The following is a 56,166-nucleotide window of genomic DNA, read 5'->3' as shown; positions in this document are numbered from 1 at the left end:
AGGTCGACCATCGACTTCGCCTTCTCGATGTGGCGGCCGTCACCGCGCGAGATCGTCATCGGGTCCGTGATGTAGCCGTTCGCGGCGTTCCGCGTGCTGAAGAACCCGAAGCCCATGTCGTGGTACTTCTCCACGAAACTCAGCAGGTTGTTGTCGTACAGCCCGTAGGGATACACGAAGTTCTGTGCGCCCGTCTCGAACCCGTTCTCCACTAGCCACTCCTTCGCGTTCACGACCTCGCGTTCCGCCTCGAGGCGGGACGCGTTCAGGAGGTTCGCGTGGGTCGCCGAGTGCGACGCCATCTCCCAGCCAGCCTGCTTCATCTCCTTCATCTGATCGAGGGAGAGGAACCCGTCGTCGCCGACGTGGTCCGTGACGATCGCGGACGTCGCCGGGATGTCGTACTGCTTCAGGATCTCGAAGCCCTTCGTGTAGTCGGACTCCTGCGCGTCGTCGAACACGACCGCGACGTAGCCCTTGTCGGGCGTCGGCACGGTCTTCAGGTCGTCGATGCGGACACTCCCGCCGTCACCGCCGCCGCGCATACGGATGCGGATCTTCGTGACGTTCGAGAGGTCCGGGAGGCCGCTGACGCCGGTCGCGCCCATGTCCAGCCGATGCCAGAATCCGCTCGTTGACGCGCGAACGGACTCTGCGAGAACGACCTCGTTCGACTGGTTCTCGTTGATGAGGCGGACGTCGAGGACCGCGTGCTCCTCCGTGTTGAGGTTCACGGCGAGCGAGAGGTTCGCCTTGGCCGCGTTCAGGTCCACGGCCCGCTCGATGACGGGTTCCGGCCCGGTGCGTTTCAGGGCCGCGGACTGACTTCCCTCGTACGCGTCCTCCTTCATGGGTTCGAGCCGGCCCTTCTTGACGTCCCACTTCGAGAGATCCTCGAAGTCGTCGATCAGGCCTTTCGGCTCCTTGGACGTCGTGGTCTCTTCGTTCGTCGTGGAGTCGGAGGGCTCGGTCCCGACCGTCGTCGTGGACTCATCGGACGTGTTCGGATCGGTCTCGTCGTCCGTCGAGCTGCCACCTATCGTGTCCATGCAACCGGCCAGGCCCGTCGCGGCACCCAGACCGAGTGCTTTCAGTGTTCTGCGTCGGGATCTGTCGCTTGGCATCATCCAGTCGTAGTCGACCCACATTCAATATTATCGGCCAGGTAAGGGTCGTGGTGGGCGGACTCGACGACCGTTTCGCTATCGAGCGGTCACATTGTGACGACGCGAACGCCCCAGGGACCGTCCCACGCCCTGCGTGATGGGTCTCGCGGTCGAGAGCCCCGAACGCTATCGATATCGAGAGTATCCCGCTGACACTTCGATCCGGTTAACGGCGAAATCGAGTCCTTATCCTGGCCGTAAGCGACCTGGAACTGCGGTTCGCTGACGAGACGGTGCCGAACGCACGCCCCGCGACCCGGCGCGTCGTCGCGACTCCTCGACGGTCGCTCTAGAGGCGACGGCCGATCCAGTCGAGGAGCTTCTGGGTGTCCCAGGTCGCGCTCGCGAGATCACCGCGGAACTCGATCTGGGGGACGTACTCGAGGCCCGCGTCGGTCGCCGCGATCCGCGTGTCGCGGAGTTCGTCTTCCCACTCGCCGACGCCGGCGAGCGCCGGAATCCACGCGGAGTTCCGGACGTCGTTCCGTTCGAGGACGTTCACCGCCTCCTCGTACGTGTGCCACTCGAAGTCGCCCTGCTGTTCGAAGCAGTACTCGAAGAAGCTCCAGTACTCGTCCCAGTCGTTCTGGTCCCAGACGCCGAGCGCGAGCTGCGCGAGTCGGACCTCGCCCGGGACCGTGTTCAGGCGATGGTCGTCGTCGTACGCGATGCAGCGGAACTCGACGTTCAGGTCGCCGGACGCGACGTAGGCGTCGTGGATCTCGGGGAGATTCCCGAGCGCGAACTCGCGCGTGTTCGGGTACACGAAGTTCCCGTACACGGTGAGCGTCGGGTTCTCGGAGTCCGTCCCCATCACGGGGTACGTGAGTTCGCTCGCGTTCCCAGGGATGGGCGCGTTCGCCAGCGACGCCTCGCCGTCATCGCTCCCGTCGTCGCCGCCGAACGACGGCCGCGGGCACGAGTCACCCGTGGTGACGCCCGAGACGTCCGCCTCACCGACGACCTCGTCGCCAGAGACCGTGATGTTCGTGTTCGAAACGTCGTTGCTGCTGCCGTCGAACCAGATGCCGTCCGGACCCGACCACTGGATGCAGGAGTCCCGGACGGTGACATCGCTGCGGTACGAGAGCACCGCCGGATAGTAGTTCTCGCCGCCCGTGATGGACGTGCTCGCTATCTCCGTCGTCGTCGCCGACCCGGGCGGGGTATCGAGGAAGATGCCGGGCGCGGTCCGCGTCCCGCCGGAGCCGTTCGTCGTGAAGTCCGACCCGATGTGGATCCGGGAGTCCTCGACGACGAGCGTCCCGCCGTTGTCCGCCGCGACGATCGCGCCGCTCCCGCGTCCCTTCGTCATCGAGACGTCGGTGTTCGTGACCGTCACCGGCCCGACCCCGTTCGAGACGCGGATGCCGACGTTCGGTTCCGCGCCGTCCGGGTCGTCCACGACGACCGCCGCGTCGTCGACGTAACTCCCGGCGCCGCCGAGTCGGATCTGCGAGCGGTCGTTGTTCTTGTACAGTCCGCCCTCGATCTGGACTGCACCCGTCGCCCAGGACCCGTAGAGCCCGTTGTTCCCGTATCCCGCGACCCGACAGTTCCGGAACTTTGCCGTCCCTTCGCCGTCGACGTACACGGCGACCGGGCCGTCGGGAATCGACCCGTCCGTGAGTTCGAGGTTCTCGACGAGCGCCGAACTACCCGACTCGTACGTCCGGAACCCGAACGCGGTCTGGTCGCCGTCCTGCGAGCCCTCCTTCACGACGTCCTTCACGACGAGTCCGTCGTAGGTTCCGAACTCCACGGACGGCGAGACACCGTCGACCGTGTGGTCGAGCGTGAAGTTCTCGAAGAGGACGTTACGAGTGCTCGAACCCGCTATCCAGTACTCCTCGCCGTGGTTCTCGTCCGCGACGAGGACGACGTCGTCGTCGAGCCCGCGCATCCCGAAGTTCGTCAGACCGTAGAGACTGATCTGGTTGATCTTGAACCGACCGCTCGGGAACTCGACGAGCGTGTCGTCGCCCTTGACGGACGCGAAGACGTCGTCGATCGGTTCCTCCCCGGTCGGGTCTGCCCCCGCTTCGACGATGTCAACGACCCTGTCGTACCGCCCGTCGCTCCCGGTCACGGTCCCCGCGGCAGCCGTCGTGGCAGCGGCGCCACACATGCCCGCGAGAACTGTCCGCCTTCCGATGCGACCTCCTGACCCTGACTGCTCAGACATCACCATCACTCCACCTGCGGCGCACCCTTCAAACCAGACAGTCGTTGCTGTTTCTTGCGATTTGTTCGCGGTTCCGTGAACGTTCGGGACTGTTTCGACGCCGCGAAACCGACTCAAGTCCGGTCCACGAGGTGTTAGTTCGCCGGTAACCGCCCGACCCGGAGTTAGCTGGCGGGTAATAAGGAGGCCCCGAGCCGGTACGTTCGACAATGAGTTCCTCGTTCCACGGCCGCATCGCGTCGCGGATACGCAACCGCCCGTTCGATCGGGACGTGGCGATCCTCGGCCTGATCGGCGGTTTCTGTCTCCTCCCGCTCCGGTTCGTTCTCTCGCACCTGTTCGCGGAGACCCTCCCCATCGTCATCATCCTCGCGAGCGCCATCTACTTGCTCGCGTACCGGAACGCCACCGGCCGCGGCGAAGGCGGCATCGGGCACGCGCTCCCGACGATACCGCGGCCAGCGACGCGGTTCATGCCCGCGTTCACGTTCGGAACCGTCGCCGTCATGATCCTGCTCGCGACGCTCCAGGGCACGCGCTCCCCGGCGTTCTACGCGTTCGGCGCCGTCGGCGGGACGCTCGTCCTCTCGCAGATATTCTTCGGAGCGGACGACGACGTCGTCCCCGGACTCGTCCTCCTCCAGATCCTCGTGCTCGGCGCGACCATCCGGTTCGCCGCGCTGTTCACGACCGCGGGCTTCGTGGGAATCGACATCTGGACGCACCTCTCGAAGCTCGCGGTCGACCTCAAGGAGACCGGGAGTCTGGAGGCGATGCGCGATCACGCGTCGCGTGGCGCGAAGTACTACGCGTCACCCCTGTACCACCTGCTCGTGGTGTCCGCGTCGTTGTTCGGCGGTCTCGCGCTCGAGTCCGCGCTCCACCTGACCGTCGGCGTCGGCCTCCTCGGCGTCCTCCTGCTCGTGTACGAGACCGCAAACCGCGCGGTCCCGGCACGGTGGGCGCTCGCCGCCACCGCGCTGTTCGCGTTCAGCGACCACGCGATCAAGTGGAGCATCCACCTCATCCCGACGAGTCTCGGCCTCCTGTTCTTCCTCGCGGGCTTCTACTACTTCGTGCGCGTCCTCCAGGGCCGCGGCGTCCGGGACGTCGCGCTCCTCGTGTTCTTCATCGTCGCACTCACGCTCTCCCATCAGGTGTCGGCGTTCATCATGCTCGTCACCATCGGAACGGCCGCGGTCGTCCAGTACGTCGTGACGAGCGACTTCCTCTATCCGGACGTTCGCGCACGCGACCTCTCCGGGCTGTTCGTGTTCCAGGTCGGGCTCCTCACGCTCGTCTGGAGCGTCACGCCGTACAAGGGCGGGACGTTCACGACGGTGATGCTCGAGAAGCTCCGGACGACGCTCGTCGAGTCCGCGGGCCTGTTCAACCTCCAGTCCACGCCGACCTCGGGCGGGGCGGCGATCGGGCGGAACACGACGCTCGTCGATCGACTCATCCCGTACATCGACGTGCTCGGGTTCATGCTCCTGCTCGGCATCACGTTCATCGGGTGCCTGTACGCGCTGCGCTCGGAGCGCACGACGCTCGCACGCCTTCTCTTGATCTTCGTGTCCGCGATCATGATCGCGTTCGCGTTGTTCCTCCCGATCATGGGCGTCGGGTTGTTCCTCCCGGGACGCTGGTTCGCGTTCATGTTCCTCCCGATGGCCGCCCTCGGCGCGCTCGGCCTCGGGTTCATCGCGCGGAATCTCAACCCGACCGCCGTCACCGCGGTCCTCCTCCTGCTCGCGCTCGCGTACCCGGCGGGGATGCTGGTGTCGACGGACGCGACGATCGACTCGCCAGTGTTCGACCACGACCAGCCGCGGTTCTCGTACACGGAACCCGAACTGGAGGCGGTCTCGCACTTCGATCGCGTGATCGACGAGGACCGGCCGGTGTACACCGACCTGCCGTACGCGGAGGTGTACCGGCGGACGGAAGCGAACCCGCGGGCGACGATGATGGCGGTGAACCCGAACACGTCCGCGACCCCCGACGACCTCGTCATCTACCGCGAGTACCAGACCCAGGGTGCGCCGATCGTCGACGTCGGCCAGCACTCGGCGCTCTACCCGGTGGACCAGCACGACGTCTGTGGACCCGAGCGCAGCACGCTCTACGACAACGGACAGGTGACGATGTGTTACGGTGACGACCCCGACGCCGTCCCGGACGACGGCGGCGACGGGTCTGATGGCGGCGACGGGTCCGATGGCGGCGACGGGTCCGATGGCGGCGACGGGTCCGATGGCGGCGACGGGTCCGATGGCGGCGACGGGTCTGACTCCGGTGAGGGGTCGAGTTCGGTCGACGACGCCCAGCGCGTCGAACAGTCCGACGGCGCCAGCGAGTTCGAGTCGTTCACGACCACGGCTGCCGTCACCGCGCACGGTGACTGGACGACGCTCGACCGGCTCCTGCGCGTGAACGGCTCGCTCGCTGCCGACGGCCGCAGCTGACGGGCGTCGGTGACCGCGCCCCCACTCCGTTCTCGTGTGTCGAACGCGCTCGCAGACCGATCTGGTCGGCGTGACCGTCCGGGACCGTGAACCCGCAACAGAGAGACGCGAGTGCGCGCCGGTCGACGCCGAGTACTATCCTTCGAAGACCACGTAACTGACCTTCTCCGCCGTGTGGCTCTGCTCCCAGTCCGCGCTCTGCTCCTCCTGGAGGAACGCATCCACGCCCGTACTCGAGAGGTTCGAGTGCCGGACCGTCACCGTGTTCCAGCCGTTGTACGTCGTCGGGCTCGCGAGGAACACCGGGTCGTCGTACGAGCGCGAGAAGTCGATCGAGCGCATCGCGTCGTCCATCGTGACGCGACCCGCCTCGTAGCGGCGCCCACCGAGACTCCCCGTCCCGGGCTCGATAGCCACCCAGCCCGTCATCTCCTGGTCCTCGAACGCGGTGCTCGCGTCCTCCTCTTGATTCAGGATCTGGAACCCGTCGCGCGTGATGCGGCGGATACGCGATATCACGGGGATCCCCGAGTAGTCGCTCATCGGGGACGCGAGCACGATCGGTGCCGAGTCGAACGAGTCGTCGAACGATACCTCCTCCCAGGCGCTCCCGACGTGCTGGCGACCCGCCTGGATGCGTCCGCCGTCGTCGCCGACCAGGTTCGCGTCGTCCTCGAACGCGAGGACGCCCGCGGACTCCTGATAGTGAACGTCGTTCAGGTAGTTCCACTCCTCGACGCGCACGTCGACGCTCCGGTTCGTCAGGTTACTGAGCCGCGGGTGCGCGGGGTCCGTCCCGACGTACGAGACCGACGGCGCGACCACGACCGGGTTCCCGTAGTACTCGCCGAAGTCGAACGTCTTCCAGTAGTCGTCGAGGGTCGCGGTCCTCGCGACGTACTTCGCGCTCGACGGCGTCTTCGACTGCGTCGGCTCCCCACGGTACTGGCCGTACTGGCCCATCACGTGCTCGACGGTCGCCAGGTGCCACTGGATCTGGTCCTCGAGTGGCGCCTTCTCCGTCGTCTCACAGATGAAGCCGGGACGGTCCAGCATCCCGGCGACGCGGTGCATCAGCATGTCGCGGTCCGCGTCGAGCGTGTTCCCCATGCGGTACGCCATGTCGCCCGTCAGCCCGAACGCGTCGTTCAGGTACGCGACCGCGTTCTCGCCGTTCTCGCGCGACGGAGACGTCCACGTCGGGAACAGCGCCTGCCCGACGCCACCGTCGCCGGACTTGTAGATGCCCCGAGAGCTGTGGAGGTCGAACACCCAGTCCGGGTCGACCTGCTCGACCGTCTGCCAGATGCCGCGGGCGAGCGACGAGTAACAGTCCCCGCCCGTCGGCGGAAAGTCCCGGTTCAGGTCGTTGTCGTACGGGCGGACGTCGCGCGCGATGGCGTCGACGTTCGCGCGCGGTAGGACGACGAGTCGCCCCGACTTCACGGACCAGTCGGAGATGGTTTCGGCCGCCTCGTATCCAGACCGTTCGTCGCCGTGGATGCCACCGACCACGAGCGTCGTCGGGCCGGCCACGCCGGAATCGTACTCGTGGACGGTCGTCTCCATGTACGTCCCCGACATGATCGTGTGGCTCGAGCGAGACGCACCCGAGCTCGCCGCTGCATCCCCGGTCCCCTGACCGAGCGCCACCGCACCCGCGCCGAGCGCCACCGCACCTCTCAGCACGTGCCGCCGCGAAACGCCGCTCACTGTCCCGTCTGTCCGCTTCTCGTCGACTTCTCGCATCATATACTTACAGATACAGTATACTATGCGATGGTATCTCGTCTTCAGATGTGAAGTGAATGTCGTACGATGACCAATCCATCGAGGCCATCCTTTCAAGTAACCGGTGTCGGTGGGCGAGGTTCTCGGTTCGTTCTCGCCTCGCCCCGGTGCCCCGAGGGCAACACGCGTTCCTCTCGAGAGAACAGGAGAATCGATACCGTGACTGGGACTCTTCCATACTGCGTCCGTGGTCTCTTCGATGTCGCGAACCGGGACAGCGGGCGCCACGACCGAGGAAGAAGGGTGCCACGACCGTGGAAACCGATGCCGCCGTCCGTCACCGCGCGCCGCGGCAGTCGGCGAACGAGGCGACAGGCCGCCGGTCGCTCTAGAGGCGCGGGCCGATCCAGTCGAGGAGCTTCTCGGTGTCCCAGTTCGCGCCCGCGAGGTCGCCGCGGAACGCGATCTGTGGGACGTACGCCAGGTCGTCCTCGGCCGCCTGGCGGCGCGACTCCACGACCTCGTCGACCCACTCGTCGTCGCCCGCGAGCGCCGGAATCCAGCCGTACGTCGACACGTCGTTGCGCTGCAGGAGGTCCGCAGCCTCGTCGTACGTGCGCCACTCGAAGTCGCCCTGGTTCTCGAAGCAGTACTCGAAGAACCCCCAGTACTTGTCCCAGTTGTTCTTGTGCCACACGCCGAGCGCGAGCTGCGCGAGACGCTCCTCGCCCTCGACGCTGTTGAGGTAGTGGTCGTCCGGGTACGCTACCGAGCGGAACTCGACGTTCACGTGCCCCGGGAGGACGTACTTCTGCATGATCGCCTTCAGGTTCCCGAGCGCGAAGTCCTGCGTGTTCCCGTACACGAAGTTCCCGTACACGCGCAGCGTCGGGTTCTCGGAGTCCGTCCCCATCACGGGGTACGTGAGTTTGCTCGCGTCGCCCGGAACCGGCGCGTCAGCGATGCTGACGTCCTCGTAGGACCCGGGGGACTCGGTCTGGATCTCGTTCACGCCATCCGGGACCGGACACGAGTCGCCGTACGTGAGGTTCTCGGTCTCGAACGTGTCGTCGGACACCGCACCCGGAACGTTCACGTTGCTGTTCCGGACGACGTTGTTCGAGACGCCACCGAACGACCCGAACCCGGTCTTCTCGGACCCGGCCATCTGCACGCAGCAGTTCTCGAACGTGTTGTCCGAACGCCGGACGAGGACCGCGGGATACTCGCCGTGCCCGCCGCCCGTGATCGAGACGTTCTCGAAGTAGCGTTCGCCGCCACCGCCGCTCTGTTCGACGTCACCGACTTCGTCCACGTAGATCGCGGGCGCGGTCTGGTCGTCCCAGTGACTGTGGTAGTCCTCGTCGACGTAGATCCGCGTGTTCGTGACGGTGAACGACCCGCCGTCGAACGCGCCGACGATCCCACCGAACCCGCTCCCGGCGCGGAGCGTGATGTCGCAGTCGTCGATCGTCACCGGTCCGGGATTGTCCGAGATGCGGATCCCGCGCTGGTTCTGGCCCTCCTGTTCGGGGTCGTCGACGACGATGGTCGCTCCCGTGACCGAACTCCCCGGCGAACCGAGTCGGACCTGCGTTCGGTCGTTGTTCTTGAAGAGGCCGCCTTCGACGTGGATCGGGCCGGTCCCGGTCGACGCGTACAGCCCATTGTTCCCGAACCCCTCGATGTGGCAGTTCCGGAACGTGAGCGTGCCCTTCGACCCCGAGTACACCCCGACGGGGTTCACGGGTTTGCTGCCGTCGGCCATCGTGAGGTTCTCGACGAGTCCGGTGCCGTCGGAATCGAGCACCCACGCGCCGAACGCGGTGTGGTCCGTGTCGTGGTAGCCGACCTTCGTGATGTCCTTGATGTGCAGGCCGTCGTAGCAGCCGAACGAGAGCGTCGGCGCGACGCCGGTCGCGGTGTGGTCGAGCGTGAAGTTCTCGAACGTGAAGTTCCGCATCGACCAGCCCGCGATCCAGTTCTCGTCGTGGTCGGCGCTCGGGACGAGCGTCACGTCGCCGATGCCGCGCATCGTGAAGTTCTCGCGACTGTAGAGGTTCAGTCCCTGTACCTTGTACGTCCCGCTCGGGAACTCGATCACGGCGTCGTCGTGCTCGAGTTCCGCGAAGACGGCATCGATCGGTTCCTCGCCGGTCGGGTCCGCGCCCTCCTCGACGATGTCGTACACGGTCGGTTTCTTGCTGGCTGTCGCTCGAGTGATCGTAACGTCAGAGAGTCCCGTGAGGCACGCGGTGCCGGTGAGCGCAACGTATTCGCGCCGCCCGAGCACATCGTAATCCGCTCCGGTTTCGGAGTTCCTCCCAGTCCCATCTGTTGTCTCTGTTTCGTTGCTCTGCTCCATATGACCGAACAGAGGACACCAATGGCGATGGTCGATTGCCTTCAGATGTCCGCCCTTTAAATCAGAAACCGACTCGTGTAGGGCGTGTCTTTATGTAGGATACGCCTTCGGCACCGGCGTCGTTCCGGTCGTCGCCAGCCGGGACGAACGATAGTTCCCCCGGGACGCGACCGCAGACGGGCGATCCAGGAACGGAAGCGGGTCGGTCGGGGGTGGCCGACGCGATCTGGCGGGGGACGGCGGGTGCGTCCTCTACCGATCGGATTCGTAGGGAGACTGGAAGACCTCGAGATCGCTGTCGGGTAGTCCGACCACCTTCTCCCGGCGGATGCGGACGCGCTGGACCTCGTCGTCCTCCTCGAGCGAGGACAGGTGGCGGCTGACCGTCGACGAGGAGAGGTCGACCTCGTCGACGACTTCGGTCTGCCACATCCAGCCGCCCTCGCGCTCGAGCGCAGTCATGATGCGCGCGTCCGGCTCGAGCCGCGTCAGGTCTATCGACTCGACGTCGCGGCTATCGGCCGGCGTCGCCGACGTGGACGCCTCGCCTACCCGATCCGCTTCGGGCGACGTCTCGGTCGTCGAACGCCGGGGCGGCACTGACGGTCCGCCCGTAGAAGCGATGCCCGCCGTAACGCGCGATTTCACTCGCTTCAGCCGAGTGTATCCCTCCAGGACGATGCGAACGGCGCTGGAGTTCGTGGTCGATGGCGTTCGTGAACTCATTCTTCTGCCCGGTGCAACGGAGGGCCACAACTTATATGACTATCCTAATCGGCTGTTCCGTTCGTTCAGGCGACCGTACTCGAGCGAGGAATGGCCTATATTACGGCTAACGAACGGGATGCGTCCGACGGATCGACGGCGCGAACCGCACCGCTGCCACGTCGACCGGCCGGCAACTGGGACCGCTGCAACTCGGTGGAAGGCACTGTAATCGGTTCGAAACCGAGCGGGAACACCGCGTTGGGTACATGCCAACGCCCGCCGTGCACGTGCGACGGGGGCTGCTATCGTGGAGAAGAGCGTCGGCTCGAATCGAATGCGGGGACGCGAGCAGTACTGACGAACGGAATCGTGGCCCTGCCGGTCACTCGGGCGTCTCGGCCTCCGCTATCGCAGACTGGGCGCGACGATACAGGTCGGACGCGACGACCGTGAGCGTCGAAAGGACCGACGTCGAGTGGAGGACGAGCCCGTATCCCTTCACGAGCGCGAGCGCGTGCACGGCCCAGAGCGCGACGGACAGGCCGCCACCGAGGACGTAGTAGTCCATCCAGTCGCTTCGACCTGCGTCCGCCGACGTGGACGTCTCCAGGTGACGTTCGAACACCTCGATCGCGTCGGTCGGTTCGACGACGCCGCGGTCGCTGTCGTACTCGACGACGCCGGCGTCCTCGAGGACCGGGACGTGCGTCTGGTACAGCGAGATGTACAGGTTCTGGCAGGCGTCGTCGTCCGGGTTCTCCTCGGGGTCCGATTGCTGTGCGGCGAAGACGCGGTCCGCGAGGTCGTTCACGCTGATCGTCTCGTCGACCTCACAGAGAACCTCGATCGCCTTGCGGCGGCGGTCGTTCGAGAGGATGAAGAATACCTCCTCTGACCGCAGGTCACCGTCCGTTACGTCTGCGTGGTCTGTGGACGCGTAGGCCGATTTCGTCGCGTCCGTGGTGGAGGGGCTGTCCGACTGAGTCATGACCGAAACCGACACACTCGAATCCTTAAAATCGTCTCCCTAGATTTCAACCCGGCAACGCTCTCCGGTTGTTGATATTATTAGCCTCGTAACTGCTGCCCGGGCAGCTCCACTGCGGCGGCGTCGGGCGGTACTCCCCGCGTACCGTGGTCGACCGCCGGGTAATGGTCGACTGCGGGGTCAGGGGTCGACTGTCGGGTTGGTGGTCGTCGCCGGGTCGACTGCCGGGTCGGTGGCCGACCCCGCACTCGAGGGTGCCGGACTCGAAGTCCTCCGGGCCGCGCCGTCACTCTACAGTTCGGGCGTGTCGAGGTCGAACGGCTCCGGTTGGGTCCCGTCGACGTCCGCGAAGTCGTACTCGCGAGCGAGTTCGCCGACCCGTCGGACGTCGCCGGAGCGGTCGAAGACGTCCGGGTCGGTCGCGAGCGCGACGACCGCCCGCCCGACGAACGCCGGCGAGTGCGCCGTCTCGGGAACCGCTTCGCCCGTGCTCTCGAACGCGGCGACGACGCGCTCGGTGCGCGTGAATCCCGGGTGGAGGACGACCGAGGCGATTCCCCGCCCTCGCAGTTCGTACGCCATCGCCTTCCCGAGTCGGTCGTCCGCCGTCTTCGCGACGTCGTAGGGCACGTTCCCGCGGTACCGGTCGCCGTCGCCCGAGGAGATGGTGACGACGAGCGCGTCGTCGGCCGCGAACAGGAGCGACGCGAGCGCGCGAGTCGTCGTGAAGTGCGCGCGAACGCCGACGTCGAACATCGCGTCCCAGCGCTCGACGGGTTGCTCCCAGAACGGCGCGTCGAACGTCTCGTCGTACTCCTCGTACCCGCCCCAGACGTTGTTCACGAGGACGTCCACGCGACCGTGCTCGTCGTCGATTCGCTCGGCGAGCGCCGCAACGGCCGCGTCGTCGGTGTGGTCGCACGCGACCGCGATACCGTCGCCGCCCGCGTCCGTCACCGCGTCCGCCGTCCCCGTCACCGTCCCCGACAGTTCGTCCGGCGCGTCCGACGCGTCGACGCTCCGCCCGGTGACGTACACCGTCGCGCCCGCAGCACCGAGTTCCAGTGCGATACCGCGACCGACGCCGCGGCTCGCGCCCGTCACGACCGCCACCGCCGAGGAGAGGTCCTGCATACGCCAGCCAGGTCGGCGCGAACGATAGCGCCACCGGTGCCAACGCCGAGAACTCGCTCAGCGCGACCAGCACCCGTTCCGCCGGCCTCCGCAACCACTAAACGCGCCACGCACCTGCCTTCGAGTAATGACCGACTGGACGGAGAAGTACCGCCCGACGACGCTGTCGGCGGTCCGCGGGAACGACAAGGCCCGGGACGCGTTCGAGAAGTGGGCGCGGTCGTGGGACGAGCACCGCGAGGCCGTCATCCTCCACGGGAGTCCGGGCGTCGGGAAGACGTCGGCGGCGCACGCGCTCGCGAACGACATGGGGTGGGCGGTGATGGAGTTGAACGCGAGCGACTCGCGGACGGCTGACGTCGTGGAGAAGGTCGCGGGCGAGGCGGCGAAGTCCGGGACGCTCACCGAGGGCGGTGCCGGGCGTCGACTCGTGGTGCTGGACGAGGCGGACAACTTCCACGGGAACGCCGACTATGGCGGGTCGCGGGAGGTGACGCGCGTCGTGAAGGACGCGAACCAGCCGATCGTCCTGATCGCGAACGAGTTCTACGACATGAGTAACGGCCTCCGGAACGCGTGCCAGGACGTCGAGTTCCGGGACGTCTCGAAGCGCTCCATCGTCCCCGTCCTCAGGGACATCTGCCGGCAGGAGGGCATCGAGTACGAGGACGCGGCGCTTTCCGCGATCGCGGAGGAGACCAGCGGCGACCTGCGGTCGGCGGTGAACGACCTGCAGGCGCTCGCCGAGGAGACGTCGGTGCTCACGGCCGAGGACGTCGTGACGAGCGAACGCGACCGCACGGAGGGCATCTTCGACTTCCTCGACGACGTCATCAAGCACGCGGACGCGGAGACCGCGCTCAAGCAGTCCTACGACGTGGACGAGACGCCCGACGAGTTACTGAACTGGGTGGAGGACAACGTCCCGAAGGACTACTACGGCGACGAGCTCGCGGACGCGTACGAGTTCCTGTCGAACGCCGACCGCTGGCTGGGGCGGGTGCGTGCGACGCAGAACTACTCGTACTGGCGGTACGCTGGCGACAACGTCGCCGCGGGGATTCCGGCGGCGCGCCAGCACGACCACGGCGGGTGGACGCGATACGGGCCGCCGAGTTACTGGTCGAAGCTCGGGCGAACGAAGGGGAAACGCAAGCAGCGCGACGCCATCGCGCGGAAGATCGCCGAACGCAGCGGGACGAGCATCGGGACGGCGCGTCGCCGCATCCTCCCGTACCTCTCGACGATGATCCATCACTGCAAGCCCCGCGACCTGACGGTCGCGATAGCGGCGACCTACGAGTTCGACGCGAGCGACCTCGCGTACGTCACGGGCAGCGGCGAGAGCACGAACAAGGTCCAGTCCATCGTCGAGGACGCCGAGGTGCGCCGCGAGCAGGCGGCGGTCGAGCACTCCGGCGGTGCGTTCGCGGGCGGTCGCGCGAGCGACCCGGACGCGGACGAGAGCGACGGCTCGGAGGCGAGTGACGGCGACGGCGGGAACGACGGGCAGGCGACGCTCGGCGCGGTCGCGAGCGAGGAGTCGACGGGCGAGGGGGCGGACGCACCCGGTGACGACGCCACCGACGCGACCGCGGACGACGGGACCGACGGCGACGATGGCGATGACGGCGGCGACGAGACGCAGGACGTCGACGACCGGGCGGCCGACGCCGAGGATGACGACGGCCAGTCGGGCCTCGCCGACTTCCTCTGAACGTCCGGTCGCGGTCGACGCCGAACGAGTCCTCTCACGCCGAATCGACCGTCGCACCGTCACCGCTCGATATGGCCACTGGCGGCCACCTCGGACAACTTGCAGCCGGTTTCAGCGTGAATTCAGACCGCAACAGTTAATGCCAGAAACTCCCCTGTTCGAGATAGTTTTTGATGACGAACCGAACGCTTCTCGCCCTGGTCCTCGCGGCGACGATGGTCCTCGCCGGCTGTAGCGGCGGGACCGCCACGGAGACCACGGCACCGACCGACGACACGACCGTCGAGGAGACGACGGTCGCGACGACGACAGAGAGTACGGACGACACGACCAGCGAGCCGACGACGACCGAGGAAGCGGACTACCCGAAGGTCAAGACCGAGAACTGCAAGTACAGCGGCGAGGGCGACGACGACATCGTCCGCGAGTCCGGCGCGTGCCTGCCGTTCGACGCGGACGAGGTCTACCGGAACGTCGCCGACATGGCGGGCGTCGACATCGACAAGGGCCCGACCGTGAACTCCATCCCGGCACGCGGCACCTCCCGGTACGAGTTCAGCTTCTCGAACAACACGTTCGGCGCGACGATGGGTATCGCGCCCGACGGCCAGCCGAGCGTCTTCGTGCCCGGGTACGCCCAGCCGAACCAGAACCCCGACGGCACCGTCACGCCGGCGGTCACGATGCGGTACATCGGCCTCTGGAACGACAGCGCGCTCCAGGAGGAACTCGGCATCAGCTACACCGCCGAGGACGCCGAAGTCACGGCCGCTCACGAGTTCCTGCACGTCATCCAGTTCTATCAGGGGAGCCAGGAGCGCCTGGCGCAGAACCTCACGAGCGAGGGCGTGAACGTCAACGACGTCGAACTCGCGATGATCGAGGGCTCCGCGTCGTTCTTCGAGAGCCAGTACCAGCGCGAGTACATGGACAACCCGAACGCGATGCGGAACTTCTCCGCGTGGTCGAACTCGAACGCGTACGCGATGAAGCAGCTCGGCCCGTACGTGGCCGGGAGCCACTACACGCGCTGGTACCTCAACGGCTCCACGGAGAACTTCGAGAAGATCTACGACAACCCGCCGGTGTCCATGGAGCAGATCCTCCACAAGTACGAGCCCGACGAGGAACTCCCGAAGAACCTCACGGTCGACGGCGAGGTGTCCTCGGACTGGGCGACGCCGTCGTCGTCGAAGACGAAAGGCGAGCTGTTCCTGCGGTCGGCGCTCCGCTCGGCGGTCAGCGGTGACGAGGCCGCGCGCGGTGCGGCCGGCTGGGGGCAGGACGGCGTCATCACGTTCCAGAACACGTCGTACTCCGCCGCGGGGAACTACAAGACCGGCTACGGGTGGGCGATCCGGTTCGACAACGCCACCGAGGCCGCCGAGTTCGAGTCCATCTTCGGCGAGTGGCTCGAAGCGCAGGGCTCGCAGAACAACGGCGTCTACGGCGATTCAGTCGACGAGACGTTCCGGATGGTCGAGGTCTCCGAGGAGACCGTCGTCGTGCTCGCGGGCCACGAGGACTTCACGAGTCAGGCGACCGTGAGCGGGAACACGACCCAGGTCGTCATCGAGCACACCGGCGAGACCCAGAGCGACTCCGTCGAGGACGACGACGAGCAGTCGTTCGTCGCTGGTAGCGGGTTCGTTCGCGCCGCGGCGTAGGCCGAGTCGGTCTCTTTTCGCGTTCAGTCGGGTCGGGTAGCGGACGCTCCGAGGGATTCGAGTCGACGTGGAGAGCGTGTGGGTCGCGAGCGAGGTGAGGCGGGTGGTGGAATCGGCGCTCAGTGCGAGCCGCGAGCGAGGGCAGGCCTCGCGTCGTCGCGGGGTGGATTCACAGGAGGCCGAGGGCCTCGCCCGCGTCCTTGAACGCGAGGATGCAGTCCTCGATGTCGACGCGGTCGTGGGTCGCCATCGGTGCGACGCGGACGCGGCTCGTCCCCTCCGGGACCGTCGGCGGGCGGATGGGCGACGTGAACACGCCGCGGTCGCGGACCGCGTCCGCGAGGTCCACGGCGTCCCGGCGGTCGCCGACCATCACGGGGAGTATCTGGGAGCTTCCGTGAACGTCGAATCCGAAGTCAGTGAGGCCCTCGCGGAGGTGCGCGACGTTCTCCCAGAGTCGCGACCGGATGGCGCCGTGACGCGCGATGTGCAGCGCTTCGCTCGCCACCGCCGCCGCCGTCGGTGTCAACCCCGTCGAGCACCCGAACGACCGCGCGTCGTTCGCGAGGAGTTCGACGAGTTCGTCGCTCCCAGCGACGTACCCGCCCTGGCTCGCGAGCGCCTTCGAGAGCGCGCCGAGCTGGACGTCGACGCGGTCCGCGAGCCCGTCGCGCTGCACGATGCCACCGCCGTCGTCGTAGACGCCCGTGGCGTGAGACTCGTCCACCATCGTCCACGCGCCGTGGCGGTCCGCGGCGTCGCAGAGCGCCGCGAGCGGCGCGACGGAGCCGTCCATCGGGAACACGGTCTCGGTGACGACGAGCCACGACCCCTGCGTGTCGCACGCGGCCAGCTTCGCGCGGAGGTCGTCCGCGTCGCAGTGGTCGTACGTGACGACTTCGGCGTCGCTCAGTCGACAGCCGTCGACGATGCTCGCGTGATTCAGTTCGTCCGAGAACACGACGTCCGGGTCGAGCGCGGTGATGGTGCCGACGTTCGCCGCGTACCCCGAGGAGAACGCGAGCGCGCGCTCGGTGCCCTTCGTCTCCGCGAGCCGCGCCTCGAGGTCGCGGTGCACGAGCGTGTCGCCGGTGACGAGCCGGCTCGCGCCCGCGCCCGTACCGACGGTGTCGGCGGCTTCCCTGGCCGCTTTCTGCACGCGCTCGTCCTGGGTCAGGCCGAGGTAGTTGTTCGACGCGAACACGAGCTCGCGCTCGCCGGCGAGGACCGGCAGGTCCCCGCCGGGGTCGGGCGCGAAGTACGCAGCCGAGTCCACGACGTCGGTCGGCTGGAGGTCGCGGTACATGTCCGCCTCGCGGGTGCGAGCCACGCGACGGGCGACGTCGAACCCGTGGTCGGACGCCCCCCCGTCGACGCCAGCGTCGTCGTCCGTCCCACTCATCTACCCCAGTAACTCGAATCCGATGTGATAGGTTTCCCGGTATCGCACGCGCCAGGTCACCGACCAGTTCCGGTCGGGAACGCACGGTCGTGCGCAGAACACCGCGAACGCGTGCGTCGACGCGCGTCGTCGACCACTGCCCTCGTCGCGTTCTCCGCCGCGAGGGTCGCGTTCGCGGTGCGTCCCGTCAGTACGGGCGGTCGTCGCGTCAGTACGGGATGATGCGGAAGCCCTCCGGGAGCAGGAACCCGAACAGCACGAACAGCACGGCCGCGCCGCCGGCCGTGACGACCGCGTACGGTATCTGCGTGCGGACGTGAGTCATGTGGTCGCTCCCGCTCGTCGACGACGCCAGCACGGTCGTGTCGCTGATCGGCGACGAGTGGTCCCCGAAGATACCACCCGAGAACACCGCACCGAGCACGAGGACGAGGTTCGCGTCCGTCGTGAGCGCCACCGGGATGGCGATGGGGAACATGATGCCGTACGTCGACCACGACGACCCGTCGGAGAAGCTCACGAACGCCGTGACCGCGAACAGCGCGAGCGGCACGAGGAACGCGGGCACGCCAGTGAACCACTGGGAGACGAACCCGCCGATGCCGAGGATGGTGACGGCGTTCTGGATGCTGGACGCGAACGTCAAGATGAGCGCGGCCAGGAAGATGCCCTTCATGCCGGTGGTCAGCGCCGTCGTCGCGTCGTCGTTCGACGGAATGTCGCCTTTCACGCGATAGAGGACGAACGCGGCGACGAGCGCGGTGACGGCGGCGAGCCCGAGGCGGAACGCGCCCGGCGAGAACGACCACGCGCCGCTCCCCGGTAGCATGAGCGCGAACCCGCCGACCGCGAACGCTTCGTTCATCGAGTCAGCGACGAGCCACGGGCTCGCGGTGACGAACATCGACCCGAGCGCCACCGCGATCATGATGCCAAGCGGGATGGCGAAGTTCCGCCAGTCCGGCGTCGCCGCGTCGCTCATCCCGTACTGGTCCATCTCGCGGGAGATCATCGGGTCGTCATCGTCGGCGACTACCTTCCCCTCCTCGCGGCCGCGGCGTTCCTCCTCGCGCATCGGCCCGAAGTTCGGGACGACCTGCCAGGCGACGCCAGCGGCGATGAACAGCGCGATCCACGAGTAGAATCCCGTGAAGAGTGCGTTCAGGAACAGCGGCCAGACCTCGTTGACGGCGGCGGTCGCCTGCCCGTCGGCGTTCGTCGTCACCATCGACGAGAGGCTCCCGGTGAGCTGGCCCTCGCTCGCAGCGGCTTCGAGGCCGCCGCCGATGAACCCGACGAGGGCGACGCCCCACGTCGAGTAGAACGCGAGGCGCGCTGCTGGAGAGCCAGCACTGTCGACGTAGTACGCGAGCTTCGCTCGCGACACGTCGAACTTGTCGGTCAGCGGCCGCATCATCGAGCCGACCACGAGACAGTTGAAGTAGTCGTCGATGTGGATGGCGATGCCCGCGAGGAACGCCGCCTTCTCGGCGCCGGCGTCGTCGTCGACGCGCGACGCGAGCGCCTCCACGACGCCCTGGAGTGCCCCCGAACGTATCATCAGTCCGATGAGGCCGCCGATGGCGAACAGCGCGATGAGGACGTTCTCGACGTACCACGCGCTGGAGAACAGCGGCGCCGTCGCGATTATCTCGGGGACGAGCCGGAGGCCGTATATCGCGCCGACGAGGTTCCCGAGTGCGCTCCCGACGAGGTCGGGAGGGACGCCGACGGCGTCGGGCGACAACGCGCCGTAGACCGGGCCGGCCGTGGCGACCCCGACGAACAGTCCGATCAGTGCGTCCCGCGTGTACCACGCCAGACTGATGGCGAGCAACGCCGGGACGAGTGACCACGCGCCTGCATCGATGCTCTCTATCGCCATGGTTCGTCAACCCGCAACGACCGGGTGGTTTAAAATTGTTTTCCGGGTTCGAGCGATACAAGAGGCGACCATGGTCACCTCCCGAGGTGGTTTATAAGCGTGACCGGGCGGGAGTCGGCGTCGGTCGCGTCGCTCGTTCGAGCGCACCGACAGGAACTGGTCAACTGGCGTGCCGAGGAGCGCTCGGTCACTCAGGCGGTGGTAGCGCGTGCACCGGGCGCGACCCGGTAGGCGACGAGTGCCGCGCCGACGGCGAGCACGAACACGAGCCCGATGGCGACGGCGTGCGCGGCGAGTATCGTCCCGCTGGCGCCGCCGACGGCGACGCGACCGAACGCGATCTGCACGGGGAACGCGGCGAGCGCGCCGGCGGCGAGCCAGCGAGCGCGCGCGTCGAGGACGTGCCAGCCGCCGACGACCGCGAACACGAGGGCGGCGAGGATGGTGAGCGACACCGCGTAGTGCGCGGTCTGCACGGGCGGCGTGTACCGCGACAGGACCTGCGCGCCGAACAGCACGAGCACGGGCTGGGCGACCGCGGCGAGCGCGAGCGCCCGCCGGAACGCACCCTCGCTGACGACGTCGCGGAGGACGAGCGCGGTCGCGACGACGACGCCCGCGAAGATACCCATCGCCGTCCAGTAGTGCAGGAACAGGATGGGCCCCGTGAACTCGAGGACGGTCTGTCGACCGAGGAACACCTGGAGCGGGAGCAGGACGATGGCCGCCGTCGCCGCCAGCTTCACGCCGCGGCCGTGGTCGTCGACCCACGCGAGCACCGCGGTCGCGAGGATGAACGGCCCGGTGAGACCCGCGACCACGCGGTGGATCATCTCGAAGCTACTCGGCACGGACTGCGGGAACAGGTTCAGGAACCCGCCGTCGCACACCGGCCAGCGCGCCTGACACGCCAGCCCCGCGCCGGTCGCCTTCGTCGACACGCCCAGGAGGATGGTGAGGAACGTCGCGCCGACCGTCAGCGCGGCGAGCCGCCGGAACCCACGCTTCGAGAGGTAGCCGTCGCCCTCGTCATTCATGCGAGGCACTTCGGACAGGGTCTACTTACGTCGCTCGCTCTCGGACCGCCGTTCGAGCCGCGAACCACGACCACAGCTCCTCGCCGCTCGGCCCGCGACCCACCGTCGCCGGCGACCGCTTATTGCCCTTCGACACCTACAGGCTGGCATGAGCGAGTCAGACGCGAGCGAGCGCGACGTCCCCCAGACCGACACGGAATGGCGCGAGAAACTCGACGACGAATCCTACCACGTCATGCGCGAAGCCGGCACCGAAGCGCGGTTCTCCGGCGACTACGTCGACCACTTCGAGGACGGCAAGTACCGCTGCAAGGGCTGCGGCGAGGTCCTCTTCGACTCCTCCACGAAGTTCGACCACGGCTGCGGCTGGCCGTCGTTCTACGCCGCCGAGGACGCCAACATCGAGAAACGCGAAGACCTCAGCCACGGCATGAAGCGCATCGAGGTCGTGTGCGCGAACTGCGACAGCCACCTCGGCCACGTCTTCGACGACGGCCCCGAACCCACCGGGAAACGCTTCTGCATCAACTCCGTCAGCATCGACTTCGACGACGAATAGGCCGCAGCGCACCCTCGTTCGTTCCAGCTAGCTTCCTCTGAATCAGCCGAACAGTAGGTGTGCAGAACCATCTTTTTCCGCCTCGGGTTCCCTCGCTCACTCCGTTCGCTGCGGGAACCGCTCGGCGCAAAAACATGGGTGAAAAAGGCCGGACGACTCGCTCCCTGCGGTCGCTCGCGTCCGATGAACCGCCTCGCTCGCAGTCGCTCGCTCGGCGGATGCGCTGGTGGTCGGTCGTTCCCCTGTCTCTACTGATCGGCTTGCCTGACTCCGTGGAAGAAACGCGGTCAGTATTCAGGTGACGCGGAAATCGCTGGGAGTCGATTCAGGCGACGCGGGAAATCGCTGGGAGTCGATTCAGGCGACGCGGGAAATCGCTGGGAGTCGATTCAGGCGACGCGGAAACCAGCTAGCAGTCGATTCAGGCGACGCGTGCGAACGCGAGGTCGCCGCTGACGGATTCGATGTACGCGTCGACGACCTGGCCTTCGCGGGCGCCGGAGACGAAGATGGTGTAGCCGTTCTTCTTCGCGACGCCGTCGCCCTTGCGGCCGGTGCCGGTGATCTTGACCTGGTACGTGCGGCCGGACTCGATGTCCTCGGTGACCGTCGAGGAGGACTGCTTCGAGGACTTCGCGACGGGGCGGAACGCACCGCAGGCCTCGCAGCGGAGCATGTCGACGCCGTCCTCGGTGACGAGGCGCGTGTCCGGGAGCCCGCACTCGGAGCACGTGACGAACTCGGTGACGTACGCGTCGATGGCGGCCTGGAAGTCCGCGATGTCGAACGACCCGCTGTAGCGGGCGGTGGAGCCGTCGAACTGGCCGCTCGTCCCGAGGTCGCGCTGGATGGAGCGGTGGAGGTGGTCGGCGTCGCGGCTGAGCGCCTTCGCGATGGCTTCGAGGTTCGTCAATCGCGTGAACGCACCGTCGGTCTGGCCCTCGGGGTCGGGGACTTGGAGGCGGTCACCGCCTTCTCGCGGTGTCTCGGGCAGCACGTCGTAGGCTCTGTCGAGCGCTGTAGCGTATTCCATACGTACGTGACGACGCGGGGACGTAAAGCCCCTCCGAGACGAGCGTGGGCGCGTCGCACGGTCGCTCCGTCTCGTCGAAACGCACCGGAAACCTCAGTCGCGGCGACGCCAGTCCTCGAGCGTGTAGCCGTCGTGGTCGGTCTCTTCGACGAGCTCCCAGTCGTCCGCGTCGAAGTCCGGGTAGTGGGCGTCGCCGTCGTACTCGCCGTGGACGCGACTCAACAGCTGGCGGTCGGCGACGTCGAGGAAGAGGCCGTAGATGGCGCTGCCGCCGAGGACGTAGAGGACGTCGGCGTCGAGCTTCTCGGCCACTCTGATTGCGTCGTCGACGTCGCTCGCGTGGTGGGCGGTGTCCTGCGGCCAGTCGCGGTCGGTCCGCGAGAGCACGATCTGGGCGCGTCCGGGAAGGTCGTCGAACAGTTCGAACGTGTGGCGGCCGAGCGCGACGACGTCGTCGGCGACGCGCTCGCGGTACCGCTTCGATTCGTGGGGGAGGTGCCAGGGGAGCGAGTTCCCCTGGCCGATGACGCCGTTCTCGGCGACGGCCGCGACGGAGACGATCTGCATGTCGGTCGCTACGGGATGGACCGTGGTGAACGTCCCGGCTTCGGAAGGACGCGGTCGTCGGACTGTCGCGACGTTAGCGACGGTGGAGTCGTCGGCGTCGGCGGGTTCGACGACCGACTCACTGTCGTGCGGGGTGTTGGCATGCCAATCAACATACTTAAGTCTATCCCTCACCACTAACGACTGTGAGTGAAAATACTGGGCGCAAGAACCTTCGAATGCCCAACGACGACGAAGTGTTCGCCGTAGTGACAGAGCACAACGGCGGCAACCACGTGCAGCTCCGCTGCGCCGACGGCGAGGACCGGATGGGCCGCATCCCCGGTCGAATGAAGTACCGCGTCTGGATCAACGAGGGCGACGTGGTCATCGCCGAACCGTGGGACTGGCAGGACGAGAAGGCGAACGTCGAGTGGCGGTACACCGACGAGGACGCCGACCAGCTGCGCGCGGAAGGACACATCGACTGACTTCTCCTAACTGACTGCAGGACGGCGGCGCGGCGAGCGATTGCTCGCGACCGAGTTCCGCCGGACCAACTCGCTTACGCACCCGGAGTCGCGACGCCGCTCCCCGACGAGCGCGCAACGCCGGCGCTGGTTGCGACGAGGACCGCGACGTCGACCCCGCTTGCGGCAGGTGGTCAGTCGCCGAGCGTCGCGAACGCGAACAGGCTCTTCGTGCCGAGCGGGTCGTCGGCGGTGACGCGGTGGACGTTCCCGAACCCGGCCGCTTCGAGCTGTTCGACGGTCGCACGTTCACCGGGCGCGGAGAAGAACATCCGGCCGCCCATCCAGCCCTCGCGAACGGTCTCGAACCGCCCCGTGGGTAGCGTCATGAGGAGGTAGCCGCCGGGTTTGCAGACGCGAGCGAACTCGCGGTAGACCGCCGGGTGGTCGTCGCGTGGGACGTGGAAGACGGCGTGGTACGCGGTGATGGCGTCGACGCTATCGTCGGCCAGCGGGAGGTGGGTCATGTCGGCCTGCACGAGTCTCGCCCCGGGGACGGTCTCGGTCGCGAGTTCGAGCGCGCGCCGGGAGACGTCCACGCCGATGGCGTCCGCGGGGAGGTTCGCGAGCGTCCGAGCGCCGTCGCCGCACCCGACGTCGAGGACGACCGGGTCCGCTGGCAGGTACTCGCTGAGGTCGTCGACGAGGTCGGCGTCGTTCCCGGTCGGGTCGCGGGACCGAGCGTACGTCTCGGCGACGTCGTCCCAGGCGCGCTGCACGTCCTTGCGGTCCATACGACCGGTATGGGCCGGAGCGAGAAAGATACTGACCCTGACGCACTTCTGCAGGAGCCGGACCTGACGCACTTCTGTGGGGACCGGGCCTGACGCATCCCTGGGTGTCATTCGTGCGAGCACCCCGCACGCGACTGGCCACGTGAACGGTCCGGTAAGCGACTGGTCAGAACCTGAAGCGTCTGAAACGTCGGCGTCCGTCTCTTGCGCCGCGCCCGACGCGCGTCGCCGACTCTCGGAACCCTTCGTTTCACGCCGTTTCACGCCAACACCGGCCTACGGTCGCTGAACGATACGAACCGTCCCCACCGGTTCGAGATAACCCGAGCGTTGTCGGCGCTACTGGCCAAATAACGAATCCGGTCCGCGGAGAGGACCCGAGTGATGACACGACGCGAACCAACTCGACGCCGACTCGTCACAGGACTCGTAACCGCAGTTGCAGTCGGTCTCGCGGGCTGTGCCAACCCCGAGGACGACGGCACCAACGAGACTGACCCACTCAACGGAACCGACGGCGGCGACGCCACCACCACCGAAGAAGACGGGATGGAGACCGAGGACGAGACGGAGACGGAGACCGAAGAGGAAACTGAGACAGAGACCGAGACGGAGACAGAAGAGGAAACTGAGACAGAGACCGGGACCGAGGCGGGAACCGGGACGGAGACCGGGACCGAGGCGGGAACCGGGACGGCGGCGTCGGTGGGGAACGGCGGCTAGCGCTTGCGCGGATGGAGTGAGTAGCAGGGGTGGACTCGTGGGCTGGGACCCTCGGCGGCTCGCGTCCCGACGCGGCGCTACGACCCGTCGGGGCGGTCGGGAACGTCCCCCGGGTTCGACCCGTATCGCGCCGGCACCCAGCGCTGGCCGTCGATCGGCGGCCGGTACGCCGAATCGTCCGGTCGGTCGGGGAGGTCGACGGGGTCGGGCGTGTAGTCAGGGTAGTCGAACTGGTCGAGGAGGTGACTGATGCAGTTCAGTCGCGCGTGCTTCTTCACGTCGGCGTGAACGACGTGCCAGGGCGCGTGCTCGGTGTCTGTGTGCTCGAACATCTCGTCCTTCGCTCGCGAGTACGCCGCCCAGCGTTCGCGCGCCTCCAAGTCCATCGGACTGAGCTTCCAGCGCCGCTTCGGGTCCTCGTTGCGCTTCTCGAACCGCCGTTCCTGCTCGGCGTCGCTCACCGAGAACCAGTACTTGATGAGGGTCATCCCCGACCGCACCAGCAGTCGCTCGAACTCCGGCGTGGACTCGAGGAACTCCTCGTACTCCTCGTCCGTACAGAACCCCATGACGCGCTCGACGCCGGCGCGATTGTACCAGCTCCGGTCGAACAGCACCATCTCGCCGGCCGTCGGGAGCTGTTCGACGTACCGCTGGAAGTACCACTGGCCTTGCTCGCGCTCCGTCGGTTTCCCGAGCGCAACCACGCGCGCCACCCGCGGATTCAGGCGTCGCGTGATGCGCTTGATCGCGCCGCCCTTCCCGGCCGCATCACGGCCCTCGAACACCACGCACACCTGGAGGTCCTCCTCCTGGATGTGGTACTGGAGTTTCACCAGTTCCTCCTGTAATCGATGCAGTTCGCGCTTGTAGTGCTTCTTCTTCAGGACGCCGCTCTCCTTGTACCGGTCGGGGTATTCCTCTGGACTCACGGAGAACTCACGGACTGCTAGACGATACCGCACACCATATGTCCTCGTGCGGGTGAGGCGAGTTCGGTCGCGGGCCGAACGCTCAAGGCGCCGGTCGCCCTCCCAAAGACCATGACCGTTGCACGCCCCATCGAACTCGAAGGGCACGTCATCGACTCCGGGACGCTCCAGCGATGCATGACGACCATCATGGAGATGGGCGGGGACTTCGACGTGGAGCAGTTCGACGTCGGCCGGCACAAGATGGCCGAGTCGTACTGTCGGATGCTCGTGCAGGCGGACGACGAGGCGACGCTACACGAGATACTGCACGAACTCCACCAGACGGGCGCGACCGTCACGGACCCGCACGACGCTCAGCTCGCGCCCGCGCCCGGCGACCAGATCGTGCCGACGGGGTTCTACTCGACGACGAACCACCCGACTGAGGTCCGCCACGACGGGGACTGGCTGCCAGTGGAGGACATCGAGATGGATTGCGCTATCGTCGTCGAACCGGACGCCGATGGCGGGCCGCGAGCGTACACGAAGGTATTGAACGCTATCCGCGAGGGCGACCTCGTGGTCACCGACGAGTTCGGGGTGCGCGTCGACCCGCCGGACCGGCCGCGCGGCGACAGCGGCCCGTTCGGGTTCATGCAGGGCGGCGTCTCCCCCGAGCGGCCGAGCGAGAGCCTCATCGAGGAGGTCGCGGACGTCATCCGCGAGGCGAAGGCCGACGGCGGGAGCGTGCTCGCGGTCACGGGCCCCGCACTCCTGCATTCGGGGGCCGGCCCGGCGTTCGCGCGACTCGTCCGCGAAGGCTACGTGGACGCGTTGTCGACGGGGAACGGGTTCGCGGTGCACGATATGGAGCGATCGATGTACGGGACGAGCCTCGGGATGAACGTCGAGACCATGGAGAGCCCGCGGAAGGGCCACAAGCACCACATCTACACGATAAGCGAGGTCATCCGAGCCGGCGGCATCGAGGCGGCTATCGAAGAGGGGTTCGTCGACTCGGGCGTGATGTACGAGTGCATCCAGCACGACGTCGACTACGTGCTCGCGGGCAGCATCCGCGACGACGGCCCGCTCCCGGACACGATCACGGACGCCGTCGAGGCCCAGAACGCCATCCGCGAGCAAGCCCACGAGGCCGACGTCGTCCTCATGCTGTCGACGCTCCTCCACTCGGTGGCCGTCGGGAACTGTCTGCCTTCGACGACCCCGGTGGTGTGCGTCGACATCGACCCCGCGACCGTCACGCAACTCCTCGACCGCGGGAGCGCGCAAGCGGTCGGGATGGTCACCGACGTTGGCACGTTCGTCCCGACGCTCGCGAACAAACTCCTCGACGACGAGAACGCGGACTGCAGCGAAACGGAAGAATAGGCTCGGGCGCGCCGCTCAGAGCGCGTCGAGGATGTTCAGGTAGCCGCTCCCGTAGTACGCCTTGTCGTAGCCGCTGGGGACCGAGGCGGCGCGCTTCAGCGCGCTCTCGACCTGATTCGCGTTGTACCCCGGATTCGCGCTCTTGACGAGCGCCGCCGCACCAGCGACGTTCGGCGCCGCCATCGACGTGCCCGCCTTCCAGCCGTAGGTCGGCGTCTGCGGGATGAGGAGGTCTCCGCCCTCGAACGCGACCCCGGTGTACGTGATGTCGACGGCCTCGTCCGCGCCGATGCCACCGCCGCTGAACACGCCGACGCCCGTGACCGTCGCCTTGCCGACGATATCGCTCTCGCTCGCGTCCGGCGACGACGGGTCGATGTCGGGGTTCTCGAATATCTCTGCGACGCTGCTCGCCTCGAACACGCCACCAGGTCCGTCGCCGAACGAGTCGCTCGCGGTCCACGCGACGGAGGTCTCCGAGGACTCCGAGACGCGCCAGTCGACCGCGACGTAGTTCGTCGGATTCCCGTCACCGTCCACGGGCGGGCCAGCGAGGTAGATGGATATCCAGTCCGGCGCGAGGCGCTCGTGGCCCGCGCCCGTCGTGTAGTCGACGGTGACGGTCTCGCCGCCAGTGAACGTCGGTCCACCTGTAACGCCGAACTCGACGCCGCCGAAGCCGACCGACGAGTACCACGGCACGCTATCGGTCGTGTACGGCGGCGTGCCCTGGACGGTCACGTTGCCGTCGTAGGAACCGGTCCACGACGCCGTGACGTCGCCCGGGTAGTCCTCGGCGTTCGGTCCGAAAGTCCCCGAGACGAGGCTGCCGCCGTGTACGAACACCGTGTTGAACACGAGGTCGTTGAACCAGGGGGCGCCGGTGCCGATGGCCGCGAGGTCGGCGTCGCCACCGGGTGCGCCGAGCGTGATGGCGTTCGTGCCGTAGTTCGTGTAGAACGCGGGACTGTGTGCGGGCGCTTCGTCCTCGGCGTCCCAGCCGTAGCCGATGGGGCCGGTCGCGGCGACGGAGACCGCCTGTGCGCCCTCGTTCGGAATGCTGATGAGGTTCCCGTCGTGCTGCAGGTCCGCGCTGTCGTTCCCGGCGGCGATGGCGAGGAGCGTCCCCTCCTTGTTCGCGTACGTCATCACGCTGTTGAGCGTCTTCCCGTAGAACGAGCCCAGTCCCTGCCGGGGGACGGGGTACGCGCCGAGCGAGAGGTTCGCGACGTCAGCGTCGACGTTGACGCTGTAGACGATGGCGGCGAGGATGTCGCCGAAGGACGCGCTCGGCCCGGAGAACACGCGGCAGTCGACGAGGTCGGTCTTCGGCGCGGTGCCGTTCACGCCGCTGCCGCCACCGTTGTCGGCGGCGATGATGCCCGCGACGTGCGTGCCGTGGTCGTCCCCGCCGACGGGGTTGTGGTCGCCGCCGTCGTCGGTGAAGTTCATCGAGAGGCCGATGTTGAGCGGGCCGGCGAGGTCGGGGTGGGTTTCGAGGACGCCGGAGTCGATGACGGCGACGCGCGTCCCCTCGCCCTCGGTCGTCTCGTGCGCTTCCGGGACGTTCAGATCGCTCTTGTCCCACTGCAGGAAGTCGCCGGGCTGTCCCTCGTAGTCGCTGGCGTCGCCCGGGCTGAACGTCGGCGCCTGCGCGTTCGTCGCCGGTTCGCTCAGCGTGATCTCGACGTCGGGTTCGAACGCCTTCACGGCCTTCGACCGTCGGAGCGCGCTCTCGCTCGCCTCGACGACGGCGAACTTCACGCCCGGCATCTCGTGGACGACGTCGAGCCCGCGGAGCTTCCCCTTGCCTTTCGTCTGCACGATGAATCGGTCCGTTCGGGTCGCCGCCGTCACCGTGGTGCCCGTCGCGATACCGCCGAGTACTGCGCCACTGAGTGTCAGGAACGTCCGCCTGTTTACGTCTGGCATGCGGCTTGGAATCCGGGCGGTACCGACATTGGTATAACACACCTACTGGACGCCGACGCGTAGCCACGACACCCGACCGAATGGTGAAAGACGCGTTTGGTAATCGGTATTGGTTCTTTACCGGCCGTGATTCGGTGGCGCTCGAAACGACGTCATCGCGCCGCCGAGCGAGGTATACCCGTCGAACGCGTACGTGACGGGGAAGATGCACGACGACGCGCGACGGGTGATGGATGGCGACAGCTAGGGGCCGCGACGACGATGCGCCGTCGTTCGCGAGCGACGGCGGGTCGATGTGGCGACTGTACGCCGAGTACGGTCGCGGGAACCGCTCGCTCGCCGCCGTCGGTACGGTCATGGCGGTCCTCTCGCGGGTCGTCGGCCTGCTGCCCGCGCTCCTGCTCGGGCTCGCCATCGACGCCGTCCTCCTCGCCGACCGCCCGTACGCGCTCCCGCTCGTCCCCGACGCCTGGATCCCCGCGACTGCGGCCGGCCAGGTGTGGCTCACCGTCGGGCTCCTCGTCGCGGCGACCGCTGTCGGCGCTATCGCGAGCTACCTCCAGAGCTACGGCTGGAACCGGTTCGCGCAGAACATCCAGCACGCGCTGCGCGTCGACGCCTACGAGTCCATGCAGGCGCTCGACCGGTCGTTCTTCGACCGCACCCGCACCGGCGAACTCCTCGCGGTCCTCAACAACGACGTCAACCAGCTGGAGTCGTTCCTCACCGACGGCGTCAGCTCGACGCTCCGCTTGCTCGCGCTCGTCCTCGGCGTCGGCGCCATCATGCTCGCGCTCAACCCCGTGCTCGCGCTCGCCGCGCTCGTCGCCGTCCCCGTCCTCGGCGCGTTCACGGTCGCGTTCGTCCGGCGCGTCCAGCCGAAGTACGCCGCGATGCGCGCGAGCGTCGGCAGCCTGAACGCGAGGTTGGAGAACAACGTCGGCGGTATCGAGGTCATCAAGACCGAGCACGCCGAGGCCTACGAGGCCGACCGCGTCCGCGACGCCTCCCGCGAGTACTACGACGCGAACTGGGACGCCATCCGCACCCGCATCACGTTCTTCCCCGGCCTGTCGGCCATCAGCGGACTGAGCTTCGCGCTCACGTTCGTCGTCGGCGCGTTCTGGGTACTGAACGGCCCCCCGACGGTCCTCGCTGTCGTCCCGGAGACCGCGCTCGGCGTGCGTCTCGGCGTCGCCGACGCCGTCACGCCCGGCGAGTTCGTGACGTTCATGCTCTACACCCAGCAGTTCGTGTGGCCGCTCGCGCAGTTCGGCCAGATCGTGAACAACTACCAGCGCGCGAAAGCGTCCAGCGAGCGCGTCTACGGCGTCCTCACCGCCGACGACGTCACGGCCGACCCCGACGACCCCGTGCCGTTCGACGGCGTCGCGGGGCGCGTGGCGTACGAGGACGTCACGTTCACGTACCCGCGCGGACCGGACCTCGTCGACGACGGCGGGGACGGTGAGGTCGGTGAGGACGGTGGCAGCGAGGCGGACGAGCCAGGAGACCCGACGCCCGTCATCCGGGACGTGTCATTCGACGTCGCCCCCGGCGAGACGGTCGGTATCGTCGGCCCGACCGGCAGCGGGAAGTCGACGCTCGTGAAGCTCCTCGTCCGCCTCTACGACCCCGACGAGGGCGTGGTCGAGGTCGACGGCGTGGACGTCCGCGACCGCTCGCTCGCGGAACTCCGGCGCGCGGTCGGGTACGTCGCCCAGGAACCGTTCCTCTTCTACGGTACCGTCCGGGAGAACATCGCGTACGGGACGTTCGACGCGTCCGACGCCGACGTCGAAGCCGCCGCGAAGCGTGCCGCGGCCCACGAGTTCATCGCGAACCTCCCCGACGGCTACGACAGCGTCGTCGGCGAACGCGGCGTCCGCCTCTCCGGCGGGCAACGCCAGCGCGTCGCGCTCGCGCGAACCATCCTCAAGGACCCCGCGATACTCGTGCTTGACGAGGCGACGAGTCACGTCGACACGGAGACCGAGGCCATCATCCAGCGGAGCCTCGCGGAACTCGCGACCGACCGCACCACCATCGCCATCGCGCATCGGCTGTCGACCGTGAAGACCGCAGACCAGATACTCGTCCTCGAAGGCGGTCGGGTCGTCGAAGCCGGGACGCACGACGCGCTCGTCGCCGAAGACGGATTGTACGCGAACCTCTGGCGCGTCCAGGCCGGGGACATCGACGACCTCCCCGCGTCGTTCTTCGAGGCCGCCATCGAGCGGCGCGCCGCCATCGAAGGCGGCGAGGACGACTGAGGGAACGACCTCGAACGGTGCCGTCGCTGTCAGGTCTCGTCGTTCGAAGGTCTCGTCGTCGTCGTTCAGGCGCTCGTGTCGTAGCCCGCGTCCTTGACGGCGGTGACGAGCGCGTCGACGTCCGCGTCGCCGTCGACCGTGACGGAGTCAGTCTCGTTGTCCGCGCTGGCAGCGGTGACGCCCTCGACGTCGGCGAGCGCGTCCTCGACGGTCTCCTCGCAGTGCCCACAGGACATTCCCGTGACGGTGAGTTCAGTCGTCATACTCGGTCGGTGGGAGTCGAGCGTGAAACGAGTGACGAAAATCGGGAGTGCTGGACGGCGACGGGGCGACGAAGCCCGGGAGTGCTGGACGGCGACAGAGTGCCGTCGCTCTGGACCGCTCGCGTCGTCGTGGGTCGACGACGCGAGCGCTCGTTGGTGGTGGTGTGCTGAGAGAATCGAGGTCTGAAACGTCGCCGTCAGGCGACGGCGTGGACCTTAGTTAGACGCGAAGAACGTTCTTCGCGCGCGGGCCCTTGGGGGCCTGCTCGATGTCGAATTCGATCTCGGTGCCTTCCGTCAGGTCCTCGCCGCCAACGTCCTCCATGTGGAAGAAAACGTCGTCGTCGCTGTCCTCGGTGGAGATGAAACCGTAGCCGCCTGTGTCGTTGAAGAAATCAACCTTACCGTTTGCCATTGCAATTGAATGAATGCCAACAGCACGGATAAGGGTTGCGTATTTGTTTTCCAAATCCGAGTAAGACGCGACGAACGTATTCTATCCGTGTGCTATTCTGGATATTTGTTGCGCATCATGTGGGTATTTCCAAATTCGGTGACTGTGCAGTCACGACGAGAGCGTACTATCGGTGCATCCACAGTTCGCCCGCGACTGCCATACAGTCCCACGCACTGCCGTCGCGTGGTGCGGTTCGTCGCCTCACTGCCACCCATCGCCACGACGCGCGTTCCCATACCTCTCGGGTATCGATGCCCATCGAGAACCGACACCGCTTGACGGCTCGAGGTCACTCCCGCGCGTCGTACTCCTGATAGATGGTCTCGCCGCAGGCCTTACAGTGCGACGCGTCCCGGTCGTGATGCGAGAGCCCACAGTTCGGGCACGTCACGTCCACCGTATCCTTCGACGCCCACTCGCGAACGATCTTGCTCGCCTGCCAGGGGATGAGGATGATGCCCGCGATGATGGTCGCGACCGTGATCCAGCGACCCGCCTGCGTCATCGGCACGATGTCGCCGAACCCGACCGTCGACACCGTCACGACCGTGTAGTAGAACGCGTCCCCGAAGTTCCCGACCGTCGCGTTCACCTCGTGTTCGACGCTGTAGAACAACCCGGCGGACACGAAGAAGATCACGAGCACCGTCAGGAGGAGCTTGAACGCGCGCAGCGTGTTGTCCGACACCGTCCCGAAGAAGAACTCCGCGTCGCGCGTGAACCGATAGAACCGCAGCACGCGCACCACGCGAACCACGCGCAGGAACCCGAACTCGAGCGTGACCGCGGGCACCGGCATCGCGAGCACGAGGAGCGTCGGGAGTATCGCGAGCAGGTCCACGACCGTGTACCCGTTCGTCGCCTCCCCGAACCGGTCCTCGGCGCCGTACAGGCGGAGGACGTACTCGGCGAGGAACAGGAGCGCGATCGCGACCTCCAGGTTCCAGAGGAGCGCGTCCGTCGCCGCCGACAGCGGGTACGTCTCGGCGACGAAGATCGCGACGAACACGAGGTTCAGGACCATCAGCGCGATGTCGATGGCCTTCCCGAGCCACGTCCGGTGGTCCAGCAGGTAGAACCGGACCGTGTCGCGTAATTCCCGGCCTCGGTCGTCGGGGGTCGACGCCGTCTGCATACGTTCACGGAATGCGTCGACGAACGTAGGTGCTCGGGTTCGGCGTGGCTCGGTCGATCTCCCGCGGTCCGGTGCGACTGGAGCGCTCGTCTCGGCCGTCGCATCACGTCAGCAGCGACCAGTAAACCGTACGAATAGTTATCTTTCTTCTTAGCGTACATGAGGGAGTATGTCCGCCCGTCCCACACCCGATAGCGCCGATACGGCGACCGCGGAAGCGACCTCTGAACTGTCGGCACTCCCGCGCTTCAAGCGCCTCCGGCGGTGGAACGCCGTCATGGCAGTCCTCCACTTCGTCCAGGGGGCCGCGATGGTCGCCATCGCCGAACCCGTCCAGTGGCCGCTCACGTACACGCGGTACGAACTGAACCCCGCGACCGAATCCATCGCGCCGACGAGCGCCCTCTGGACGGAGATCACGCTCCCGCTCCTCGTCGCCGGATTCCTCCTCATCTCCGCGCTCGCACACGCCCTCGTCGCGACCGTCCTCTACGACCGGTACGTCAAGGACCTCGACCGCGGCATGAACCCCTACCGGTGGTACGAGTACTCCGTGAGCGCGTCGCTCATGATCGTCGTCATCGGGATGCTCGCCGGTATCTGGGACGTCGGCACGCTCGTCGCGCTCTTCGGGCTCGTCGCCGTGATGAACCTCACCGGCCTCGCGATGGAACGCCACAACCAGACCACGGAGCGGACCGACTGGACGACGTACCTCATCGGGACGCTCGCCGGCATCGTCCCCTGGGTCGTCATCGGTATCGCGCTCGCCGGCTCCATCGTCGCGAGCGACGGCCAGGTCCCCGACTTCGTCATCGCCATCTACGTCTCCATCTTCGTGTTCTTCAACCTCTTCGCGCTCGTCATGATCCTCCAGTACCGCGAGACCTGGCGGTGGGAGGACTACCTGTTCGGCGAACGGTCCTACATCGTGCTCAGTCTCGTCGCGAAGTCGCTGCTCGCGTGGCAGGTGTACTTCGGGACGGTGAACTCGCCGATCTGAGCGCGAGTCGTCGCTCGATGCGGGCGCTCGGCAGCTGCGCTCCACGCTTCGGCCGGTCGAACGAGCACGAGCGACCGTTGCCCGCGACGAGTCTGGGAGACGCATCCCGGTGCGTGGTTGCTCCCAGGGGGACCCGGGAGTCGACGTCGGCACTCTCACTCCGCGAGTCGGTTATCAGCTCCGTGACTGGTTCTTTGGTGGCATCACTACGTACGAGACTCCCGTCTCTCCACGCATGTCGCTCAGTTCCCTCCCAGCGACCGTCGCCACCCAGCTCGCATCACTCGAAGGGACGCCCCTGTTGTTCTCGGGGCAGTTCCTCCAGTACGCGGTCGTGTTCTTCGTGATCGCGATCGTCGCTGCCGTGCTCGGCGCGCGCGGAATCGCCGGCGTCACGATGGAGATCGCGAAGTGGTTAGTCATCATCTTCCTCGTGCTCGCCGTCGTCTCGATCGTCCTCTGACGACGACTCGGGCGGTACCGAGGGCCGCGAGACCGCTCGCCCTCGCAAGCAGTTCTTCCACCTCCCCTGGCAGTCCTCGACTCCCCACACCAACGCATGCCTCCTGCACTCGACACCTCTGACGGCGCGACACCCGAACCATCTCGAACGCGCTCGCCTGCGCGTTCGAATCGCTCGCCCGGGCTCGCGAGACCGAACCACCCATGATCGTTCGCCTGTGGGCGCTCGCCTGGGCCGCTCGCTACCTCAAGTACGTCCCGATCCTCGGGTGGCGGTTCTCCGAGCACATCGTCAAGCGACTCGAAGCGCGGATGGACCGGGACGTCCACGTCGACACGGTCGAACTGGACCTGACGGCGGATGCATCCCCGACCGACCTCGACCTCGACATCGTCGTGTCGAACGAACTCCCAGTCGACCTCGAGGTCACCGCCGTCAACCTCCGGATCGGGTACGCCGCCGACGACCGGACGGTCGCGAACGTGCTCTGGGCCGCGGACGCCAACGGGTCGGCGCCCGCGAACCTCGAGACGCCACTCGTCGCGTCCGACAGCACCGCGAGGACGCACCTCGAACGGTTCCTGCCCGGCGACGTCGATGCCGAGGCAATCCACGTCGACGGGTCGCTCACGGCCACGGCACAACTGGACGTGCCGGGGGCGAAACGACTCCCACTCGGGGAACTCCAATGCGACGTCCCACACACCCGGACCGAACTCCCGACGTAGCCGGAATCGACCGCTGCGACGCTCCAGCGGCCGTAGCCGGAATCGACCGCGGCGACGCTCCGCCACGGTCTGCGGTGCGATTCAAGCCAGTTCGCCTCGTATGGGATTGTATGTGTCCGGCGACGTACACCTGCCAGTGCGGCGCGCGCCTCCGCTACCGGCAGGACATGGAGCGCCGCCTCGAGGGCGCTCGCACGCGGTGGGTGTGCCGAGACTGCGGGACGCCGGTCCCGAGTGCGACCGCCGAGGTGCTCAGGCACCGCGACCCGTCGTGAAAGCGGCCAGGGCCGTGCGCGCGGGCAGCCGTGCCCGCCGACCGTCGACGCCCCCCTCCCGACGAACGGTCGACTGCCGTCCCCTACTGGGAAGGTCTCGTCACCTACTCGAAACTACTGCCTTCCGTGTCGCCGACGACGGTCGACCATGGCGGAATCATCCGTTCACGACGAACGCATCGACGAGACGAACACCTGGCCGGAGCTCGCTATCGGGCTCTACGACCGACTGACCGGTCGGAACGCGGAGATTCACTACGAGTTCGACGACATGCACGTCGACGTCCCGAGCAAGGTCGGCGCGGACGCCGAGTCCGCCCGCTGGCGGCTCGACGGCACCGTCGTCATCACGACCCGCGAACGTGAGTGAGGCTCGCGCGCCGCTCGACCCTGCGGACCGCGCACCCCTCGACGTCGCGGTCGACCTCGACGTCTCGGTCGACGACACCCCGGTCGCGGTCGCGTCGACGGGCGACCGCCTGTCCGTCGACTTCCCGACCGTTCGAGCAGCCGTGCGGGCGGTCCGCCGTCGACCGGCGTTGGACTACCGGGAGGTCGACGCGCTGCTGCGCGCGGCCGACGTCGCGCTCGAAGTGCGCGTCCGACACCGGACCGTCCTGGCTCTGGGCGCGGACACCAGAGCGAGCCTGCTCCTTCGGCGAGTGGGCGTCGAACCGGTGGAACTCCGACTCGGCGGCGTCGCGTCCGCGCTCGTCGCGGGCGCCGCCGCGGCCGTCGACCGAGTCCGTCGGTTCGCCGCCTGAGGTACTCGTCCCGGCGACGGGCGCCGCACGCGCTCGCCGGCCGACCGAACCCTATTGAGCGAGGAGCGATTAGGCCGTGGTATCTTGACCAGTGCACCGCAGGGCACGCACGAGATGCAGGTGACGCGATGACGGACGGGCCGTCGCTCGACCGACGTTCGCTCCTCGCCGTCGCGGCCGGTGCGACCACCACGCTCGCGGGCTGCTCGCTGCTCGACGCGGGCGAGGACGGCGAGAGCACGTCGGTCGACGACGACCGGGCTCGCGACCTCGCCGCGCGGTTCACGCCGACGCTCGTCTTCGACCGGCGCGAACGCTGGTTCCCGACCGACCCGCGACAGTTCGAGTCCGAACGCGACGGCGACACCATCGTCGACGGGTTCGACGCGCTCAACGGGTACGTCGCCGCCGGCGGCCACGAGGACCCGCCCGAGCCGCGCGTGTTCTACAACGTCCGCGAGTACGCGGACTCCCCGCTCGCGGTCGTCCAGTACTGGTTCTACTCGGCGTTCGACCAGTTCACGACGAACTTCCACTGGCACGACTGGGAGCTCCTCCAGGTCTTCGTCGACACCGACACCGAGGAACCCCAGTTGTACGTCGCGAGCTCGCACTCGCGGAAGGTCCCGAACAACGAGTTCCTCGATCCCGACCCCGACCGGCGTCCGCGCGTGCTCTCCGAGCTCGGCTCGCACTCCAGCGGGCTGTCCGTGAACGCCGACGAGGAGCGCTTCCAGCGGTTCCCCATCGAGAACGACGTCGCGGACGTCACGAACAGCGTCGTCGACAGCGTCGAGGACGCCGCCGCCATCCCGCTCGCGTACGGCCTGCCGCGCGACGAAGGGCTCGCGCTCCCCTTCGCCGTCCCGGAGCTCGACGAGACGCCCGTCTACGACCACGAGCGCCTCCCGGACGTGACCGAATCGGACTTCGTGCCCGGCGACGTCACCGTGCGGTCGTTCGACGCGCTCGATTCGCCACCGGTGGACCTGCCGGCGCGCGAGAACGGCCTCGTCTTCGAGCACGAGGCCCGAGACGACGGGAGCGCCGACGAGACGTACGACCTCGTTCCCACGGCCGAGTTGGAGTACATCGACGACCACGTCGGCCCGCAGTTGAGCTTCGAGTTCGCGGTCCCGAAGTTCGCCGAGGACGCCATCGCGAGCCACATCACGACCACGGGCGTCCCCTGGCAGGACCCGCGGTACGGGAATCCCGCGAACGACATCACCGAACCACGCCACCGCGGCGCGCTCGCGGACCGCTACGACGCGATCGGCGAGCCCTCGCCCGCGAACCAGGTCGTCGCGTTCGTCACGAACGCGGTCAGCGCACCCGACGCCCCCGACGGCGACGGCGTGACGACCGAGGAGACCGGGACCGAGGCGGTGGCGCTCCTGGAGAGCGACCCCGAGGCGGTCCCGACGTTCCGCGGCGTCGCCGCCGTCCAGGACGTCCCCGCGGGCGACCACGCGCTCACCGTGAACGGCGCTGGGGTCGCCCCGCACAGCGAACCCGTGTCCGTGGGCGGCGACGATGCGGCGGGCGACGGGGGCGGGACGACGGTCGCGGGCGTCGACGGCGAGATCCCCCTGGTCGCTCGCGAGAACGCGGTGAAGCTCGACGTCGACGGCCGCGACGCGGACCGGGACCTCGCCCGAGTCGCGGTCTCGGACGACTTCGGCGGCCGGCTCTACGACGCCCCGCTCGGCGACGGCGACCGCGACGGGCTCTACGTCCACCGCGGCGGCGCGTTCACGACCGAGGTTCGCGACAGCGACGACGAGGTCGGGGCGTTCCGCGTCAACCCACCCGCCAGTTCCGACGCCGACGACGAGGACCGGGTCCGCGTCGAGAACGCGACGACCGGGAAGACGCCGCTCGCGACGTACGTCGCGGACGTCGCCGCGGAGACCCAGGGGCAGGTCGAGGCCGTCGAGGTCGACGACGACGAAGGGGGCCGCCAGAACTCGGTCGAGGGCCTCGCACAGGCGCTCGGTGCCGTCGTCGACGCTGCCGAGCGCGCCGCGGAACGCGCCGCCGCCGGCGACCGCGAGAACGCCGACCGACAGCTCGAGACCGTCGTCGAGCGACTCCAGCGCGTCGCCGACAAGCTCGCCGACGCCAGCGACGCCATCCCCGACGACCTCGGGCTCGCGACAGACAAACGCCTCCAGCAGGCCAGAGAGCGCACCGAACAAGCGAAGCGAGCCGAGAAGCTGTAGCGAGGTCTCGAACGCGTCGGTCCCGACACCTCGGCGGCCCGCACGGTCGACGTCGAGCAGGGGTGGCGCGGCGCTTAACCCGATAGCACGCCAACGAGAGCACGTGCAGCAGTACGTGTTCTACGGCGGAAAGGGCGGTGTCGGGAAGACGACTGCTGCGGCAGCGACCGCGCTGGCGGCCGCCGACCGCGGGGAGCGAACGCTTGTCGTCTCCACGGACCCCGCGCACTCGCTCGCGGACGCGTACGGCCTCGAACCCGGGACGGGACGCCGCCAGATAACCGATGGCCTCTGGATGATCGAGGTCGGCCCGGAGGCCGGCGAGCGAACGTACCGGACGGTACTGGAGTCGGTCGCCGACGAACTCCGGTCGGCCGGCATCCGACTCGACGACGAGGAGATCGAGCGGTTGTTCGCGGCCGGCATCGCACCGGGGAGCGACGAGCTCGCGGCGCTCGAGTGCATCGCGGGAACGCTCGACGAGGACTTCGACCGCGTCGTCGTCGACACCGCGCCGACGGGACACACGCTCAGACTCCTCGACCTGCCGGACGTCCTCCGGGAGACGCTCGCGGCGACCTCGTCGCTACGCGGGCAGGTCCGCCGGCTCGTCGACGGCGCGCGAAGCGCCGTCTTCGGGCCCGCGTACTACGCGTTCGGCCGCGGCGGCGACGACGCCGACGAGGAATCGCTGTCCGCGCTCGCCGATCGCATGGCGGCTGTCCGCGACCTCGTTCGCGCGCCCGACCGCGCGGAGTTCCGCGTCGTCACGACACCAGAACCGATGGCGGTCGCAGAGACCCGGCGGTTCGTCGAGGAGCTCGCGCGCGACGACGTCCCGGTCGAGACGGTCGTCGTCAACCGCGTGCTCCGGGACGTCGACGCGGACTGCGAACGATGTCGGACGCGGGCCGTCCAGCACGCCGAGCAGTTGCGCGCACTCCGCGAGGCGTTCCCCGGGCGGGCCGTCGTCGAACTCCCGGAGTTCGACGCGGACGCCGACCAGCGAACCGCACTCGGAGACCTCGGCGCGCGCCTCGTCGCCGATTACTGACGAACCCGTTGCTCGCGGCGACGCCCGAGCAGTCCTCGCGAAAACTGGCCTCGGTACTCATAGGGCTCGTCGTCGCGCGGGTGCCACCCCGGCTCGGCCCGGTGGGGTCGTCATCGGCCGGTCGAGGGTACCGGCGCGTGGGCCTTGAGGATTCCCTTCGGTCGCTCGGGTGGTCCTGCGAGGACGTCTTCAAACGCCGTCCTGCATCGCCTGGTTCTGGTCGTCGTTGAGGTTCCGCATGCGGTTGGTGTCGGTGGTGGAGAACTGGCGCTTGCAGCGCTCGGTCCAGGGGACGTCGCCGTCGGGTGTGAGCGTCTCGTCGGACGTCGTCGGCGCGTCGTCGCCCGTCGCTCGCGGGTTCTCGGGGTGCGTGGAGAAGTCGTCGGTCGTCGGGTCGGTGCGCGTGCTGGCGGTCGTGGGGTCGTCGTAGGTGGCGTCGGTTCGGGTGCTCATGTGGGGTTCGGGGTCGGTGGTGTGGTGTTCTGGGTGCGGTCTGACGTGGTGGTGCGGGCGGATGCGAGGTGTACTGCGTTCATCGTGTCCCTACAACGACACCGGTCTATAATAAAAGTTCATGTTGGTGCCGGCGTTGCCACCGCGCACCCCCTCACGGCCTCGCGGCGACCGACCGCCGTCAACCGTTATCGACCGCCGCCGACCTCGTCAGTACTCGGCGACCGCTCGCACCGGACAGCCGTCGCCGCCCTCGACGGGGAGCGGGTACGCGTGCAGGACGAAGTCGTCGGGGAGCGCGCTCGCGTCGTCGAGGTTCTCGACGATGAACTGGTCGGCGGCGAACAGCGCGTCGTGCGCCGGATACCCGTCGGGCTCGTCGTCGCGCTCGCGGGACGGGTCGACGCTCGGCGTCGGGTCGGGACTGAACCCCTCGACGCCGACCGAGCACTCGCGCTCGGCGCACCACGCCGCCGCCGCCCCGGTCAGATAGGGGTGGTCGCGGTAGCGGTCTGTCCCCCAGTGTTCGCTCCACCCGGTCGCGAACGCGAGCAGGTCCGCGTCCGCCGCGACCGACGACGCGGGGAGGTCCTCGACCGTGATGGGGTCGCGAGCGCCGTGACCCGTACAATCCACCAGAGCGGCGTCGAACCGGAAGTCGTCCACGTCGAACGCGTCCAGACACGGTGCGCCCTCGCGCATGTGGCACGGCGCGTCGACGTGCGTCCCGGCGTGCGTCTGGAGCGTCAGGACGTGCGCGCGAGCGCCGTCCTCGGCGACCGACGTCGTCCGCTCGAACTCGACCGGCGTCGTCCCCGGATACACCGGCATCCCCTCCGCCACGCTATGAGTCAGATCCGTGAGCGTCATGCCGGTGACGACGCCCACCGGCGAGAAAGCGATGGTGGTTCCAGAACCGGGCGGGACGCCGCGGCCGTCGCGGGCTCAGTCGCTCGCGAACTCGGGGTCGGGATGCCGGACGATGTGGACGTCGTAGCGCGCGTCGTCCGCGACCGTCCCCCCGATGCTCGCGAGCGGCCGCGTCACCTTCCCCGCGTTCTGGCTGCCGACGAACACCACTCGGGCCGCGACCTCCGCAGCGACCTCCTTGATGGTGCGGACGACGACCGTCGTCGTGTCCGCGGTCGGCTCCGTGTTCTCCACGAACTCCGCGCGGACGTCCGCGTCCGGCGCAACGTCCCGGATCTCCTGCGTGAGCTTCCGCTCTATCACGCCGACGTCGAACGTGTCCTCGGGCTCCAGCCACGCGTGGCGGTGCGCGTACCCGGGTTCGTCGGGGATGACGACGAGCGCGAGCAGGTCGTCGTCGGTGTACTCGGCGAACGTCTGCGCGCGGGAGAGCGCGGTCTTCGAGAGCCCGGAGCCGTCGTAGGGAACGAGTATCGTCACACTCGAACCGAAGCGCGCAGCGACCAAGAAGCTATCTCCGAACGAACAATACTCGCGCGGTCGCTCTCACGCGACCGTTCTCACGCGACCGTTCTCACGCGACCGTTCTCCTGCGGCTGTCCTCGTGCGACCGCGCTCACTCGCTCTCGACGCGCTCGCGTGCCGCGGCGACGAGCAGCGGGAGCGTGATGGTGGCGTCGGCGTACACGCTCGCGTTCTCCGCCGCCTTCTCGAGCTTCCCCCACGAGCGCGCCTCGTCCAGCGTCGCGCCCGACAATCCGCCCGTGTGGGGTGGGTCCATCGTCAGTTGGACGGCGTAGTCGTACGCGTCCGGCGACACGAGCATCGTCTGCAGGACGAAGTTCTTCGGGACGCCACCGCCGACGACGAACGCACCAGCTGACTCGGCGTCGAACGCCAAGTCCGTCAGCGGCCCCATGTCGCCGGTCGCGTCCAGCTGGAAGTCCGTCACCTGCGTGTACATCCACGCCTGCAGACCCAGGACCGAGTCCTGGACCGCGGGACAGTACACGGGGACGTCGTTCTCGTAGCACGCCGCCGCGAGCCCCGCGTCCTCCTCGATGCCCTCGCGCTCGTTCACCTCGGCGTTCGCACGGCCGAGTTCCTCGCAGAGCCGCGCGATCGTCACGGTTTCCTCGATCTCGGGGAACACCTCGTCGCGGAGGTGGCTCTCGAAGAGCGCGAAGTGCTCCTGGGGGAGGTAGACATTATAGATGCGGTCGACCTCCTCGTCCCGGAGCTGTTCGTCGTGCTCGCGCGCCGACTTCCCGGGGCAGTGCTCGGAACCGTGATGATGTTTCCCGCCGATTGCCTCGATGGCGTCGTGCGTCAGGTTCGCGCCCGTCGTCACGAGCACGTCCACGTACCCGTCGCGGACGAGGTCGCTGACGACCTGGCGCATCCCCGTCGGCACCATCGCACCTGCGAGCCCCATGAACACTGTCGTATCCTCGTCGCCGAACATCTCCGCGGTCACGTCCACGGCCTCGCTGACGTCCGCTGCCCCGATGCCAGCGTGCCCGTACTCCTCGACGAGCTCGCCGACGGTCATCCCGCCGCGGACGTCGGCGTGCCCGATGGGGTCGTGGTGGAACGTCTCCCGCTCGGGCTCCGCGTGCCCGTCGTGCTCGTGGTCGTCGCCCGCGTCGTGCTCGCTCCCGCCAGCGTCCTCGGTCATGCTCCCGTGTCCGACGGCCACGCGTTTCAACGACTCGGATTCCCCGTCACCGGCCGGGCGACCGCGCCGCGCTCAGGCGTCGCCGTCGACGCGCGTCGTCGCGAGCGCGCCCGAGAGCTCGCGCTGCGGTGCCGGGAGACTGATGCCCTCGTCGTCGAACCGCGCTTTCACCGCGGACGTGAGCTCCGAGCGGATGCGCACGAAGTCCATCCGGGCGGGGTCCGCGATCCAGAAGCGGGCGTCGAGCACGACCGCGTTGTCGCCGAGCTCCGCGACGCGAACCGTCGGCCCCGGGCGGTCGACGACGTCGTCGTTCGCGAGCGCCTCCTCGACGATGATCGCCTCCGCGCGCTCGACGTCGTCCTCGTACCCGATGCCGAACGTCGTGCTCACGCGCAGGCGGTCCTTCGCCGCCGGGTTCGTGACGGCGTTCGCGGTGAGTTCCGAGTTCGGGACGACGACGAGTTCGTTGTCGAACGTGTGGATGCGCGTGACGCGGAAGCTGATGTCCTCGATGATGCCTTCGTTGTCCTTCCAGCGGATCCAGTCGCCGATGTTGTACGTCGGGTCGAGGACGATGAACGCGCCGCTGACGAGGTTCCCGAGGACGTCCTTGCTCGCGAACCCGACGGCGACGGTGGCGCCGGCGGTGATGGCTTCGGTGGCGGCGAGGAAGCTCGCGAGGCCGGAGACGGTGACGCCCGCGAACAGCGCGAACCCCGAGAACGCCGCCCAGAGGAGTTTCCCGAGCGGGAGCGTGACGGCGTCGTCGACGCCGAGCGCGCGCAGGCCGCGTTTGACGCCGGGGACGAGGAGGTAGCGCGCGGGCAGGTAGATGCTCGCGGTGACGACCGCGAGGACGAGCGCGTCCTGGGAGACGGCGACGAGTTCGCCGATGAGGGTGTCGATGGTCCGCGGTTGCGCCATGTGTCGGCTGTCCGTGCGCGGACGAGGGCCTTGAGTGTGGGGGACTCGGTGGGCGTCGCCATCGCTCGTCGACCCTTTGCTGGGTGCTGGGGGTCGGTCGGTTGTGGCGTGCAGGCCACCCGTGGCACGTCCGGCCGCGTCCGTTCCGCTGGCGGGGGTGTGGGCGACGTGGTGCCGGCTGCTGGCGCGTCGGCGGGTGGCGCTCCCGCCTGGACCGACGCGCCCTTGGTTCTCGTCGACGACGTCGTTCGCCGCCGCATCGCACTTGAACGCACGGTCGGCGAGCGCCGGTGGCGGACCGGCGGTGGCTCGCGGCGGTCGAAACGCACACGGCACTGGCGTGTGTCGGGTCGCGTGATGACGCTTGGTGAGACCGAGGCGGACGAGCTCGCGTACGAGCTGGCGCAGACCGAGTACGACGCCGTCGAGCGCGACGGCCTCCGAGCGGCGTGGTCGACGGACGGGACGGTGGTGACGGTGTCCGAACTCGACAACGGCGACGAGATGGAGTACGACGCGGAGGACCTGGTGCGAGCGACGAGCGACCGCGAGGTCTCGCACGCGCGGAACGAACCGGAGGTGTAGTCGGGCGTCGGAACTGGCTGCTGGAGGTGGAGGCGGCCGCCGGCGCTAGCTGCTGGCCGCCGGTGGAGTGGGCGGCCGCGCTCTCGTTCTCAGATCCCGGTGGGGACGTCGAAGAACGTGGTCTCGATCGGTTCCTCCCAGTCGTCGTCGACGAGCGACTGGAGGTTCTGGACGCCGAAGGTCTCGGTGGCGTAGTGGCCGGCGAGGACGACGGTGAGGTCGACCTCGCGGGCTTCGTGGTACGTCTTCTGTTTCGCTTCGCCGGTGACGAGGACGTCGACGTCCTTGCGTGCGGCTTCGTCGACGTAGTCGGAGCCGTCGCCGGTGACGATGGCGACGTCCCGGAGTTCGTCGGGGCCGTGGTCGAGGACCTGCACGGGCTGGCCGCCCGTGGAGAGCTCGCTGGCGAGTGCGTCCCGGAGGTCGTCGCTCGACGCGGGCGCGGGGAGCCGACCGCGGGTGCCGGCGTGCTCGGGGCCGACCGCGCCGAACGGTTCTCGCGCGTCGAGTTCGAGGACGTCGGCGACGCCCGCGGCGTTCCCGAGCTCCTGGTGGCCGTCGAGTGGGAGGTGCGAGACGTACAGCGCGACGTCGTTCTCGACCAGTGGCGCGACCCGGTCGTACGCGCGCTCGGTGACGCGCTCGATGCCTCCCCAGGAGACGCCGTGATGGCTGACCAGCGCGTCCGCGCCCCAGTCTGCCGCCAGCTCGATGGTCTCGCGGACGCCGTCCGTGCAGAACGCGACGCGCTCGACCTCGCCGTCGCGCGGCCCGACCTGGAGGCCGTTCGCGCTCGCGTCCAGGGCGGCGTAGTCACTCGTCCGGAGCTCGTCGTCGAGACGCTCGCAGAACGTCGACAGTCGCATACCCGAGCGTGCGCTCGCCGGGGCCTTCAGACCGCTGGTTCTCGTTGCGAGCGTCGACGCTGTCGGGCCCCGGCGTGCGATTCAGCCGCCGGAGACGGGTGGGAACAACGCGAGTTCGTCGCCCTCGCCCACGGGTTCGTCGAGGCCGTCGCCAGCGGTGAAGACGTTCGCGCCGTTCTTCAGGACGTTCACGTCCGCGACCACGTCGTCGTCGGCGTCGAGCACGCGCTCCCGGAGCGCGTCGTGCTCGGCGAGCAGCGCGTCGAGTGCCTCCCCGACCGTCTCGGGGTCGCCGACGTCGACGGTCTCCGCGCCGGCGCGCTCCCGGAGGTCCGCAAACAGCTTCCAGTGCACGTCCGGGAGTCGGTCCCGCTCGCCGAAATCGGTTTCGGACGGTCCCACCGAAGTGGAGTCAGTCGTCGCCGCTGTCGACGGGTGCGTCCGCCACGGCGTCGACGGGAGCGGTCACGTTCGCGGCCGCGGTCTCGAACGCGCGGAGGGCGTCCGGGCGGGCGACGACGTACAGCGTCGCCCCGACCTCGATCGGGGTGTCTCGCGCCGGGATCGGGGTGACGCCGCGGTCGGGGCGGCGGATGGCGGCGACGGTGACGTCGAGCGCGCCGACGACCGACCCCTGGAGCGGGCTGTCCGCGTCCACGACCACCGCGCCCATCGTCTCGTCGGCGGCCCGGAGGAGCGCCGCGAACTCGCGCTCGACGGCGGGCGCACTCGGGAGCGTCGCGAGCCGGTACGCGACGTCGTCCGCGAGCGCCGCGGCGTCGTCCGCGTCCAACACGAGCGTCACGACGTCGTCGACCGCAGCGCGAACCTCAGCGTTCGCGACGCGCTCCGGCTCGCCGTCCGCACTCGCCGTCCACACCTGCACCACGTCGCCCGCGCTCGCGGCGTTCGCCGGGTCCGCCTGCACGGCTATCGCCGCCGCGCCAGGGGCGAGCGTCGGCCCGAGCCCGGCCTCGCGTGCGCCGACCGCGAGGTACGTCACGTCGCCGTCGGCGGTCACGGCGACGTCAACGTGCCCGACGCCGTAGTCGTCCTCGAGGCGCGCGCGGATGCGGTCCTCGAGTTCGCCGACGGTGACGCGCCGCGGGAACACGAACCGCTCGCCCGCGAACGCCTCCTTCGTCTCCACTGGAACCGGGTCGTACCCGTCGATGTCGTCGACGTCCTCCGGGAGCGTCACCGCGAGCACGCGCCCGCCGGCACGCACCACCTGCGCGAGCTCGCGGTCGAACCGCGCCGTCGCCCCCTCGCTGAACGCGCTCGCCGCACCCCGGTCGCCGACGCGCCGCCCGAGGTCGGCGACGATCGCGCTCGCCGTGAACGTCGTCACCGTCCGCACCGCCTCGTCGATGCCACCGCCGCCACCGCTGTCGAGCACCTGCCTCAGCGTCTGCTCGGTGTTCAACACGAGCGCCACCGCGGTCAACCCCAGCAGGAGCGCGATGCCCTCCGGGACGCGCTCGCGCCCCCACCAGCGGTAGACGACCGCGACGACGAAGCTCACGCCCCCCGAGAGCGCCGCGAGCGTCCCGACCTCGACGGCGACGGCAAGCAGCGAGTGCGAGCTCACGCGACGACCTCCACGAACGCGTCGAGTGCATCCGTCCGGCCGACCACGAACAACTCGTCGCCCGCCGCGAGCGCCACGTCGCCCCGCGGCGAGAACCGCCAGCGGCTCTCCACGCTCTCGCCACCGCGCTTCTTCGCGGTCGTGCTCGGCGTCGACTCGCGGACCGCGAGGATCGCGACGCCGTACGCGTCCCGGACGCTCGCGCCACCGATCGTCGTCCCGTCGAGCGCGCCGTCCGCGCGCACCGTGACGCGCCGGAAGCGGTTCCCGGCGCGCCGCAGGAGCGAGACGAGCTCGAACTCGCGGTGCGTGCCCCGCGAGCAGACGCGGACGCGAGCGCGGTCCGCGCTCAGGAGCGTCGTCGCCTCCCCGCGATCCACTGCGAGCGTGATGCGACCCTCGCCGCCGTCCGTCGTCGGCGCCGCGACCGGCGCCGCAGGGCCGACCTCGTCAGTCCCGCCATCCGTCACCACGTCCTCGTCCGGTGGCGTCACCGCCGGCCGCGACTCCGGCGGGTCGTCGCCCGTCGTCCGCGCCGATAGCACCATCGCCCGCACCGACGCGTCCTCGGTCGTCGCCACCACCTCGTCGCCGCGAGCGACGCCCGTCGGGAGCAACGCCGTGATGGAGACCGCGCGTTTGCCCTTCGGGACCGACCGCGAGAGCGTCCCCGTCGGCGGTGCCGCCGACACCGACGCCCGCCCGCCCGAGTCGACAGTCACCGACACGTCCGCGAGGTCGAACTCCGTCCGCAGGCGATCCGCGAGCCGCGACTCCAGCTCCGAGATCGGGAGGTCGCCCGGGAACGACCACGTCGACTCCGCGATCTTCCCGCGGAGGTCCGCGGGCAGCGGCGGATACCCCTCCACGTCGCCGACCGCACCCGTGATCGTCACCGTGACGCCACCGAAGACGTCCAGCACGTCCGCGGACAGCGTGCGTTCGCGGAGCCGGCGGAGCGAGAACCGCTTCGGGAGCGCCACCCCGAGTTTGTCACCTTGACTGTGCGCGTACAGCGACAACATCATCACGACGATTATCGCCGTCACGACGCGCGGCGAACTCGCCACCGCCGGGTCGAGTAACCCCATCAGGCCGCCGTTGATGCCCGCGATGGCGACCGCGAGCACGACGACCCCGAGCCCGGGGAGTGTGACGCCCGTGAGGTACTTGAAGAAGAAGCCGAGTGTCCCTGAGACGAACGCCGGAACGATACCTGTGAGGAGACCGAGGTAGATGCCGAAGAGGAACTCGACGGGAAGCGAAGCCATACGCACCGGGGAGACGCCCCTCCGTGAAATGGGTGTCGCCCGACCGAGGGAACTCGCGAGCCGGCGTCGCCGCCGGGAGCCGAGAGCGTTAAGTCGACCCAGCGTGCACGCCGGGGCATGGACTGGCGATTCCGGCCGACCGGCGTCGGGGCGACCGCGGCGCTCGTCAGCGCCGTCGCCGTCCTCTCCGTCGCGACCGGACTCGTGAACATCACGAGCCCGACAGCCGGCCCGCTCGCCGCGTTCGTCCCGAGCGGCGTCCAGCAGGCAGCCGGCTTCACGGGCACCCTCACGGGGTTCGTGCTCTTCGTGTCCGCTGCATCGATGCGACGCGCACTCCACGTCTCCTGGCTGTCGGCTGTCGTCCTCCTCCCCGTCACGGCCGCGCAGGGACTCGTCCAGTCGAGCGTGTTCTCCATCCCGCTCGTCGTGTTGTCGGTCGTCGCGACCGGCGTCTGCTGGTGGAACCGCGAGCGCTTCGACCGCGAGGTAGCACTGACGAACTCCCAGATCGCGGCCGGGCTCGCGCTCGTCGGCGCGCAGATCTACGGTACCGTCGGCACGTGGGCGCTCCGCGAGGAGTTCCCGAGCGTCGAGACGTTCGCGGACGCGTTCTACTTCACCGTCGTCACCGCGAGCACCGTCGGGTACGGCGACATCACCCCGCAGTCGACCATCGGCGAACTGTTCGCGGTGTCGGTGCTCGTCGTCGGCGTGACGAGCTTCACGGCCGCACTCGGCGCGCTGTTCGCACCACTCCTGGAAGCCCGCTTCGCGACCGCACTTGGACGCATGAACGAATCAGAACTGGAACTCCTCGAGGACCACGTCGTCGTCCTCGGGTACGGCGACCTGACCGAACCGATACTGACCGAGCTCGCGGACGCGAAGGTCGACTTCGTCGTCGTCGCGAAACCGGAGAACACGAACCTCCCCGAACTGAAAGAACGCGACGTCCCGCTCGTCGTCGCGGACCCGAGCGACGAGGAACCGCTCGTTCGCGTCCACATCGACCGGGCGCGAGCGGTGGTCGCGGCGACGAACGACGACGCGAACGACGCGCTCGCCATCCTCACCGCGCGCGAACTCCGCCCGGACGTGAATATCGTCGCGGCCGCGACCGACCGAGAGAACGTCGACAAACTCAAGCGAGCGGGCGCGGACACCGTCATCAGTCCCGCGCTCATCGGCGGGCACCTCCTCGTCGAATCCGCGCTCGGCAGCACCGACTCCGAGATCATCGCCGATAGACTCGTCGACGGCCCGCTCGCCACGTCGAACGACTCCGAAGAGTGAATCGGGCGTCGGGAGAGGAGTGAATCGGGCGTCGGGAGAGTCAGCGGTCGCGCGAACGTCGACGAGTCAGGCGAGGACGTTCCTGGCGGCCTGACCGGCGTCTTCGACGTTCCGGAGCGCCATCCGGTCGGTCGTGAACAGGACGCCGCGGTCGCCGACGATGACGCGCCCGACGAGCCCGTCCTCGAAGACGCGAACGGTGAGCTGGTACTCGCCGAACGCCGGTTCGACGTCGTCGCGCTCGGCGTACTCGCCGTACGCGGCGGCGGAGTCGAACCCGAGGCGTTCGTTCTCGACGAACCACGCCTGGAGCGCGTCCCGGCCACCGACCGATTGGTCCACGTCGCTGCGGAGGTAACACACCGCCCAGTCCTCGCGGTCGAAGCGGACGACGCTCCGGAGGCCGTCGCCGAGGGCGGTTCGGATGGCGGAGACCAGTTGCTCGTCGAGAGACGCGTGCGAACTCATGTCACTCTTAGGGCGGGTGCGGGCTTGAACGTAGCGGTGGAATCGCCAACAAGCGTCGGGATACGGCGGCGCTCGGCGCGGTCGCGCGACGCGGTCAGTGACTGCCCCGGTGGACGATGGCGACGTCCGTCTCCACGTCCGTGACGCGTTCGAACGTCGGCGGGGCGAGGAACCGCGACGCCGCCGACCGGTCGGTGCTCGCGCCGACGACGACGAGGTCGTACTGCGTGGCGTTCGCCCCGAGGAACCGCTCGATGCTCGCTCGCGACACGCGCGTCTCGAACCCGACGTCGAACGTCTCCACGAGGTTCGCGAGCATCGCCTCCGCGCGCCGCCGCTGGTTCTCCGCGTCGATGCAGTGACAGACCGCGAGCGTCCCCGCTCGCCCGGCGACGCGCGTCGCGAAGTCGAGCATCGCGTGGGCGGTATCGCCCGGGCGACCGACGGCGACGAGCACGCGCCGCCACGCTCTGTCGAGCTCCTCGTCGCCGCTCCGGAACACGACCACGTCGATGGGCGCGTCGAACAACCCCTTCAGGTACGGCGAGAGCGAGCCGTGGGACTCCTCGTAGGGCGCGACGACGAGGTCGCAGTTCGCCTCCTCGGCCGCACGCAGCGTCACGTTCGTCCGCCCTGACGCCGCGCTCGCGACGACGACCTCGCAGGGAACGCCGACCTGCGTCCGGATGCGGCTCGCGAGGCGCTCCAACCGCATCGCCGCCTGCCCCGCGACCTGCTCGCGCGCGTCAGCCGTCGCATCCCCGATTGCACCGTCGCTGTCGACGGGTGCATTGCCGTCAGCCGCACGCTCGGCCGCGATGGCGTCCTCGGCGGCCGCGACGTCCTCGTCCGCAACCACGTCCAGGAGGACGACCTTCCCCGCCTCGTGCGCCGCCGCGAGGTGCGCCGCGAACAACGCCGCCTCCCGCCCTTGGTCGCCGACGACCGGCACGAGCACGTGGTCGTCGCCCTTCGTCGTCTGGTAGAGGTACTGCGCGCGCCGGTCGTAGAACAGCTCGCGCCACGCGTAGAACACGCCCGCGACGAACGAGGAGGCGACGAGGATGCCGAGGACGTACGGCACGACCTCGCCGTAGTCCGCGACGAGCGTCAGCAATCCGGCGGAGAACGCCGACGGCGCCTCCACGTCCGCCGCCCACGTCACCGTCCCGACCGCGAAGATCGCGACCGCCGCGCTCGCAGCGGTCGCCGCCGGACTCCCTGTGGCCCACGGGAGCAATCCAGTGGTCCGGACCGCGAACAGCCCGCAGAGCGCGCCGGCGGTGAGGCCGCCGACGAACCGCACGGGCGACGCGTACTTGCTCTCCGGGTTCGCGAACAGCGTGTACGTTCCCGAGGCCAGCGGCGGGAACAGGAGGAACGACACCTCCTGGCTCACCTGCGAGACGTACGTGACGAACGCGATGAGGAGCGGGACGAACGCGAGCACGGACAGGTGCAGGAGGTTCCCCGTGTGCTCCACCCAGTTCTTGAACTCCTGGAGTTCGCGGCGTTCTATCCGGCGGACGCGCCGCCACGCGCTCCAGAGCCGCGGCCGCCACCCCTCGAACATGCCCGGTGCTTCCTCACCGAGGGAGTAAAGCGATTCCCTCCGGTCGTGGACGCCGCCCGGGCGTGGCCGACCCACTGGGCGGCGTCGCGCCCCCGTCGCACGCCCGCCCACTGCTTATGCGAACGCACTCCCAACGAGCGTCCATGACTGGAGACGCCGGGTCGGACGCAGGCGCCGGCTCGGACGCGACCGTGGACGCTGCGACGGGCGACGCGAGCCCGCCCGGGGACCCGGTCGCGCTCTCGGTCGGGTACGTGCGAGCGACGAAGGCCGGGGACGGCGACCCCGCGACGTTCCGTCGGGCGCTCGCGGACCTCGACCCCGAAGCGCTCGCGGACGCGCTCGACGACGACGACGCACGTCTGGCGTTCTGGCTGAACGTCTACAACGCCAGCGTCCAGGACCACCTCGCCCAGGAGCCGCGGCTGTTCGAGGAGCGTGGACTGGTGCCGCGACGCCCGATCTTCCGCCGGAAGCTCCTCACTATCGCTGGCGAGTCGCTGAGCGTGGACGACGTCGAGCACGGCATCCTCCGGCGTTCGCGGAGCGGCGTCGGCCTCGGGTACGTGCCGCGACTCCGCCAGAGCAGGTTCGAGCGTCGGCATCGTGTCGACGACGTCGACCCCCGCATCCACTTCGCGCTGAACTGCGGCGCTGCGTCCTGTCCGTCGGTGCTCGCGTACACCGAAGAGGCGGTCGACGACCAGCTCGACGCGTCGACGCGGGGCTATCTCGACGCCGAGGTCAGCTACGAGCCGTCGACGGGGACGGCGACGGTCCCGAAGCTGTTCTCGTGGTATCGCGGCGACTTCGGCGGAAAGCGTGGTATCAAGCGCTTCCTCCGCGAGCACGACGCGGTCCCGGCGACCGCGGACCTGTCGCTCGCGTGGGCGGCGTACGACTGGACGTTGAAGCTCGGGCAGTACGCGGACGCGTGACGGCGCCGCTGCTGTCGGTTGATTCCGCGTTGACGCGACGGGTTGTGTGGCGAGCAGGCAGTCTCGTGGGCGTCCGCGGGGCGACTGCACTCCCGCCTGGGCCGCGCGGACGACGACTCGCTAGCGCATGCCGTCGGTCGCCGCGGCTTCCATCTTAAACCTGCGTGGTGGCGTCGAGCGTGATCTGGATGGCGCGCTCGACGTTGTTCTTCGCTTTCTCGGGGAGTTCGTCGGCGTCCGTTTCGCCTTTCTGGGTGCCTTCGACGAGGTTCCCGTCGACGGTACAGATGGCGCCCGCTTGCAGGCCCTTGCGGCGTGCGAGCGTGAACAGCGTCGCGGCTTCCATCTCGACGGAGAGGATGCCTGCTTGCTCCCAGTCCTCGACGTACTCGTCGGTCTCGGCGTAGAACGCGTCGTCGCTCGCGATGGGGCCGACGTGGACGTCTTCGTCGTTCGCTTCGGCGCCGTCGACGAGCGCGGAGAGGACGTCGTAGTCCGGGACCGCGGGGTATTCGGCGGCTTCGTAGCGCTTGCTGGTGCCCTCGTTCTTCGCGGCGCCCGTGGCGACGATCATGTCGCCGATCTCGATGCCCTCCTGGAGCGCGCCGGTCGTCCCGCAGCGGATGAACGTCTCGACGCCCACCGCCGCGAGTTCCTCGACGGCGATAGCGGCGCTCGGGCACCCGATACCGGTCGAGCAGATGGTGAGGTCGACGTCGTCGTACGTCGCGTTCACGACCTTGTACTCGCGGTTCTCGGCGACGACTTCGCTGTCGTCGCACATGTTCGCGATGCGGTCCACGCGCCCCGGGTCCCCGGGGACGATGGCGATCTCGTGTACGTCTCCCTCTTCGACGAGGAGATGCGGTTGTTTTGCCATGGTCGCGGGTTCGGTGGTGCGTGACTAAAACGCCGCGTTCCACGGTTCGGGATCGGAGGTGCGCTCGCATCGATTGGGTTTATGTGAGACGTAAACCTCGTGGTGGGCGTGGCGGCGGTGCGGTGGCGGTGGCGGTGCGGTGGCGGTGCGGTGGCGGTCGAGCGCACCCATACCGAGCGCGACCGGAGGGAGCGCTCGGGAGTTTTTTCGCCCACGTTTTTCCAAGCGGGGGTGCGCGAGCGCAGCGAGCGCACCCTCCGCAGGAAAAAGGTGGTGGTGCTTCGCAAGCTTTTCGCGGTGGGCGTGCCTCGTGATTGTCGAATGCACGCCATCACGAACAGCGGTTGGGTGGAGGTCATCACGGGGTCGATGTTCTCCGGGAAGACCGAGGAGTTGCTGCGGCGGCTCCGGCGGGCGCGGATCGCGGAGCAGGACGTGGCCGTGTTTACGCCCGCGGTCGACGACCGGTACGGGGACGACGTTATCGGGAGTCACGAGGGCCGGGATTGGGACGCGACTGCGGTCCCGAACGAGGGTGAGGGCGTCTGGGAGATCGTGGAGTACGTCACGGACGAGGATGTCGTCGCGGTGGACGAGGCGAACTTCTTCGACTCGACGCTCGTCGACGTCTGCGACGCGCTCGCGAGCGACGGGTATCGCGTCGTCGTGTCCGGGACCGACCAGACGTTCCGCGGGGAGCCGTTCCATCCGCTCCCGGAGTTGATGGCGACCGCGGAGTACGTCGAGAAGTTCCAGGCGATCTGCTCGGTGTGTGGCGAGCCGGCGACGCGCAACCAGCGGCTCGTCGAGGGCGAGCCCGCGCACGTCGACGACCCGACGATCCTCGTCGGCGCGGAGGAGTCCTACGAGGCGCGCTGCCGGAACTGTCACACGCTCCAGACGGGGTCGCTCGACCGGAGTCTCGACGAGTTCGCCGACGAGGAGTGCGCGGACGAGGACGCTTCCGAGGAGCGAGCGTCCGCGCCGCCGGCGGACGAGTGACACGATGACTGACGCGCTCTCTCGCGAGTCCAGATGACGCAGTGGGTCGAGTCCACGGAAGGCGGCCGCGACCGCGGGCCGCGAGCGGTGCTGCGCGCGTGGTTCGAGGTCGCGACCGCCCCCAGTCGGTTCTACCGGACGGGCGTCGCGCCCGGCGACCAAGCCCCGGGGTTGACGTTCGCGATGCTCGTCGTGCTCGTCGCGGAAGCGACGCGGTTCGCGCTCGTCCCGGACGCCTATCCTGTCATCGCGGGGAGCGAACTCTTGTCGGGCGTGCTCTGGCTCGGCGTCGCCGTGCTCCTCGTCGCCCCCGCGGGCCTCCACCTCCTCGCGGCCGTCGAGACGCTCCTGCTCGCCGCGCTCGCCCCCGACCGGGGCGGCGTCAGCGAGACCGTGCAAGTGCTCGGGTACGCGACCGCGCCGTGCGTGTTCGCCGGCATCCCCGCCCCCGAGGTCCGCGCAGTCTGCGGGCTGTACGCGTTCGCGCTCCTCGTCGTCGGCGTCCGCGTCGTCCACCGCGTCTCCACGACGCGCGCGGTCGTGCTCGCACTCGTCCCCGGCGTCGTCGCGTACGGCTACGGCTTCCGCGCACTCGCCGCAATCGAGACGCTCCTCCGCAACTGGTACATCATCTAGCACGTCGACGACCGAGAACGGACGTTTCAGTCGCTCTCATGGCTGAGAGCTACGCTTAAGCTCTCAGAGCGCGTCCATTACTTCGATACGCATGCTTCCACCCCTGTTCATCGGCGGGCTCGGCGGCCCCGAGCTCGTCATCATCTTCATGCTCGTCGTCCTCCTGTTCGGCGCGAACAAGCTCCCGAAGCTCGCGCGCGCGAGCGGCGAAGCCATGGGCGAGTTCCAGAAGGGCCGCGACGAGATCGAACGAGAGATCAAGGACGCCACCAGCGTCAAATCCGACGGCGTCGACGGCGTCGACGCGACGGAAAGCGACTCGACCGTCGAATCCGACCTCGAAACCGACGTCGACTCGGACCGCACGTCCTCGGCCTGAACGGCCCCCTGTACGCCCGTTCTCAGTCCTCGAATCCTCCGTCAGTCCACCGACCCAGGGACGCGCACGTTTGGATTCTCTATCGCGGTATCCGATTTACGCCACCTCATTCATGGCACGTCGGTCGAACCACCACCGGTCGGTTCGCGAGGCCGATAGGCAATCGTGGTCGACGACCGGTCAGCCCGCGAGGCTGCTAGCCTACCGGTAGGGCCGCGAGAAGACAGTGGGTGAAGCGACGGTCGGTAGGGCCGCGAGAAGACAGTGGGTGAAGCGACGGTCGGTAGGGCCGCGAGAAGACGGTGAGTGAAGCGACGATCACTCCTCGGTCGGCCGTGGGAGTGGGAGGTCGCGGCGGAGCGCGACTCCGACTGCGAACCCGACAACGGCGATGGGGACGGCGGCGAGGAGGGCGACGAACGCGGCGAACGCGGCTGCTTCGGGGAGCGAGACGACGTCTGGGCCGAACCTGGAGAAGGTCTCGCTGGTCCCGTAGCGCGTGAAAGCGACGCCGTACACGGGCGCGGCGACGAGTGCGGTCGTCGGGACCAGCCCGGAGTTCACGGCGGCGCTCGCGGCCGCGAGCGCGAGGAGTGCGGCGACGCCGAGGAACACGAGCGGTTCCGGGTTCGTGCCCGTCCACGTCCCGTACGCCCACGATTCGATCGTGCCGTACCCGACGGTCGCGAACACGTGTTGGGCGCTGCCGACGGCGAGGACGCCGGCGAGGACTACCAGGGTGACCGATATCGATGCGCGACGACCGAACAGGCCGTGGACGACGCGCGTCGTCGGGAACGCGTCTCGGGCGCGGCCGCCGGCACCGAGGAGTCGGTCGACGCCATCGGCGGGCGTGACCGGCGCGTCGAGCGCGGACAGCGGCGAGTCGTCGCTACTGGAGGGCTCGTCTGTCGACTTCACCATACGCACACCTCCACGAGACAGAAACATCAAACCACCGAACAGTCAAATCGGCCTTACAGCTTCCCTCGCCCGCTCCGCGACGCCGTCTTCGGCCGAGACGTCACCCGAACTTACGGGTGATGGAGTCGAATTACCCGAACTTGCCGGTGATGTAGTCCTCGACGCGCTGGCTCTCGGGGTTCTCGAAGATCTTGTCGGTGTCGTCGTACTCGACGAGTTCCCCGCCGGTGAGGAATACCGCGGTCTGGTCCGAGATGCGGGCGGCCTGCTGCATGTTGTGGGTGACGATGACGACCGTGTACTCCTTCGAGAG

The 56,166-nt window shown here is 68.4% G+C and carries 53 protein-coding genes and 1 pseudogene (1 of these 54 only partly in view); 22 read left to right on the top strand and 32 right to left on the bottom strand.

Annotated features, from left to right (window positions below; genetic code table 11):
• Both VYJ16_RS21140 and VYJ16_RS21135 read right to left on the bottom strand, forming a co-directional pair.
• Positions 1-1,049 carry the 5' portion of a polysaccharide deacetylase family protein gene (locus tag VYJ16_RS21140; RefSeq protein WP_336352302.1) on the bottom strand. It extends 181 nt beyond the left edge of the window, so the window shows 1,049 of its 1,230 coding nt (coding positions 1-1,049); its start codon is at positions 1,047-1,049; its stop codon lies beyond the left edge, outside the window.
• Between the two features lie 406 nt (positions 1,050-1,455).
• Positions 1,456-3,294 carry a hypothetical protein gene (locus VYJ16_RS21135; protein WP_336352301.1) on the bottom strand — a complete coding sequence of 613 codons (1,839 nt, stop codon included), beginning with the start codon at positions 3,292-3,294 and terminating at the stop codon, positions 1,456-1,458.
• 266 nt (positions 3,295-3,560) lie between these two features.
• Here VYJ16_RS21135 and VYJ16_RS21130 point away from each other — a divergent pair, with 266 nt between their 5' ends.
• Positions 3,561-5,819 carry a hypothetical protein gene (locus VYJ16_RS21130; protein ID WP_336352300.1) on the top strand — a complete coding sequence of 753 codons (2,259 nt, stop codon included), beginning with the start codon at positions 3,561-3,563 and terminating at the stop codon, positions 5,817-5,819.
• Positions 5,820-5,954: 135 nt separating this feature from the next.
• On the opposite strand, the gene VYJ16_RS21125 is transcribed toward VYJ16_RS21130, so the two are convergent.
• From VYJ16_RS21125 to VYJ16_RS21105, 5 genes are all read right to left on the bottom strand, one after another.
• Positions 5,955-7,493 carry a M99 family carboxypeptidase catalytic domain-containing protein gene (locus VYJ16_RS21125; RefSeq protein WP_336352299.1) on the bottom strand — a complete coding sequence of 513 codons (1,539 nt, stop codon included), beginning with the start codon at positions 7,491-7,493 and terminating at the stop codon, positions 5,955-5,957.
• 445 nt (positions 7,494-7,938) lie between these two features.
• Positions 7,939-9,741 (bottom strand): right-handed parallel beta-helix repeat-containing protein, encoded by a 1,803-nt coding sequence (locus VYJ16_RS21120; RefSeq protein WP_336352298.1) that lies wholly within the window; start codon positions 9,739-9,741, stop codon positions 7,939-7,941.
• A 426-nt stretch (positions 9,742-10,167) separates the two neighbouring features.
• Entirely contained in the window at positions 10,168-10,641 is a 474-nt protein-coding gene (locus tag VYJ16_RS22220; protein ID WP_418934299.1) for a helix-turn-helix transcriptional regulator, read from the bottom strand.
• A gap of 364 nt (positions 10,642-11,005) precedes the next feature.
• Positions 11,006-11,611, bottom strand: coding sequence for a DUF7344 domain-containing protein (locus VYJ16_RS21110; RefSeq protein ID WP_336352296.1), 606 nt, complete (start codon positions 11,609-11,611; stop codon positions 11,006-11,008).
• Between the two features lie 291 nt (positions 11,612-11,902).
• Entirely contained in the window at positions 11,903-12,745 is an 843-nt protein-coding gene (locus VYJ16_RS21105; RefSeq protein WP_336352295.1) for an SDR family NAD(P)-dependent oxidoreductase, read from the bottom strand.
• Positions 12,746-12,872: 127 nt separating this feature from the next.
• On the opposite strand from VYJ16_RS21105, the gene VYJ16_RS21100 reads away from it, so the two are divergent.
• A complete protein-coding gene (locus VYJ16_RS21100; protein ID WP_336352294.1) occupies positions 12,873-14,462 on the top strand; it encodes a replication factor C large subunit in 1,590 nt (529 codons plus the stop codon).
• A gap of 173 nt (positions 14,463-14,635) precedes the next feature.
• Positions 14,636-16,129, top strand: a complete 1,494-nt coding sequence (locus VYJ16_RS21095) for a hypothetical protein (RefSeq protein WP_336352293.1) — start codon at positions 14,636-14,638, stop codon at positions 16,127-16,129.
• 169 nt (positions 16,130-16,298) lie between these two features.
• Here the strand turns inward: VYJ16_RS21095 and VYJ16_RS21090 are convergent, their stop codons facing one another.
• The 3 genes from VYJ16_RS21090 to VYJ16_RS21080 all read right to left on the bottom strand — a co-directional run bounded on the left by VYJ16_RS21090 (position 16,299) and on the right by VYJ16_RS21080 (position 20,453).
• Positions 16,299-17,531 (bottom strand): aminotransferase class I/II-fold pyridoxal phosphate-dependent enzyme, encoded by a 1,233-nt coding sequence (locus VYJ16_RS21090; protein WP_336352292.1) that lies wholly within the window; start codon positions 17,529-17,531, stop codon positions 16,299-16,301.
• A gap of 208 nt (positions 17,532-17,739) precedes the next feature.
• Entirely contained in the window at positions 17,740-19,416 is a 1,677-nt protein-coding gene (locus VYJ16_RS21085) for a Na+/H+ antiporter NhaC family protein (protein WP_336352291.1), read from the bottom strand.
• A gap of 191 nt (positions 19,417-19,607) precedes the next feature.
• Positions 19,608-20,453, bottom strand: coding sequence for a COX15/CtaA family protein (locus tag VYJ16_RS21080; RefSeq protein WP_336352290.1), 846 nt, complete (start codon positions 20,451-20,453; stop codon positions 19,608-19,610).
• Between the two features lie 148 nt (positions 20,454-20,601).
• Between VYJ16_RS21080 and msrB the strand changes: the two genes are divergently transcribed.
• The gene (msrB, locus tag VYJ16_RS21075; RefSeq protein ID WP_336352289.1) at positions 20,602-21,012 is read left to right on the top strand and encodes a peptide-methionine (R)-S-oxide reductase MsrB; all 411 of its coding nucleotides are present in this window, start codon (positions 20,602-20,604) and stop codon (positions 21,010-21,012) included.
• Between the two features lie 421 nt (positions 21,013-21,433).
• Here the strand turns inward: msrB and VYJ16_RS21070 are convergent, their stop codons facing one another.
• Both VYJ16_RS21070 and VYJ16_RS21065 read right to left on the bottom strand, forming a co-directional pair.
• Entirely contained in the window at positions 21,434-22,045 is a 612-nt protein-coding gene (locus VYJ16_RS21070) for a translation initiation factor IF-2 subunit beta (RefSeq protein WP_336352288.1), read from the bottom strand.
• 93 nt (positions 22,046-22,138) lie between these two features.
• On the bottom strand, positions 22,139-22,612 hold the full coding sequence (locus VYJ16_RS21065; RefSeq protein WP_336352287.1) for a dihydrofolate reductase: 474 nt from the start codon (positions 22,610-22,612) through the stop codon (positions 22,139-22,141).
• Between the two features lie 185 nt (positions 22,613-22,797).
• On the opposite strand from VYJ16_RS21065, the gene VYJ16_RS21060 reads away from it, so the two are divergent.
• Positions 22,798-23,082: a translation initiation factor eIF-1A gene (locus VYJ16_RS21060; protein WP_227133752.1), complete on the top strand. Its 285-nt coding sequence runs from the start codon at positions 22,798-22,800 to the stop codon at positions 23,080-23,082.
• Positions 23,083-23,255: 173 nt separating this feature from the next.
• On the opposite strand, the gene VYJ16_RS21055 is transcribed toward VYJ16_RS21060, so the two are convergent.
• Positions 23,256-23,855, bottom strand: coding sequence for a class I SAM-dependent methyltransferase (locus tag VYJ16_RS21055; protein ID WP_336352286.1), 600 nt, complete (start codon positions 23,853-23,855; stop codon positions 23,256-23,258).
• Positions 23,856-24,239: 384 nt separating this feature from the next.
• Here VYJ16_RS21055 and VYJ16_RS21050 point away from each other — a divergent pair, with 384 nt between their 5' ends.
• Positions 24,240-24,578, top strand: coding sequence for a hypothetical protein (locus VYJ16_RS21050; RefSeq protein ID WP_336352285.1), 339 nt, complete (start codon positions 24,240-24,242; stop codon positions 24,576-24,578).
• 77 nt (positions 24,579-24,655) lie between these two features.
• On the opposite strand, the gene ppk2 is transcribed toward VYJ16_RS21050, so the two are convergent.
• Entirely contained in the window at positions 24,656-25,510 is an 855-nt protein-coding gene (gene ppk2, locus VYJ16_RS21045) for a polyphosphate kinase 2 (RefSeq protein ID WP_336352284.1), read from the bottom strand.
• A 111-nt stretch (positions 25,511-25,621) separates the two neighbouring features.
• On the opposite strand from ppk2, the gene VYJ16_RS21040 reads away from it, so the two are divergent.
• The gene (locus tag VYJ16_RS21040) at positions 25,622-26,884 is read left to right on the top strand and encodes an ornithine cyclodeaminase, nickel-pincer nucleotide-dependent (protein WP_336352283.1); all 1,263 of its coding nucleotides are present in this window, start codon (positions 25,622-25,624) and stop codon (positions 26,882-26,884) included.
• A gap of 15 nt (positions 26,885-26,899) precedes the next feature.
• On the opposite strand, the gene VYJ16_RS21035 is transcribed toward VYJ16_RS21040, so the two are convergent.
• Positions 26,900-28,816, bottom strand: coding sequence for a S8 family peptidase (locus VYJ16_RS21035; protein ID WP_336352282.1), 1,917 nt, complete (start codon positions 28,814-28,816; stop codon positions 26,900-26,902).
• Between the two features lie 233 nt (positions 28,817-29,049).
• Between VYJ16_RS21035 and VYJ16_RS21030 the strand changes: the two genes are divergently transcribed.
• Positions 29,050-31,089, top strand: coding sequence for an ABC transporter ATP-binding protein (locus VYJ16_RS21030; protein WP_336352281.1), 2,040 nt, complete (start codon positions 29,050-29,052; stop codon positions 31,087-31,089).
• A gap of 65 nt (positions 31,090-31,154) precedes the next feature.
• Here VYJ16_RS21030 and VYJ16_RS21025 read toward each other — a convergent pair whose 3' ends face one another.
• The 3 genes from VYJ16_RS21025 to VYJ16_RS21015 all read right to left on the bottom strand — a co-directional run bounded on the left by VYJ16_RS21025 (position 31,155) and on the right by VYJ16_RS21015 (position 32,944).
• Positions 31,155-31,352, bottom strand: coding sequence for a heavy-metal-associated domain-containing protein (locus tag VYJ16_RS21025; protein WP_336352280.1), 198 nt, complete (start codon positions 31,350-31,352; stop codon positions 31,155-31,157).
• 220 nt (positions 31,353-31,572) lie between these two features.
• Positions 31,573-31,767 carry a cold-shock protein gene (locus VYJ16_RS21020; RefSeq protein ID WP_227133759.1) on the bottom strand — a complete coding sequence of 65 codons (195 nt, stop codon included), beginning with the start codon at positions 31,765-31,767 and terminating at the stop codon, positions 31,573-31,575.
• Between the two features lie 331 nt (positions 31,768-32,098).
• Positions 32,099-32,944, bottom strand: coding sequence for an ion transporter (locus tag VYJ16_RS21015; protein WP_336352279.1), 846 nt, complete (start codon positions 32,942-32,944; stop codon positions 32,099-32,101).
• Positions 32,945-33,113: 169 nt separating this feature from the next.
• Here VYJ16_RS21015 and heR point away from each other — a divergent pair, with 169 nt between their 5' ends.
• The 8 genes from heR to VYJ16_RS20975 all read left to right on the top strand — a co-directional run bounded on the left by heR (position 33,114) and on the right by VYJ16_RS20975 (position 39,456).
• Positions 33,114-33,947, top strand: coding sequence for a heliorhodopsin HeR (gene heR / locus VYJ16_RS21010; protein WP_336352278.1), 834 nt, complete (start codon positions 33,114-33,116; stop codon positions 33,945-33,947).
• 235 nt (positions 33,948-34,182) lie between these two features.
• Positions 34,183-34,410 carry a DUF1328 domain-containing protein gene (locus VYJ16_RS21005; RefSeq protein ID WP_336352277.1) on the top strand — a complete coding sequence of 76 codons (228 nt, stop codon included), beginning with the start codon at positions 34,183-34,185 and terminating at the stop codon, positions 34,408-34,410.
• A 203-nt stretch (positions 34,411-34,613) separates the two neighbouring features.
• Positions 34,614-35,138 carry a hypothetical protein gene (locus tag VYJ16_RS21000; protein WP_336352276.1) on the top strand — a complete coding sequence of 175 codons (525 nt, stop codon included), beginning with the start codon at positions 34,614-34,616 and terminating at the stop codon, positions 35,136-35,138.
• Between the two features lie 110 nt (positions 35,139-35,248).
• A complete protein-coding gene (locus VYJ16_RS20995; protein ID WP_336352275.1) occupies positions 35,249-35,413 on the top strand; it encodes a hypothetical protein in 165 nt (54 codons plus the stop codon).
• Positions 35,414-35,561: 148 nt separating this feature from the next.
• Entirely contained in the window at positions 35,562-35,783 is a 222-nt protein-coding gene (locus tag VYJ16_RS20990; RefSeq protein WP_336352274.1) for a hypothetical protein, read from the top strand.
• On the top strand, positions 35,776-36,177 hold the full coding sequence (locus VYJ16_RS20985; RefSeq protein ID WP_336352273.1) for a hypothetical protein: 402 nt from the start codon (positions 35,776-35,778) through the stop codon (positions 36,175-36,177). Before VYJ16_RS20990 ends, VYJ16_RS20985 begins: the two co-directional genes overlap by 8 nt.
• Before the next feature lie 128 nt (positions 36,178-36,305).
• The gene (locus tag VYJ16_RS20980; RefSeq protein WP_336352272.1) at positions 36,306-38,402 is read left to right on the top strand and encodes a hypothetical protein; all 2,097 of its coding nucleotides are present in this window, start codon (positions 36,306-36,308) and stop codon (positions 38,400-38,402) included.
• A 103-nt stretch (positions 38,403-38,505) separates the two neighbouring features.
• Positions 38,506-39,456 carry an ArsA family ATPase gene (locus VYJ16_RS20975; RefSeq protein WP_336352271.1) on the top strand — a complete coding sequence of 317 codons (951 nt, stop codon included), beginning with the start codon at positions 38,506-38,508 and terminating at the stop codon, positions 39,454-39,456.
• Positions 39,457-39,645: 189 nt separating this feature from the next.
• Here the strand turns inward: VYJ16_RS20975 and VYJ16_RS20970 are convergent, their stop codons facing one another.
• The 5 genes from VYJ16_RS20970 to VYJ16_RS20950 form a co-directional block, all read right to left on the bottom strand.
• Positions 39,646-39,909, bottom strand: a complete 264-nt coding sequence (locus VYJ16_RS20970) for a hypothetical protein (RefSeq protein ID WP_336352270.1) — start codon at positions 39,907-39,909, stop codon at positions 39,646-39,648.
• Positions 39,910-40,119: 210 nt separating this feature from the next.
• A complete protein-coding gene (locus VYJ16_RS20965; protein WP_336352269.1) occupies positions 40,120-40,779 on the bottom strand; it encodes a cyclase family protein in 660 nt (219 codons plus the stop codon).
• Positions 40,780-40,854: 75 nt separating this feature from the next.
• A complete protein-coding gene (locus tag VYJ16_RS20960) occupies positions 40,855-41,319 on the bottom strand; it encodes a universal stress protein (protein ID WP_336352268.1) in 465 nt (154 codons plus the stop codon).
• A gap of 136 nt (positions 41,320-41,455) precedes the next feature.
• Positions 41,456-42,517 carry a deoxyhypusine synthase gene (locus VYJ16_RS20955; protein WP_336352267.1) on the bottom strand — a complete coding sequence of 354 codons (1,062 nt, stop codon included), beginning with the start codon at positions 42,515-42,517 and terminating at the stop codon, positions 41,456-41,458.
• A gap of 72 nt (positions 42,518-42,589) precedes the next feature.
• Positions 42,590-43,444 (bottom strand): mechanosensitive ion channel family protein, encoded by an 855-nt coding sequence (locus VYJ16_RS20950; RefSeq protein ID WP_336352266.1) that lies wholly within the window; start codon positions 43,442-43,444, stop codon positions 42,590-42,592.
• 357 nt (positions 43,445-43,801) lie between these two features.
• Between VYJ16_RS20950 and VYJ16_RS20945 the strand changes: the two genes are divergently transcribed.
• Positions 43,802-44,029 (top strand): hypothetical protein, encoded by a 228-nt coding sequence (locus tag VYJ16_RS20945; protein WP_336352265.1) that lies wholly within the window; start codon positions 43,802-43,804, stop codon positions 44,027-44,029.
• An 89-nt stretch (positions 44,030-44,118) separates the two neighbouring features.
• Here VYJ16_RS20945 and VYJ16_RS20940 read toward each other — a convergent pair whose 3' ends face one another.
• The 4 genes from VYJ16_RS20940 to VYJ16_RS20925 all read right to left on the bottom strand — a co-directional run bounded on the left by VYJ16_RS20940 (position 44,119) and on the right by VYJ16_RS20925 (position 47,757).
• Entirely contained in the window at positions 44,119-44,895 is a 777-nt protein-coding gene (locus tag VYJ16_RS20940; protein ID WP_336352264.1) for a Nif3-like dinuclear metal center hexameric protein, read from the bottom strand.
• 81 nt (positions 44,896-44,976) lie between these two features.
• Positions 44,977-45,249: a ubiquitin-like small modifier protein 1 gene (locus VYJ16_RS20935; RefSeq protein WP_336352263.1), complete on the bottom strand. Its 273-nt coding sequence runs from the start codon at positions 45,247-45,249 to the stop codon at positions 44,977-44,979.
• Between the two features lie 58 nt (positions 45,250-45,307).
• Positions 45,308-46,486, bottom strand: a complete 1,179-nt coding sequence (locus VYJ16_RS20930; RefSeq protein ID WP_336352262.1) for a TrkA C-terminal domain-containing protein — start codon at positions 46,484-46,486, stop codon at positions 45,308-45,310.
• Positions 46,483-47,757, bottom strand: a complete 1,275-nt coding sequence (locus VYJ16_RS20925) for a potassium channel family protein (protein ID WP_336352261.1) — start codon at positions 47,755-47,757, stop codon at positions 46,483-46,485. The genes VYJ16_RS20930 and VYJ16_RS20925 overlap by 4 nt, the downstream gene beginning before the upstream one ends.
• A gap of 117 nt (positions 47,758-47,874) precedes the next feature.
• Here VYJ16_RS20925 and VYJ16_RS20920 point away from each other — a divergent pair, with 117 nt between their 5' ends.
• Complete coding sequence (locus tag VYJ16_RS20920) at positions 47,875-49,053, top strand: NAD-binding protein (protein ID WP_336352260.1); 1,179 nt, start codon at positions 47,875-47,877, stop codon at positions 49,051-49,053.
• Positions 49,054-49,119: 66 nt separating this feature from the next.
• Here VYJ16_RS20920 and VYJ16_RS20915 read toward each other — a convergent pair whose 3' ends face one another.
• Together VYJ16_RS20915 and VYJ16_RS20910 are read right to left on the bottom strand one after the other, a co-directional pair.
• Positions 49,120-49,521, bottom strand: coding sequence for a DUF7522 family protein (locus VYJ16_RS20915; protein ID WP_336352259.1), 402 nt, complete (start codon positions 49,519-49,521; stop codon positions 49,120-49,122).
• A 94-nt stretch (positions 49,522-49,615) separates the two neighbouring features.
• Positions 49,616-51,094, bottom strand: a complete 1,479-nt coding sequence (locus VYJ16_RS20910; protein ID WP_336352258.1) for an HPP family protein — start codon at positions 51,092-51,094, stop codon at positions 49,616-49,618.
• A 143-nt stretch (positions 51,095-51,237) separates the two neighbouring features.
• Here VYJ16_RS20910 and VYJ16_RS20905 point away from each other — a divergent pair, with 143 nt between their 5' ends.
• Positions 51,238-52,032: a DUF547 domain-containing protein gene (locus VYJ16_RS20905; RefSeq protein ID WP_336352257.1), complete on the top strand. Its 795-nt coding sequence runs from the start codon at positions 51,238-51,240 to the stop codon at positions 52,030-52,032.
• 154 nt (positions 52,033-52,186) lie between these two features.
• Here VYJ16_RS20905 and VYJ16_RS20900 read toward each other — a convergent pair whose 3' ends face one another.
• Positions 52,187-52,912, bottom strand: a complete 726-nt coding sequence (locus VYJ16_RS20900; RefSeq protein ID WP_336352256.1) for a nucleoside phosphorylase — start codon at positions 52,910-52,912, stop codon at positions 52,187-52,189.
• A gap of 321 nt (positions 52,913-53,233) precedes the next feature.
• Between VYJ16_RS20900 and VYJ16_RS20895 the strand changes: the two genes are divergently transcribed.
• The 3 genes from VYJ16_RS20895 to VYJ16_RS20885 all read left to right on the top strand — a co-directional run bounded on the left by VYJ16_RS20895 (position 53,234) and on the right by VYJ16_RS20885 (position 54,929).
• Positions 53,234-53,914 (top strand): thymidine kinase, encoded by a 681-nt coding sequence (locus VYJ16_RS20895; protein ID WP_379762925.1) that lies wholly within the window; start codon positions 53,234-53,236, stop codon positions 53,912-53,914.
• A gap of 33 nt (positions 53,915-53,947) precedes the next feature.
• The gene (locus VYJ16_RS20890; protein WP_336352255.1) at positions 53,948-54,550 is read left to right on the top strand and encodes a YIP1 family protein; all 603 of its coding nucleotides are present in this window, start codon (positions 53,948-53,950) and stop codon (positions 54,548-54,550) included.
• Between the two features lie 91 nt (positions 54,551-54,641).
• The gene (locus VYJ16_RS20885) at positions 54,642-54,929 is read left to right on the top strand and encodes a Sec-independent protein translocase subunit TatA/TatB (RefSeq protein WP_336352254.1); all 288 of its coding nucleotides are present in this window, start codon (positions 54,642-54,644) and stop codon (positions 54,927-54,929) included.
• 318 nt (positions 54,930-55,247) lie between these two features.
• Here VYJ16_RS20885 and VYJ16_RS20880 read toward each other — a convergent pair whose 3' ends face one another.
• Together VYJ16_RS20880 and VYJ16_RS20875 are read right to left on the bottom strand one after the other, a co-directional pair.
• The gene (locus VYJ16_RS20880; RefSeq protein WP_336352253.1) at positions 55,248-55,853 is read right to left on the bottom strand and encodes a DUF8071 domain-containing protein; all 606 of its coding nucleotides are present in this window, start codon (positions 55,851-55,853) and stop codon (positions 55,248-55,250) included.
• Between the two features lie 130 nt (positions 55,854-55,983).
• Positions 55,984-56,166 (bottom strand): annotated as a pseudogene (locus tag VYJ16_RS20875) (phosphate ABC transporter ATP-binding protein); the annotation flags it as partial.

This window comes from Halorubellus litoreus (assembly GCF_037081675.1).
In the GTDB taxonomy this organism is placed as follows: domain Archaea; phylum Halobacteriota; class Halobacteria; order Halobacteriales; family Natrialbaceae; genus Halorubellus; species Halorubellus litoreus.
This window is presented reverse-complemented; position numbering and strand designations above follow the sequence as displayed.

Excerpts from the sequence above, each read along its gene's own strand:
- VYJ16_RS21135 (WP_336352301.1), bottom strand. The coding sequence starts at position 3,294 with ATGTGTGGCGCCGCTGCCACGACGGCTGCCGCGGGGACCGTGACCGGG.
- VYJ16_RS21130 (WP_336352300.1), top strand. The coding sequence starts at position 3,561 with ATGAGTTCCTCGTTCCACGGCCGCATCGCGTCGCGGATACGCAACCGC.
- VYJ16_RS22220 (WP_418934299.1), bottom strand. The coding sequence starts at position 10,641 with ATGAGTTCACGAACGCCATCGACCACGAACTCCAGCGCCGTTCGCATC.
- VYJ16_RS21110 (WP_336352296.1), bottom strand. The coding sequence starts at position 11,611 with ATGACTCAGTCGGACAGCCCCTCCACCACGGACGCGACGAAATCGGCC.
- VYJ16_RS21105 (WP_336352295.1), bottom strand. The coding sequence starts at position 12,745 with ATGCAGGACCTCTCCTCGGCGGTGGCGGTCGTGACGGGCGCGAGCCGC.
- VYJ16_RS21100 (WP_336352294.1), top strand. The coding sequence starts at position 12,873 with ATGACCGACTGGACGGAGAAGTACCGCCCGACGACGCTGTCGGCGGTC.
- VYJ16_RS21095 (WP_336352293.1), top strand. The coding sequence starts at position 14,636 with ATGACGAACCGAACGCTTCTCGCCCTGGTCCTCGCGGCGACGATGGTC.
- VYJ16_RS21090 (WP_336352292.1), bottom strand. The coding sequence starts at position 17,531 with ATGAGTGGGACGGACGACGACGCTGGCGTCGACGGGGGGGCGTCCGAC.
- VYJ16_RS21085 (WP_336352291.1), bottom strand. The coding sequence starts at position 19,416 with ATGGCGATAGAGAGCATCGATGCAGGCGCGTGGTCACTCGTCCCGGCG.
- VYJ16_RS21080 (WP_336352290.1), bottom strand. The coding sequence starts at position 20,453 with ATGAATGACGAGGGCGACGGCTACCTCTCGAAGCGTGGGTTCCGGCGG.
- msrB (WP_336352289.1), top strand. The coding sequence starts at position 20,602 with ATGAGCGAGTCAGACGCGAGCGAGCGCGACGTCCCCCAGACCGACACG.
- VYJ16_RS21070 (WP_336352288.1), bottom strand. The coding sequence starts at position 22,045 with ATGGAATACGCTACAGCGCTCGACAGAGCCTACGACGTGCTGCCCGAG.
- VYJ16_RS21065 (WP_336352287.1), bottom strand. The coding sequence starts at position 22,612 with ATGCAGATCGTCTCCGTCGCGGCCGTCGCCGAGAACGGCGTCATCGGC.
- VYJ16_RS21055 (WP_336352286.1), bottom strand. The coding sequence starts at position 23,855 with ATGGACCGCAAGGACGTGCAGCGCGCCTGGGACGACGTCGCCGAGACG.
- VYJ16_RS21050 (WP_336352285.1), top strand. The coding sequence starts at position 24,240 with ATGACACGACGCGAACCAACTCGACGCCGACTCGTCACAGGACTCGTA.
- VYJ16_RS21040 (WP_336352283.1), top strand. The coding sequence starts at position 25,622 with ATGACCGTTGCACGCCCCATCGAACTCGAAGGGCACGTCATCGACTCC.
- VYJ16_RS21035 (WP_336352282.1), bottom strand. The coding sequence starts at position 28,816 with ATGCCAGACGTAAACAGGCGGACGTTCCTGACACTCAGTGGCGCAGTA.
- VYJ16_RS21030 (WP_336352281.1), top strand. The coding sequence starts at position 29,050 with ATGGCGACAGCTAGGGGCCGCGACGACGATGCGCCGTCGTTCGCGAGC.
- VYJ16_RS21025 (WP_336352280.1), bottom strand. The coding sequence starts at position 31,352 with ATGACGACTGAACTCACCGTCACGGGAATGTCCTGTGGGCACTGCGAG.
- VYJ16_RS21020 (WP_227133759.1), bottom strand. The coding sequence starts at position 31,767 with ATGGCAAACGGTAAGGTTGATTTCTTCAACGACACAGGCGGCTACGGT.
- VYJ16_RS21015 (WP_336352279.1), bottom strand. The coding sequence starts at position 32,944 with ATGCAGACGGCGTCGACCCCCGACGACCGAGGCCGGGAATTACGCGAC.
- heR (WP_336352278.1), top strand. The coding sequence starts at position 33,114 with ATGTCCGCCCGTCCCACACCCGATAGCGCCGATACGGCGACCGCGGAA.
- VYJ16_RS21005 (WP_336352277.1), top strand. The coding sequence starts at position 34,183 with ATGTCGCTCAGTTCCCTCCCAGCGACCGTCGCCACCCAGCTCGCATCA.
- VYJ16_RS21000 (WP_336352276.1), top strand. The coding sequence starts at position 34,614 with ATGATCGTTCGCCTGTGGGCGCTCGCCTGGGCCGCTCGCTACCTCAAG.
- VYJ16_RS20995 (WP_336352275.1), top strand. The coding sequence starts at position 35,249 with ATGTGTCCGGCGACGTACACCTGCCAGTGCGGCGCGCGCCTCCGCTAC.
- VYJ16_RS20990 (WP_336352274.1), top strand. The coding sequence starts at position 35,562 with ATGGCGGAATCATCCGTTCACGACGAACGCATCGACGAGACGAACACC.
- VYJ16_RS20980 (WP_336352272.1), top strand. The coding sequence starts at position 36,306 with ATGACGGACGGGCCGTCGCTCGACCGACGTTCGCTCCTCGCCGTCGCG.
- VYJ16_RS20970 (WP_336352270.1), bottom strand. The coding sequence starts at position 39,909 with ATGAGCACCCGAACCGACGCCACCTACGACGACCCCACGACCGCCAGC.
- VYJ16_RS20965 (WP_336352269.1), bottom strand. The coding sequence starts at position 40,779 with ATGACGCTCACGGATCTGACTCATAGCGTGGCGGAGGGGATGCCGGTG.
- VYJ16_RS20955 (WP_336352267.1), bottom strand. The coding sequence starts at position 42,517 with ATGACCGAGGACGCTGGCGGGAGCGAGCACGACGCGGGCGACGACCAC.
- VYJ16_RS20950 (WP_336352266.1), bottom strand. The coding sequence starts at position 43,444 with ATGGCGCAACCGCGGACCATCGACACCCTCATCGGCGAACTCGTCGCC.
- VYJ16_RS20945 (WP_336352265.1), top strand. The coding sequence starts at position 43,802 with ATGACGCTTGGTGAGACCGAGGCGGACGAGCTCGCGTACGAGCTGGCG.
- VYJ16_RS20940 (WP_336352264.1), bottom strand. The coding sequence starts at position 44,895 with ATGCGACTGTCGACGTTCTGCGAGCGTCTCGACGACGAGCTCCGGACG.
- VYJ16_RS20925 (WP_336352261.1), bottom strand. The coding sequence starts at position 47,757 with ATGGCTTCGCTTCCCGTCGAGTTCCTCTTCGGCATCTACCTCGGTCTC.
- VYJ16_RS20920 (WP_336352260.1), top strand. The coding sequence starts at position 47,875 with ATGGACTGGCGATTCCGGCCGACCGGCGTCGGGGCGACCGCGGCGCTC.
- VYJ16_RS20915 (WP_336352259.1), bottom strand. The coding sequence starts at position 49,521 with ATGAGTTCGCACGCGTCTCTCGACGAGCAACTGGTCTCCGCCATCCGA.
- VYJ16_RS20910 (WP_336352258.1), bottom strand. The coding sequence starts at position 51,094 with ATGTTCGAGGGGTGGCGGCCGCGGCTCTGGAGCGCGTGGCGGCGCGTC.
- VYJ16_RS20905 (WP_336352257.1), top strand. The coding sequence starts at position 51,238 with ATGACTGGAGACGCCGGGTCGGACGCAGGCGCCGGCTCGGACGCGACC.
- VYJ16_RS20900 (WP_336352256.1), bottom strand. The coding sequence starts at position 52,912 with ATGGCAAAACAACCGCATCTCCTCGTCGAAGAGGGAGACGTACACGAG.
- VYJ16_RS20895 (WP_379762925.1), top strand. The coding sequence starts at position 53,234 with ATGCACGCCATCACGAACAGCGGTTGGGTGGAGGTCATCACGGGGTCG.
- VYJ16_RS20890 (WP_336352255.1), top strand. The coding sequence starts at position 53,948 with ATGACGCAGTGGGTCGAGTCCACGGAAGGCGGCCGCGACCGCGGGCCG.
- VYJ16_RS20885 (WP_336352254.1), top strand. The coding sequence starts at position 54,642 with ATGCTTCCACCCCTGTTCATCGGCGGGCTCGGCGGCCCCGAGCTCGTC.
- VYJ16_RS20880 (WP_336352253.1), bottom strand. The coding sequence starts at position 55,853 with ATGGTGAAGTCGACAGACGAGCCCTCCAGTAGCGACGACTCGCCGCTG.